Here is a 56,786-nt window from a genome sequence, read left to right on the forward strand (position 1 = left end):
TACAACCCTCCCGCCCCCGGGGGGGGGGGCCCCCCCCCCCGCGGGGGGGCCCCCACCCCCGTCTCTGCAGGCGCCTTACAGACCCTGCTCGATCTGACTCTCGATCGGCGAGCCGGACTCTCCGAAGAACGGCGGCCTGCTGCCGTCCTTCACCACGACCACCGGGCCGTTACCCACCATCGAAGACATTAGGTCCCGCTCTTCGAAGAACTTCCGGGTATTGTACCCGAAGACCCACGCGTTCGGGTACTCAGCGCAAGACACGACGACGATCTCCAACTTGTGGGTCCGTCGAACCGTCGAGTCGAGCAGGGTCTGCGCAGCGGCGTACGCGTCTTGAAAGATCATCGATCAGTTCGTCCTCACGAATGCGAACCAGGCGTATCCATCCCAGTTCGCTCCACGTCCACTCTGGAAGTCAGGGAAGTTGACCTTACCATTCTGCACCACAGCGTTCCAGACATGCGCCGTACCATCCGATCGCGCCCCATAGACAATGCCACGAGCACCGTTCCCGGCCCGCAGCAACTGCCTCTCGATCGCACCACCCCGCTCACCGGGTACATGTTCCGGCCAGCGTAGTTCACGATCGACTGCAGCCCATTCTCAAACGGAAGGTCAGGATCACGCTTGATCGCACTTGCCGGGCTTCCGCGGAGCGTCGAGTCTCCAGCGATCGCGCACGACACACAGTTATTCTTCCCGCCCACCGCGTTGACCACTGAGCCCGGGGCGGCGGCAACAGCCTCTCCGCCTCCCGCGCCACCGCGTGCCGCGGCGCCTTCACCCGCCCGTGCGGCGGCGGCACCACCTTTCCCGCCCCTTATGAGAAGTTTTCCTGCTGCTGCAAGATCTTGCCCGACCCCTACCCCGCCAGCACCAGGAATCGGCACCACCACCGACGCCGCGATGACAGCTCCGCACTGGAGGGCGCCGTGGCAGTCCCGGTCCGACCAGGCCTTGTAGTACTTGCTGAAGTGGTTGGGGTCCTGGTCGTCGCAGTGGCTGTACTTGCCGAAGTCGCAGGAGCCCCAGCCCAGTTCGAAGAGCCATTTCGGTAGGTCGTACTCGCGTATGCATTGGTTGGAGCCGGCATAGGTGCCGCACACCTGGCGGTTGCCGGAGGCGGCGGGGGCGGTGCCAAGGGTCTTGGCGTACTGGTCCAGCTGCGCGGGTGTGGTCGTGTTGGAGGTGGCCACGGCCCGTTGCTGCTGGTCCCACTGCTCGGTGAGCCTGACCGTGTCCAGTACCGCTGCCGTGTTTGCGCGGACGGCGGCGGCGGCGTTTTGTTCCCGGTCCCATTGTTCGGTCAGTCGGACCGTGTCGAGCACCGCGAGCTTTGCCGCGTTCATGGCGTTGTAGGCGTTGACGCCGGCGATCCACTTCTGGTCGCCGTTCTCCCCGAGGGCGATCATCTCGTCGTAGGCCTTGGCGGGCAGGCCCGGGTACTTGGCCGTGTAGGCGTTCTTGTACGCCACGTAGGCCGCGATCCCCGCCCACTGATCGGTGCTGAGCGCCGACACCGCAGCCGCGGCTGCCTGGGCCGTCTTGCTGGTGCACACGCCGCGGTCGTTGCACCTCGAGTCGGTGACGTGCTTCGCGGCGTTGTTCTCGGCGACCGACTGACGAATCTCCGCATCGGTACTGGCCCGCAGACCGGTCACATCACTGTGGGTGAGCGGGTTCGCGCCGGCGTAGGTATAGCGGTTGTCCGCCGCCGTGCCGGTCCAGGGCAGCGCGAACGTGTCCCGCGACAGGAACATCCCGGTCCCCGGGTCGTACCAGCGGGCCTGGGCAGCGACCAGATCGGTGTCGGGGTCGGTCCAGCTGCCCTGGAACCCGACGGCCAGATCGGGGCTGGCCGGTGCCGATGGCTGGCCGAAGGGGTCGTAGCTGCGGCTCTCGGTGACCGACGCCCCGTCGGTCGTGAAGGCCGCCACCACATCCCCGTGGGCGTTGTCCAGCGTCACCCAGTCACCGGAGCCGGTGCCGGCACCGATCAGCGCACCGTCCGGGCCCCGGGCGAACGCCGACGTGCCGTCGGTCGCGGGTTCTTTCTCGACGCCGTTGTAGAGGAAGTTGTACGCACCACCGTGGGTGCGGGTCGCGATCCGGTCCAGCCCGTCGTAGGTGTAGGACGTCGTGGTCGTTCCGGCCGTGTGCGAGACCAGCCGGTCGAAGGCGTCGAACACCGTCGTCGTCACGTTCGACCCGGTGGTCTTCGTGCTCAGGGTGCCGCGGGCCGTGTAGGCGTAGCTGGTCGAACCACTGGAGGCGAGCCGGTTGCGGGCGTCGTAGGTCGCGGACGTCCCACCTGCGGACGTCCGGTTCCCCGCCCCGTCCCAGCCATAGCTGGTGGTGACGCTGGCCTGGTTGGTCCAGGACGTCAGCCGGTTCGCCCAGTCATAGCCGTAGCTCTGCGTCCCAGCCCCGGCCACCCCCGACCCGCTGATCGTCGTCGAGGTCAGGTTGTCGTTGTCGTCGTAGGCATAGCTCTGCGCCCGCAACGTCCCCGACGGCCCGGTCAACGTGTCCGAGGTGACCCGGCCCAACTGGTCGTAGTCGAAACTACGGACCGCCCCGGTACCGCCGTGGTAGTCGACCGAGGACAGCTGGCCCGCGTCGTCATAGTCGTAGACCCGGGTACCGCCGGTCGCCCCGCCATCCACAGCGGACAGCTGACCTCGGGCGTCGTAGTGGTAGTTGCTCCAGGTCGAGCCGTCCGCCCGCTGGGAGATCCGGCCGTCCTCGTCATAGGTGAACGACGACCCGCCCAGGTCCCCCGAGCCGGTCCGTACCACGCCTCGGTCCGTCCGCTTCGACGCAACAACGTCGCCACGAGGTCCTCCTCCCGGGAGCCTGAGTCAGCACAACTGCAGGAATCGTTCCAGGATGGCGACTCCGGCGCGGATCGCGTCGACCGGCACACGCTCGTCCACGCCGTGGAAGGCCGCGGGGAAGTCGAAACTGTCGGGCAATTGCAGTGGAGCGAATCCGAAACAGTTGATGCCGAGCTGGCTGAAGTGCTTGGCGTCGCTGCCCGCGGGCAGGAGGTAGGGAACGGTGATTGCGCCGGGATCGGTGGCGATGACTGCCTGCGTGATCGCCTCGCTGACCGGCCCGCTGAATTCGGTCTCCACCGCGATGGCGCGGTAGACGATCTGGTGGTCGACGCCCGGCCCGATCAGCTCGCGCATGCGCGCCGCGCAGGCTTCTTCGGAGCCGGGCAGGAAACGGCAGTCAAACCGCGCCGTGGCGTGCGGCGGTATGACGTTCGTCTTTCCGCCCGCGACCAACTCGGTCGGCGAGGCGATGTCGCGCAGTGACGAAGCGATCATGCGGGCGGTCGGGCCGAGGTGGCGCAGCAACGCTTCTGGGTCGGCCGGATCGAACGGTTCGCCGACGCAGTCGGCGACGGTCTGCAGCAGGGCGCGCGTGGTCGGGGTGAGGCGGTACGGGAACTCGTGCCGGCCGATGCGAGCGACAACCTCGGCCAGGTTCACCACGCTGTTACCGTCATTGATCATCGATGCGTGCCCGGCGGGACCGTGCGCGGTGACCTCGAACCAGAGGACGCCCTTCTGCGCGGTCTCGATGAAATACAGCCGCTGCCCGGTCGGCAACCGCGCCGAATACCCGCCGACCTCTCCGATGGCCTCGGTGCAGTCGTCCAGTAGGTCGCGACGATGCTCGACCAGCCACCGCGCGCCCAGTTGGCCGCCGTTCTCCTCGTCGGCGACGAAGGCGAGCACGACGTCACGGGCCGGCCGCTGCCCGCTGCCTGACCAGGCCCGGATCACCGCAAGCACCTGGGCCACGAAGTACTTCATGTCGACCGCACCGCGACCCCACAGGCATCCGTCCGCCAGCTCGGCGCCGAACGGGTGCCTGCTCCAGATGGCCGGTTCCGCCGGGACGACGTCGGTGTGGGCGTGGATGAGGAGCGGCGGCCGTGTTCGGTCCAGTCCGGGCCAACGCGCCATGACCGTGGTGCGTCGGGGGCGGGGTTCGATGATCTCGACAGGCAGGCCCGCGTCGGCCAGAACGGTCGCGCAGTACTCCGCGGCGGTGCGCTCGCCCGGGCCATCGTCGGTGCCGTAGTTGGAGGTGTCGATCCGCAGCAGGTCGGCGCAGATGGCCACGGCGTCGTCGGCCGCGGAACGGGGGGCGCGCTCGCCCGCAGCGACCGCGGCGACCCCGGCGGCCGCGGTCGCGGCCGCCGGGGTCGCGCCGTCAGGCATGCCGCGGCCCACCCGGCTGGTCCAGTTCCAGAGCCGGTGTCAGTTCGCGCGCGGTGGGTGCTGGCGCTGGCCGCTGTTGGGGCAGAGCGGCGGCCTGGTCCACCGGCAGTCCCGTGGTGCGTGGCCCGAGCGCGAGGACGTCGAGGGCCAGGATGACCAGGGCGGCGGCGACCACGGTGAACACGGCTCCCGACCCGGCGTGGTCGAGGACGGGGATGAGGACGAATGGCAGCGCGGCGGTGACGAGCCGGCTCAGCGCGTACGCCGCGCCGACCGCCGTGGCACGCACCGCGGTCGGGTACAGCTCGGCCGTAAAGACGTGGTAACCGTTGGAGTAGACGTTGCTGATCAACGTAAACAGCGTTCCCCACAGGACCACGGTGGTGCCGGAACCGGCGAACCCGAACAGCAGCCCGGTGACGGCCATTCCACTGGCCGAGACCGCCACGATGGCGCGACGCTCGAAGCGTTCGATCACCGGCAGCGACAGCAGCGAGCCGAGCGGATAGCCAACATAGGTGAGGGCGAGGAAGCTCAGCGAGGTAAGCACCGTGTAGCCCTTCGCGACCAGCACCAGGGTCGCGATCGTGCTGAATCCGTAGTAGCCGATCGCCGACATCACGTTCATGATCCAAGCCATCACGGTGCGCCGCAGGAACGGCCCGGTGAACAACACGCGGAACGGCGGGCGCCGCAGTGCTGTCTCGGGAGGCGCCGTCGGGGCCGGGACGGGGGCCGGTTCGGAAAGGGCGTGCCCACGCCGGACGGCGTCGGTCTCCCACGCGGTGACGATGCGGTCGGCCTCCTCATGCCGCCCGACCGACTCCAGCCAGCGCGGCGACTCGGGCAGCACCCGCCGCAGCGCCCACACCAGCACGGCGCCGAGAGCGCCGAGGAAGAACATCCAGCGCCATCCGTCGACGCCGACCGGACTGCGCGCCACGAGCCCGCGGCCGAGAAACCCGGCGGCCGGGACGCCAAGGAAGCCGATCGTGTACGCGACGGCAATGAGCCGGCCGCGCACCCGCGGTGGCAGCAGATCGGACAGGTAGGAGTCGCCGAGCGTGAGCTCAGCCCCCAGCCCCATCCCGGCCAGGAACCGCGCGCCGACGAGGACCTCGACGTTCGGCGCCAGTCCGCCGACCAGCGAGAACACCGAGTAGATGAGCAGGTTCAGCAAGAACGAGTTGCGGCGGCCGATGCGGTCAGCCAGCCGGCCGAGTACCAGCGCGCCGGCAAACTGGCCCACGAAGGCACTGGCCAGCAGAAGCTTGAGCGAATCCCCTCCAAATCCGAAGCTCTGCTTCAGCACGACCGACAACGTGCCGGCCAGAAACACCTCGTAGGTGTCGAAGAAGAACCCGAGCCCGACGCAGATGACCGCGACGAGGTGGATCCTGCCAACCGGCAGGCGATCAAGCCGAGCCCCCAGGGACGGCTTGCCGACGCCGATAGAAGATGTCATGGCCTTTTCTCCAGGTCGCTATAGCCGCGTTTCCGCGGCAGGGAAATGGGTCCGGCTAACCCAGCGGCGTCGGCGACGCTGGCGTGTCAGTTAACGCGGAAAACGCGCTATTCGCGGATAGCCGAGGAGGCTCGAGCAGAACGGTGTTGTCCGCTCCGTCGCCGCCGCAATGAATAGCGCCCGGTTTCGGCTCCAGGCGGCGCCTAGGACGACACGGTGGCGTCGGCTGCCGCCGCCCGAGCCCGGTCCAGCTCGGCGTCGAGCAGCCCGGGTGGGTCCTCGGGAACCATCTGTCGCATGGGATGGACGACGACGGACTCGAACACTCCGGCCTGGTGGTAGGGCTCGCCCGCGAGGAACCGCGAGGCTTCGGACGTAGTGGCCACTCGCAGGGCGAACACCGCACCGATGGCGAGCCCGTCCTCGGCGGTCAGCGGGCCACCGAAGACCAGCCTCGACCGGGCGGCCATCATGTACTCGAGGTGCGCGGGCCGGATCGCGCGGCGGAGTTCCTGGGTGCCGGGCCGGTCACGGCACAGAACTAGTACGATCATGGCTGCTGCCTTCCGTGATGACCGTCGCTACCACCGGGGCTCGGGATGTGCGCGGGGCCGCCCCGAACGGGGGCCGGGCGCCGCAGGGTCGAAGCCACGAGCGCGGCCGCGACGGTATAGGCGGCCGCGACCGCGATGAGCGCTCGGCCGATACCCACCCGCTCACTTCCAGCGCCCGCGACTACTCCGCCGAGCAGCGCGATGCCGAGGGTTCCGCCGATCTGGCGGGCGGTGTTGTTCAGCCCGGCCCCTAGGCCGGCCCGCGCTCCCGGGACGGCCGCGACCGCGGTCGACACCACCGCCGGCAGCGCCAGCCCGATGCCCACGCCCGCGAGCACCAGACCGGCGCCGGCAGCGGCTCCCGACGCCCGCTCGGCTGCGACGAGCGCGACACCCGTACCGGCGGCCAAGCCGCCAAGCGTCCCCGGGACGCGCTGGCCGAACCGGTCGGCGATCCGCCCGGCGAGCATGCTGACAGCGGCATAGGCCGCGAACAGCGGAGCGATGCGGACGCCCGTAGCGGTGGCTGACCGGCCGTCCACATGCTCGAAATCGAGGCTGAGCAGGTAAAGCAGACCGAGAGTCGCGAAGTTGAGCAGCAGCGAGGCGAGGTTGGCGCCCCGGAAGGTTCGCGAACGGAACACCGACAGTGGCACGAGTGGCGTCGCGCACCGGCGCTCCACCGCGACGAATCCCGCCGCGAGCAGGACCGAGGCGCCGAGCGCCAGCCATCCGATGACCGACCCAGGCTCCGCGGCTGTCTCGGACAGCCCCCAGGCCAGGGCGCCCAGCATGAGAACGGCGAGGATCTGGCCGCCACGGTCGAGATGGCGGTCGTGGCCGCCGCGACGCGACTCGCGTAGCACCCTGCGCCCGGCCGCGATGCTCACGAGCGAGATCGGCACGTTGATCCAGAAGATCCACCGCCACCCCAGTCCGTCCACGATCAGACCACCGAGGAGTGGGCCGACGACCAGGGCGATGCCGGCCACGGCCGACCACACGCCGATCGCGCGGGTGCGGTCGGCCCCGTCGAAGGCGTCGGCGAGGATGGCGAGCGAGGAGACGAGGACGGCAGCGCCGGCGACGCCCTGCAAGGTGCGGAACAGGATCAGCCAGCCGACTCCGGGCGCGGCCGCGCAACCAGTCGACGCGGCCGCGAAGCCGGCCAGCCCGGCCAGGAAGACCCGCCTGCGCCCGAACAGGTCGCCGACGTCGCCAAAACCGATCATGAACGCGGCGAACGTCACGAAATACCCGTCGACCACCCAGGTGACCGCGCCGGTGGACGCGTGCAGCCGGCGACCGATCGCGCCGACCGCCACGTTGACGACGGTCAGATCCAGCTGGGTGACGAACAGCCCGACGCAGGTGATGAGCAGCACCGACCAGTCCCGGCGGCTCCAGCGTCCAGCCACGGGCTGGTCGGCGCCCGCGTTCCCGCCCGCGGCGGTCGCCGCCGCTGTGCTGGGCGTCCGCAGGCTCACCGGCTAACCCACCATGGCCGGCGCGGCACCGTTCGGGCCGGCGCGATCTCCCCGGTGTTGCGTCCATCCCGGCCGTCCCAGCGGCGAGCGCGGCACGGACGGTGCGACCGGGTGGCAAGCCATCTGATCACCGTCGCTCCTAACTGAGAAACAATTCTCATTTAGCAATGGTGCGAGCGTTCTGTTTCTCCTGGATGAACCACCGACCTCTCCCAGGTAACGGATCGTGATCCACACGGGTCCTTGACGAACAGCTCCCGGCCGCCCCCACGTGGATGCCCGGTTCGCGAACAACTCGCCGTCGCCCGCACCTTCCAGAACCGCACCGGCTTGGCGATCCGCAACGTCATCCGGCAAGCCGTGGAACTGGAACTCGCCCCCTGGCGGGTCCCGGAGGAACTGGCCGTGCTCCGCGTCGGGCGACCAGGTGTTCCACAGTCGTCTGGTCCGCTGACATCCACACTCGTCCGTCGGTCCTCCTCACAGCCCGACACTCTCAGCGAGTGGCGTGACCGGCGTCGATGTCATGTTCGGTGGACGGACGGACGTCGACCGACGGGGCCGGCCCTCGGCACAACAGAAGCAACGCCACCGCGACATCGCTGCCGGCTGGGCCGAGCGCGTCCAGGAATCTGCGGGTGACCTCGTACTCGCGGCTCATCTCGATCCGCCCTCCGCCGGCGGTCATCCGCAGCTTCTGTATCCGCCAGGCCACCCGACGCCGCAGCACGATCACGTCGCGGATCAGGTCGTCGAGCCCGTCGATGATCTCGCGACCCTCAGTTACCGAGTCGATCATGGAGATGTCCGGGGCCTCGGGGCCGAGCAGGTCGAGGCCGGTCAGCCGGGACCGGCTCGGTGTCGGGTGCGGTCGCGCGTCGAGCTCGCCGGCGGTCACCGCGGCACGTCCCGAGAGCAGGTGCGGCCGGTCTTCAAGCGCATGGTGTGTCTCCTTCGTCGTCGTTCGTGACTGCCGGTCTCGGCCGGGCCGGCCTGGCAGCGCCCCGCAGACCAGCGCGGCCAGCAGGTAGGCGGCCGCGGCCACGGCCAGTCCGACCCGCGTGCCCGCGGCGACCGAGTGGGAGCCGGCGACGATGCCGCCGAGCAACGCGACGCCGAGGGCGCCGCCGACCTGGCGGGCCGTGTTGTTGAGCCCGGAGGCCAGCCCGATCCGCTCGGCTGGTGCGGCGCCGACCGCGGTCGCGACGAGCGCGGGCATCGCCAGGCCGACTCCGGCGCCGGCCGCGGCCAGCGTGGGGATGAGTGCAGGCCCGTCGGCGCCGAGAACGGTGGCCGCCAGGACAGCGACGCCGGCGAGCGCCGCGCCGCCCCGGGCCGGCGTGCGGGGGCCGAACCGTTCGACGAGTCGCCCGGAGAGAAGGCTGATGATCAGCAGCACGCCCCAGGCGCCGCGGTCCCAACGGGCCCGAGGCGCGTCCACCTTGGTCACCCGGCCTTCCTGGGCCGGCTGGGCGTGGGGCGGCTGGGGTTGGGCTCGTCGAAGGTGCCGAGTACGCGGACCCGGACGGCGCGCTCGGCCAGCTCGCGCAGCACGGCCCGCGGCGGCGGGTCGTCGGGATGGCCGCGCCACTCGATGAGGAAGTAGAAGCGGCCCAGCCCGTCGCGGGTCGGCCGGGATTCGATCCGGAGCAGGTCGATGCCGGCGCGGGCGAACGGTTCGAGGACGGTCATCAGCGATCCGGGCCGGTCGCGCTGCTGGAAGCAGGCGATGACCGTCCGCTCGCGTCCGGTGCGGGCCGGCTCGTCGCGGCCGAGGACGACGAACCGGGTCTCCGCTGTGGCGGTCTCCCCTATGTCGTCGGCCAGAACGCTGAGCCGCGGGGCGGCGAGGCCCGCCTTTGGCGTGACCGCGGCGGTTCGGCCGGTCGGGTCGCCCAGGGCGAGCTCGAGCGCGGCCGTCGTGGACGGGGCCGGGACCAGGCTGGACCGAGGGGCGTGCTCAGCCAGCCAGGCACGGCATTGGTCGAGCGCGTGCGGATGTGAGGAGACCGTGCGCAGTGCCTCGGGGCTGGCACCGTGCAGGCCGACGAGCTGGAACCGGACCGGGATGACGACGTCGCGGTGCAGGCGGACCTGGCTTCGTTCGGACGGGTCCACGGCCTTTCCGGTGCCCAGGCCGGCGAGCAGGTCGGCCGTCGGCCCGACCAGGCCGGCGACCGAGTTCTCCCAGGCCAGCACGCCGTAGGTGACCGAGCCGTCGCTGAGCCGGGCCATGAGCTCGTCGGGGTCGGCGCAGGGGACGTGCCGCAGCGCGGCCAGGGCCGGATCGGCCAGCACGGTGCGGTGGGTGAAGGTACCCGCCGGTCCGAGGTAGCCGACGGACGCGGCTGGGGCGGGATCGAGTGTGGTGGTCACGGCCGACTCCTGGAGGTCTCCACGCGCGGGACGGGTCGACGCCGCCGGTGCCGCCGGGAGCGGCCCCGGCTGGTGGGTGAAGCCTTCGGGCGACTAGCGGGCCGCCAGCGCGTCCGACAGCAGGTCGGGCCCGACGACCTTCCCTGGATTGAGCACGTTGGCCGGGTCGAACAGGCCCTTGATGCGGGCCATCCACAGGGCCGCGTCGCCGTGCTCGGCGGCCAGGTACTGGCGCTTGCTCAGGCCGATGCCGTGCTCGCCGGTGCAGGTGCCGCCGACGCGCAGCGCGTGGCGGACCAGCTCGTCCGAGAACAGCGCGGCCGGGGCGTCCTGGCCCTCGGCGACCGCGACGACGGTGTGGATGTTGCCGTCACCGACGTGGCCGGTGGTGACCACGTCCAGCCCGAGATCGGCGCGCAGCTGGCTGATCACCTGCGCGTGCTCGACGATCGCCGACAGCGGCACAGCCGTGTCAGTGATCAGGTATCGCCGGCCGGGGAAGGCCCGGCGGATCGACCAGAACAAGCGGTGGCGTGCTTCCCAGATGGCCTCCCGCTCCGCCTGCGCGGTCGCCGTGCCGAGCGTGCTCGCGCCGGCCTCGAGCAGGGCTCGGCGGGCGATGTCCAGCTCGGTGGCCAGGCCGGCCGCGGTGGAGCTGTGCAGCTCGACGAACAGGGCAGGGGCGTCCGGGACCAGGCCGGGCACGTCCTGGGCGAGCAGGCCGGCGGTGATCTCGTCGAGCAGCTCGAGGCGGGCGATGGGCAGCCCGGTCCCGACCGCCGCGAAGGCGCCGGCGACCGCGGCGGCGACGTCGGGGAAGAACGCCCACAGCACCGCGATCTCCTCGGGTACGGGGTGCAGCGCGACGGTGAGCTCGGTGATGACGCCCAAGGTGCCCGCCGAGCCGATGAACAGGTCGCGCAGGTCGTAGCCGCTGCTCGACTTGCGGACCGGCCGGCCCAGCCGCAGCACGTCACCGCTGGCCAGCACGACCTCCAGGGCCAGGGTGTTGGCCCGCATGCCGCCGTAGCGGATCGTGGTCGTGCCGCTGGCATTGGTCGCCGCCATCCCGCCGAGACTCGCGTCCGCGCCCGGGTCGACGGGAAACGTCAACCCGAACTCCCTCGCCCGGGTGTTGAGCCCGTTCCTGGTCAGGCCCGGCTGCACGACCGCGTGGAAGTCCTCCGGGCACAGCGCGACGAGCCGGTTCATCCGGGAGACGTCCAGGCTCACCTCGCCGCCGAGTGGCACCACATGGCCTTCGGCGCTGGTGCCGGTACCGAACGGGATGATCGCCACGTCGTGGCGGGCGGACCATCGCATCGTGGTGACGACGTCGTCACGGGTCTCGGCGAACACCACCGCTCGCGGCGGGATGCTGTCCAGGTGGTTCTCGTCGCGGCCGTGGGTGTCGAGGTCGGCGGGCCGGGTCGACACCGTGCCCGCGAGCCCGGTGGCCAGCTCGGCGAGGGCGTCCGCGTCCGGGACCGCCCTGGCCGGCCGGCTGATGGTGGTCACCGCGCGGCCGAGGCAGTCTCGGCGGCGGCCTCCGAGACGTCCATGGAGGTGACGCGTGCCGGCGCGGCCGGGACGAGCTCGAACAGGACGCCGCCGGGCGGGCTGGTGGTGTGGTGGGCCGCGCGCGGCGTCCAGCCGGCCTCGGCGAACGCCTCGCCCCACTCGGCCTCGGTCGGCAGGTAGGTGTGCATGAGCGCGTGGGCGGCCTCGAAACCGAGCCGGAAGATGGGCGTGTCCGGCCCGGGCGTGTCCTCGGACCGGACGACGTCGCAGAGCAGCATCGTCCGAAGGTTCGGGAAGGCGATCCGCAGGTTGGTCAGCACCCGCACGCACGACTCGCGCGGCCAGAAGTCGTGGCCCATGAACACGCAGGTGACGACGTCGACGTCGGACAGGTCGTCGGCGGGGGTGAGCCGGTGGACGTCGCCCTGGCGCACGCTGAGCCGGTCGGCCAGGCCCTCGGCCGCGATGACCTGCCCCGCCAGTTCGACCGAGGCCGGGGCGAGGTCGATGCCCACCCCGGTCACCCCGGGATTCCGCTTCATGATCCGGACCAGGCGCCCACCCGAGCCGCAGCCCAGGTCGGTGACCCGCGTGAACTCGAGGCCGGCCAGGACGCGGTCGAACAGAGGCTCGACCTCGCCGTTGCCCATGAGCCGGGAGCTGAGGGCCACTGCGCGCATGTCGCGGTGATAGGTGACCTCGTCCCGGTCGGGCGCCAGGTCGGCCGCGTAGGTGAACACCTCGCCGTTGCCGCGCACCAGCCAGTAGAAGTAGCCACGCAGCTCGTACGCGTCGGCGAAGCGCGGACCGGGCCGGACCAGCAGGGCCGGGTCCGAGGTGTCCAGCTCGACGATGCCGGCCCAGGCCAGGGCGTTGAGCAGGGCGCGCGCCACCCAGGGCGACACCGGCTCGCCGCCACGGCGCAGGTCGTCCGCCGGGTAGGTGCCGCCGTCGGCGAGCGTGTCGAACAGGCCGAGCTCGACGGCGGCTGAGATCGCGCTGGCGGCCACGTAGGAGGAGAAGAGGTCGGCCACCGGGCCGATGGTGGCGGCCGGCGCGGCGGTGGGGGCCGCCGAGGGAGCGGGCTGTGGCGAAAGGGAGGCGCACATAGCAATTCCTTCGCTGGGAGCCGGTGGGGAATGAGAATTACCAGCGGCGGGTCGTCGCGAATATGAGCGCGACCACAGAGCGTTCACCGCGGCCGCCTATTGCGTGCCGCGGTTCGGCGTTGACCGAACGAGAATCGGACCAACGAACTGAGAATGTCTTTTCACTTATGGTGCGGACGACGACCGTCGAGTGTCAAGCGAAGGAATGTTAACGTTCTATATCGGCATGTTACACTTGGTGCATATTTCTGCCTCGTTTCGGCGGGACTGGGCGATGGAAAGGGTGGTTCACACGTCTACGGCGAGCGGTTCGATCCGCGGCGAGGAACCGGGCAGCCGCCGGATCAGGCGGGATTACCTGGCGAGCCGGCGGGATCTTCTGGATGCGGCCGAGCGATTGCTCGCGAAACACGGCGGGCGGTTCAGCCTCGTGGATCTCGCGGCCGAGGCCGGTGTGTCAACCGCCACTGCCTATCGCCATTTCCCGGACGTGGACGCGGCCCTTGACGCCTATTACACGCAGCTCGTGGAGACCCTGGTCAGCCACATGGAGGCGGTGCCGGCCGCGCCGGATGTGCTGCGCCGTTTCGTCGCCGTGTGCGAGCTGTGGGTCCGCGAGGCCGTGAGCTGGGGGCCGGCTGTCGTGCACGTCCGGTCCTCCCGCGGTTTCCTGCAGCGGCTGCACGCGGACGACCCGGTGATCGGCCGGCTGTTCGGGGCGCTCGCGCCGCTGCTGGCCGCGCTGACCGAGGCCGGTTTCATTCCACCCGGGCCCGCCGAGTACGGGGTGCTCATCTGGGTCACCGTGTTCGACGAGCGGGTGGTCGTCGATCTGCACGACAGCCTGGGTTGGCCGTCCGCGCGCATCGCGGCCGAGCTGACCGGCAGCGTGCTGCGCGCCCTCGGCCGGCCCGCCGGGGCGGCCGAGTAGCACTCGGCTACCCGGCCGCCCCGGCGCTCAGCCGAGCACGGCCGTCGCCTCGATCTCCACCAGCAGGCCGGGCCGCACCAGCCCGCAGACCACGGTCGTACGGGCCGGCGGGTCGACCGGGAAGGCCTCGCGGAACGCGACGTCGAGCTCCGGCGCGGCGGCGGCCTCGGTCAGGTAGCACACGCAGCGCACCACGTCGGCGAGGCGGCCGCCCGCCCGGTCCAGGACCTCGGCGATCTGGCCGAAGATGTCGCGCGCCTGGCTCACCGTCGTGCTGCCGCGCGGCCGGCCGGTCGCCGGGTCCAGGGCGACGCAGCCCGAGAGCACGACCAGGTCACCGACCCGCACCGCGGCGCTGATCGGGGCCAGGCCGGCGAGCCCGGGCGGCAGCGGCACGGTCGTCCTGGTCGAGCGTGGCCGGTCGACGGATCCGGTCCTCGCGCCGATCACCATCGCGACACCGCCGACGGTCTGATCATCGTGTCGGTCAGCTCGTCGACGCCGCTCGCTCCGAGAAGCTTGATGGTCGTCGAGATCTCCTCGCGTAGCAGTTCGTGCAGCCGGCCGACGCCTTCCTCGCCGCCGGCCGCGAGCGCCATCGCCGCGGCGCGGCCGATGACGACGACGTCGGCGCCGAGCGCCAGTGCCTTGACGACGTCGCTCCCCCGGCGGATCCCCGAGTCCAGCGCGATGGGCACCCGACCGCCGACCGCCGCGACGACCTCCGGGAGCTGGTCGAGGGCCGCGGGCACCGTGTCGAGCTGCCGGCCGCCGTGGTTGCTGACCAGCACCGCGGCGGCTCCGGCCCGCACGGCCGCCTCGGCATCGGAACCGGTGAGGATGCCCTTGGCCATCCAGGGCAGCGGCGAGTCCGCCATCCGCCCGGCGAGCTCGTCCCAGGTCCAGATCGGCTCCCGGCGGACGAACAGCTGGCCGAGGGTGTCGGCCAGGTCGGCCGGACCGGCGTGCGGGTAGTTGCCGCTGACCACGTCGACGTCGACGTCGAACCGGTTGCGCATGTTGCGCTCGCGCCAGCCGGCCGTCGGGCAGTCCAGCGTCAGGCAGAGCGCGCTGAAACCCGCGGCGGCGGCCCGGCGCAGCATCGCGGCGAAGTTCGCCGGGTTGCCCATCGGGTGCAGCTGGGCCATCCGCGCGGCGCCCGGCGCGGCCGTCGCCACCTCCTCCCAGGAGTACGACCCGGCTTCCGGCACGATCGAGGCCACGCCGGCCTTGGCGTTCGCTCGGGCGACGGCGAGCTGGCCGTCCCGGTGCAGCAGCCGGTCGGCGCCGAACGGGCTGGTGACCACCGGCATCGACAGCTCGATGCCGAGGAAGGTACGGGCCAGGTCCGGCTCGCCGGCCCCGGTCATCAGCCGTGGCAGCACCGACCACTGCTCGAACGACGACAGGTTGGCCCGCAGCGTCTGCTCGCCGCCCGAACCACCGTCGAGGAAGTCCCACACCTGCGGGGGCAGCGCGCGACGGGCCTCCTCGTAGATCTCCCCGACCGTGGCGAACCGGTCGGCTGAGGTGAAGGAGACGAACGGGCTCGGGTCGGTCCCGGTCGGGGCCGTCGCGTCCCGCGGCCGGGCGGGCCGCGCCGGCGGGACCGCAGCCTGGGTCGAGGCGTCAGCGGCTGTCACGTGTCACTCCACTCCACTCCTGTCTGATCGGCGGCCGTGCCGGGCGATCAGGACGTCGCCGCGCGGACGGCCTGCGTCCCGGCCGCCGCTTCGGTAAAGCTCGATGTCTGTCGGCCGGCCCGGTCACCCCGCGAGCAACTGCCGGTCCGACGGGGCGTCCCCGAGCCCGGACACGATGTCGACCAGGTCGGACGGCGTCAGTGCCGTCTTCGCGGGGCCGGCCACGTCGTAGATGACCCGGCCGCGCGACATCACCAACAGCCGGTCGCCGACCTCGATCGCGTGGCGCATGCTGTGTGTGATCATCATCGAGGCGCAGCCCAGTCGTTCGTGCATCTGGAGGGTGAGGTCGAGGACCCGCGCCCGGGTCCTGGGGTCCAGCGCCGCAAGGTGCTCATCGAGCAGCAGGAGCTTGGGTTTCCGCAGGCCGGCCATCAACATCGTCACGCTCTGCCGCTGCCCCGCGGACAGCAGCGTCACCGGGTCGGCGAGGCGGCGTTCCAGGCCCAGGCCGAGCACGGCGAGGTCCTCGCGCATGCCCGAGCGCCGGCCTGGGGTGACCGCGGGCGACAGCCGCCGCCGACGGCCGCGGGCGGCGGCGAGAGCGAGGTTGTCGGCCAGGGAGAGATCGGGCGCGGTGCCCGCGAGCGGGTCGTCGAAGACGCGGGCTACCGCGCCGGCGCGGGCGTGGACCGCCAGCCGCGTCACGTCCCGGCCGCCGAGCAGCACCCGCCCCCGGGTCGGCCGGTAGACCCCGGCCACCACGTTGACCAGGCTGCTCTTGCCGGCGCCGTTGCTGCCGACGACGGTGACGAACTGACCAGCCGGGATCTCCAGGTCGACGTGGTCGAGCGCGACGACCTCCGTCGGGGTGCCCGCGCCGTGGACCAGGCGCACACCGTCCATTCTCAGCATCAGCCAGCCTCCTTCATCGTCGCCGAGGCCGAGGCCCGCCCGGCGGCGGCGGGCTGGCGGGCAGGGGGGACAGTCGGACCGTCGTCGGCCACCGGCCGGCCACCCGCCACGGCGGCGGTCCTCGGGCCGTCCAGCGCCACCGCCCGGCTGCCGAGACGGCCGCCCGCGCCGAACCGGCCCAGCGCTCGGCCGATCTCGGGCAGGTAACGGTTGAGCGCGACCGCCGCGACCAGGGTGAGCGCGGTGATGCCGGACAGGTCGGTCGCCTGCAACCCGGCCCGCAGCGCGCCAACCAGGATCAACCGGTACAGCAACGTGCCGGCGACCACGGCGGCGATCACCCGGCCGACCCGGGACGCCCCGCCCGGCCGGGCGATCAGCTCACCGAGCATCACCGCGCCGACACCCGCCAGCAGCGTGCCCGTGCCGGTCGACGAATCGGAGAAGCCCTGGGACTGCACGGTCAGCGCGCCCGACAATCCGGCGCTGGCGTTGGCCAGCGCCAGGCACAGCGCCAGCGAACGCCGGTCGTCGACGCCCTGAGCCCGGGCCATCCGGGGATTGACCCCGGTGGCCCGCAACGCCAGGCCGACCTCGGTGAGCAGCAGGTAACCGACGGCGGCGAGGAACACGGCGGCGAACGCGGCGAGGATCGCGATCGTCAGCCAGTCCTGAACCTCCGGAGCCAGGCCGATCAGCCCACCGAACAGGGTCCGGCCGCTGTCCAGGCTGATCGACGGCCGTCCCAGCACGTGCAGGTTCAGCGTCGTCATGCCGATGCTCATGACCAGCCCGGCCAGAATGACCGGGATGCGAAACGCCAGGTGCAGCCCGGTCGTGACGAGCCCCGCGACGGCGGCCCCGGCCACGGCCACGAGCATCGCCAGCGGCACGCCCAGTCCGTGATTGAGCAGCACGGCGGTGATCGCGCCGCCCAAAGTGAAGCTGCCGTCGACGGTGAGGTCGAAGTCCTGCCGGATGCGGACGACGAGGTAGATGCCCATGACGACCGGCAGCAGCGGCAGACCGGCGATCAGGGTGTCGGTGACGAGGAATCGCATGGCTAACCCATCGCCGCGGACGGCATGGTGACCCCGAGCGCGCCGAGCGTCGAATGGTTGACGTCCCACTCGAGCGCACCCGGCCGGCCGAACGGGGTTGCCGCCGGCTGGGCACCGTCGAGGACCTTCACGGCGACGTCGGCGCCCTGCGAACCTAGGTCTGCGTAACTCGGCCCCAGCGTGGCCAGCACCCCGCTTGTGGTCGCGTCTCCCGACGTCAGGTACAGCGGGATCTTGTTCGACAGGGCGACCGCGCCGACCGCGGCGATGCCCGACGCCACGGCCGCGTCAGGCCCGACGAGGATCGTGTCGGTCCGGCCGACCAGGGATCGGGCGGCGCTCTGCACGTCACCGGCGCTCGCCACGGTCGCCTCGACCAGTGCGAGACCGGGCCGCGCCTTGATCGCCGTCCGCAGCTGCGCGACCCAGACCTGGCTGTTCTCGTTCGACGGATCGTAGATCGTCCCGATCCGCTTGGGCGCCGGGGTGACCTTAGCCAGCTCGCCGAGGAGCTCGGCGGGGTCGACGAAGTCGATCGTGCCGGTGACGTTGTGCCCGGGGTGGTCCAGGCTGTCGGCCACCTTGCCGCCGACCGGGTCGCCCATCGCCAGCGCGATGATCGGATGCGTCTTGTCCTGCTGCGCCATGGCGATGACGGCCGGAGTGCCGATCACCGCGATCAGCGAGGAGTTGGACCGGGAAAGGTTGCGGGCGATGCTCTGGATCAGGGACGGATCGCCGTTCGCGTTGCTGACGCTGTAGCTGACCGTCCGTCCGGCCAGCTTGGCCGTGAGCTCCTTCTTGAACGCCGTCTCCAGGGTGGTGACGACGTCGGCTTGCGCGACCTCGAAGATGTTGACCTTGACCGTGCCCGAACCGGCGCTCGACGAGGTCGTCGATCCGGACGAGCTCCCGCAACCCGCGATCACACCGATCATGCCGATCGCGCCCAGTAGCGCGCCGGCCAGCCGGCGGCGACGCGATGCCCCCAGTTTCATCCGACCTCCCGATCTGAGAAGTTCTTCTCAAGTCAGGTTGGGAACCTTGTGTTTCTTACCGATAAAGGTCCCCGATCGTTCTAGTAACGACTCTGCGGGCTGGTGTACTCACTGTGAGCATCGATCCTGGTTCCGGCGACTCTGTGTAATAAAGGTGGCGTTCCTAACACGTGCGCGGCGTCGATGGTGACCGTCCGCCGAGGGCGCGGGGACGCGGCTCGCCCGGTCCGGATGCCGTCTTGGTCACGGAGGCGTGGGACTGTCCTACATCCCGTCCGAGCCAACCCAGCTGGCCGCCCTGGACGAGTTCCTCTCCAGGTACGTACGCGGGCGGGCGGGGTGGTGGCCCTGGATGAGGTCACAGCCCAGACGGTGCAGCAGGGCCTGGTCGGGGGTCTCGACGCCCTCGGCGATGACCGTCAAGTCAAGGGTGTGGTACATGGCGACACCGGCTTCGCGTTGCAGGACTTCGGCGGCATCCGGGCCGCGGTCCCGGCTGACGAGGACCAGCCCCACGCTGGCGCCGATGCGATGTCGGTGGCCCGCCAGGGTGCACGGCGCACGGATGGCCGCCGCGAGCCGGTGCGCGAGGGACTCGGCTTCCGAATGGTCGCGGGCGTTCTCGAGCGGCAAAGCGCCAACGGAAAGGCGAGCTGGTCGTCTACCGCCCCGACCTCACGATGAGCGACACCGCGCTCCGGATATCCGATGACCTCACGCGCCTCCTTCACTGCGACGACGACGCAGGCACCGTGGACGTCACCTATCAACCTGTGATCCAGCTTCGAGACCAGCAGACCGTCGCCGTCTGCGCCGAGCCACGCTGGCGCCATCCAGTCCACGGCGAGATCGCGTCCAGACGACTACGCCAGCTCGCCGGCGAGGCCCGTCTGGCCGACAGGCTCCTGCGCTTCACCCTGCGACAGGCGTGCGCCGACCTTGCCGCCGCCGAGCACCCCTCCGCGCCACTGCCGGTCTTCGTCACCGTCCCCCTGGACGCGATTCTCGACCGGATGGCGTTGACCGACATCGCCGCACTGTTCCAGGCTCGAGCCCGCGCTCACTAATCCTCACGCTCGCTGATATCCGTTGCGGCCCGACACTGCCCCAGGACCACAGCGAACAGTTGATCACCACGCTGCTCCGCGCCGCGAACCGCGGCGTCACGATCACCTCGGTCTGGACGCCCGACTTCCTCGCCGCTGCCTGCGCACGCGCCGCCGGCGACCAGCTGCGCGCCGCTGACTGGATCCGCCAGAGCGCCGACGTCCCCATGCGCATGCTCGTCGTCGACCAGCAGACAGCCGTCCTCCCCGTCGACGCCAGCGACCTGGCCCAGGGCGCGCTTGCCTTCCGGACCCCCGCCCTGCGCCAACTCGTCACCAACCTGATCGAGCAGCTTCACCGCGACGCGACACCACCGCCACTCCAAACCGACTCCACGAACCGCCGTGCCGACGTGCTCACGCTCCTGAACGACGGCCTCACCGAAGCCGCGATCGCCGCACGCCTCCACATCCACGTCCGCACCGTCGGGCGCATCATCGCCAACCTCAGAAACGAACTGAACGTCTCCACACCCTTCCAACTCGGCGTCGCCGCCCACCAGCACGGCCTAATCCCACGGCCCCGACCGACCGAACCAGAACGCCACCACCAACCAGCCTGATGATCTTCACGGCGCGAGACCAGCCCAACATCATCGATCATGAAGCCAGCCGCTGTGGCTACTTTGCTTGAAGACAACTCGCCCATAGGGGAGCCTCTCCGAACCACCCCATCCCCGAGGCCGCCCCCGCGCAGCCTGCCGCCCGGCCGCAGGACCGAACGGTCAAAGTAGAAGCAAACCCAAATCGGGCCACCGCAACCCCTCGGCACCTATGGGGTCGCGGCTACGCCGCCACCCCCATAGGCCCCTCAAGCTGCTGAGCATCGCGACGCGCGGGGGACTCCGGTCGCGACTTTTGATCATTTCCGCGGTATCTGCGTCGCTCGGACGTGGTCCCGCGAAACAGGGACGTTTCGGCGCGCGAGGCTGTCGCGAAGGAACATTGATACCCAACACTTAAATCTTCTAGTCAATTCTGCTCCATCAAGAGATCGGCTTCCTTGCGAACCTCCTGAACTTGGTCCGCAGCCAAACGACGGAGATCCCAGATTAACTCCGAGATGCCTGCCATCTTCAAATCTGGCGAGAAATCAGAATCCGGCAATTCTCCCTCGAAGAGCGTCGCCAGGTCTTCGAATTCAATACCTAGAACAGTGGAGAATCCTGCCAGCATGGCGGCCGTAAGATCTTTACGGCCCTGACCTATCCGTGAATATGTAGAAGCAGACAGATAAACAGGGGTTACTCTGGCGAGCACCTGCGCCGCGCTATCCTGGTCCAAGTTTCGGTTAGCGAGCAGGCCCATGAGTACCGCACCGGGACCTGGTGGGTACGGATCGTACAACCGCGACGGCTGAGTGCGCTCCCGCTGAGGCAGTGACCTAACGTACTGCCGCAGCTGGTCCCTATACTCAATCGATAGACGCTTAGCAAGCGAGACAATCCCAGGTATTTTCTGGCCCACTCTAGGATCCAGAGGAGCGAGATCGTCCGGTACCGAGACGTGCGCCATCGCGAACAAGTCCGCAGCGTGCAGCTGGAGTGCGGGCGCGAGCTGTCTAATCATAGATGATTTCGGCGTCGCACCGTGCAACACTGACTGGAATTCGTTCTCAGAGATACCGGTCCGCCGCGACAGCTCTCCAATACCGATACTCCGCCGGGCCAGAATTCGCCTCAGCACTGTATCGAAATTCGGACATCCAGCCATCTCATCCATCCAGGGTCACTCGATGAACTGCGAAACCAAGAGGCGCGAGGAGGACGAACAACTCCCTCTCCCATCTACCGATCGCGCCAACAGCACCTCCGCTATCGTTGGAAGTCAACTGGATCCCAAGTGCCAGGTCTGGGCGCAGGCAGTCCATGTCGCTCGAACGCAGCCCGCGCAATCTGCTCCAACGAAGCATATTCACTTTCGTTACCAATATATCCAGGGTCGTTGCCAGGCTGGTAGTGACCCGAGAAGTTATCAAACTGAATGATGTCGCCCGACTCATCAACCTCGAAGGTCCCAGCCATAATAACGGGCCGACCTTCAGCGAGGCTAGTATGTCCTGGAGTGTCACCGAGTAGATCCCTTACTTCCTTGTGAAGCGCTCGAAGCGACCCGTCCAGCCTAACAACGTAATCGTAACGACCTTGATCAAGGGGCTCGCCAGGCTTGATCCCAGCGTCTGCGGGGATCAACCCTTGAGGGGTGTCGTCCACGTCCGGTCGACCTGGAACCCATATGTAAGGTTCACAGTCTGGGTCGGCAGGATCGCAGCCTTCAAGATCGGTAGGAGACCCTGGGCCGCCAGGTGGATCGTCATTGCCCTGGTCTCCTCCCGCGTCGCCGGTAGATGGGATGACCTGGTCGTCGTCGATGCAGTGCGGGAGGCCGGCTTCCTGGCAGGTTGGTCCGTCGTACTGTCTGCCGGCGGTTTCGTCGGTGGTGGGGCCGAGGTAGGCGTCGAGGGGGCTGGAGTACTCCTGGCGGGGGCCGGGGTTGGGGGTGGTGCCGACGCCGTGGTTGGGGTCGGGGTTGACGTAGTGGGGGCCGTGGATGACGGAGTTCGGGTCAGGGTAGTGCGGCTGCGGTGGGGCAGCCGGCTTGCACTGCGTGCAGCGTCCGCTGTTTGTGCCTCCGCCAGCGCTGACCGGCCTATTGGTACCACCGCCGCTCGGGGCGCCGCCACCACCCATGCCAGCGGAACCACCCGGAGTGCCACCGCCGTTGTTGGCAGGTTGGCAGATGGTGCAGACACTGGTGGCGCTGGCGGGAGGAGCGGGGCGTTGAGGAGTTGTTGCCGGCCGGGGCGGAGGCTTGTCCGTGTTGGTGGTCGACGGCTTGGAGCCACAGGAACTCCGCGCATTACCGACGCCCTCTCCGGCCACATAGATGCCGACGTCGGCCACCAGGGGGTTTTCCACGGCAACGGCGACGCCGACAATTCCGACGCCCGCCCCCGTCAGCAGCACGTCGCCCACGCAGTTCCACCAGCTCTGGCCCGTCGGGTCGCTGTAGATCAGTGGGTTCGCGCCGGCGTAGGCGTATCGGTTGTCTGCGGAGGTTCCCGTCCAGGGGAGGGGGTAGGTATCTCGGGTCAGGAAGGCGCCGGTTTGTGGGTTGTACCAGCGAGCCTCGGCGTTGACGAGGTGTGTGTCGGGGTCGGTCCAGCTGCCCTGGTAGCCGATCTGGAGGTTCGTGTTTCCGGCGGTGAGGGGCTGACCGAAGGGGTCGTAGCTCTTGCTGTCGGTGAGGGTGCCGTCGGTGGTGAAGGCGGCGACGGTGTCGCCGTGGAGGTTGTGGATGGTCGCCCAGGCGCCGTCGTCAGTTCCGGCACCGATCAGGCCGCCGGCGGGGTCGCAGGCGTAGGCGGAGTTGCCATCGATGGATGGTTCTTTGTCGAGGCCGTTGTAGAGGAACTGGCGGCTGGTGTTGCGGGACGCGATCCGGTCCAGACCGTCGTAGCTGTAGGTGGTGGTTGTCGGTCCGGCGGTGTGGCTGGTCAGCCGGTCGAACGCGTCGAACGCGGTCGTGGTCGTCGCCGAGCCGGCTGTGCGGGTCGAAAGAGTCCCGCGGGCGGTGTAGGTGTAGCTGGCCGTGCCGTCAGAGGTCAGCTGGTTGCGCGCGTCGAACGTCGCTGTCGCCCCACCGACCGACGTGCGGTTGCCAGCCGCGTCCCAGCCGTAGGTCTTGGTGACGCTGGACTGGTTGGTCCAAGAGGTGAGCCGGTCAGCCCAGTCGTAGGCGTAGGTCTGGGTGCCAGCTCCAGCGACGCCGGTGCCGGTGATCGTGGTGGAGATGAGGTTGTCGTTGTTGTCGTAGCCGTAGGTCTGCCCGCGCAGGGCGCCGGACGGGCCGGCCAGGGTGTCGTCGGTGAGCCGGCCGAGCTGGTCGTAGTCGAAGGTCTGGGTGGCGCCGGTGCCGCCGTGGTAGTCGATGGAGGTGAGCTGGCCGGCGTCGTCGTAGTCGTAGCCCCGGGTGTCACCGCTGACTGCGGCGCCGACGGCGACGAGGCGGCTGCGGGCGTCGTAGTAGTAGTCCGACCAGCTGCCTGGATCGGAGCGCTGCAGCATCCGGCCGTCCTCGTCGTACACGAACGAGGACGGACCGCCGTCGCCGTCAGCCTCGGTAACCAGCCCGCGGTCGTCGTAGCCGAACTGCTGGCTACCGCCAGGGTGGTCGACCTCGACAAGGTTGCCGGCCAGGTCGTAGTCGAGCGCACGCGCCGTAGCGGTGGCGCCTCCGCCGGAACCGGTCTCTGCGGTGAGGCGACCGAGCGCGTCGTAGGTGCGGCTGCGGGTAACGCCGCCGGGTTCGGCCAGAGTGATGGGCAGGCCCGCAGCGTCGTAGGTGGTCTGCCAGGTGCGGTCGGCGAGGTTCGGATAGGCGGTGGTCGACGGCTCGACGACCTTCTCGGACAGGCCCAAACTGTTATAGGTGGTGATCGTCGCGTTGCTCCGGCCGTCGGTCACCCCTTATCTGATTAGATAACCCGCGGTAGAGTGGTGGTCGTGGAGCCTGATCCGGACTCGCGTGAGGTCGTGGCACTGCTGGAGGCCGCACTGGTGGACAGTGGCCTGACGCAGGCGGAGTTCGCGTCGGCGTTGGGGACATCAGGGTCGAGGTTCTCGACCTACCGGTCGGGCGCGACGAGACCGACCGCCGTGTTCTGTTTTCGGGCACGTCGGATCGGGCGGGCTTTGGCCGCGGCGCGGGGTTCGCGTCTGATGTCGGCACCGGAGACGTCGAAGGCGATCCGCCAGGCTGGCGACGAGGAGTGGGCGTGGCGGATGCTGCTGCAGGGGCGGGATCATCTGCGTCTGCTGTTGGAGCGCGCAGACGGGTCCGCGGCGGCTTGGGAGGCCGCGCCGCCAGGTACGAAAAGCCTGGGGATGGACACGTTGCTGGCCGCGTTGGCCCGGTGTGAGTTCGAGCGGGCGGGTGTCGAGCCGCCAGCCTGGGCCGCGCCGAGGCGTCTGCCGCAGCCATGGGTTCCCGAGCATCCGTTCCTCGATCGCGAGCAGGTCATCGCCCAGACGCCCGGCTTTCTACGAGAACTCAACGTCTTTGTTCCGGTCCGTGATCTGGTCACGGCGTGAACCAGCGCTACGAGTTCACCGCTTCGGAGATCACCGCACTGCTGTCCAGGCTCGATGAGCGGCTTCGGGTCCTGGGAGTCTCGGCATCGGTCTTCATCGTCGGCGGAGCGGCCATCTCGGTGCGCGCCGGACGGGACCTACGACGCACCGAGGACGTCGACGCCATCACTCGCGACGAGGTGGTGCTGGCGGAGGCCCGCGCGCTGGCCCGACAGGACGGTCTGCCAGAGAACTGGCTCAACACCAACGCGATGATGTGGATGCCGCCGCTGCCCGACGGCGCGCTCACGCCCCCCTCTGGTCCCGGTCTGCGCGTGACGTTCGCCTCGGACGAGTTCCTCCTGGCCACCAGCCCCGCAGGCCAGTCCGAGGACCCAGTGCGGGGTGATGTCCCCCGGGGTTGTGAGGGCGAGGACGGCGTAGGCGCCGGCTCCGGCGATGGAGGTGAGGAAGGTGGAGGCGAGGGTGGCTGGCGCAACCGTGGTGACCGGGAGGCCACGTCCGACCAGGATCGGGCCGAGGATCGAACCGCCACCGATGCCGTAGACGCCACCAACGAAGCCGACGAGCACGGCCAGGGCGGTGATGGTCCGCGGCCGCGGTGGCGCCGTGCTGGAGCGACCCGGTGGGAGCAGGGTCCAGGCGCACAGCCAGCCTCCCAGCGGGAGCAGCAGGGCGGCCAGCAGCAGGTGAAACACCTGCACGCCCGGTGCGAAGCGCACCCGTACGACCGCGCCCAGCACGACACCAGGCAGGGTTCCGACGACCAGCCGGCGCACTAGCGGCCCGCCAAGCTGGCCCTGCTGGTGGTAGCGCACCAGTGAGCCGGGAGTCGCGACCACGTTGAACAGCAGGTTCGTCGGTGTCACCGCCGGGCTCGGGACGTGCAGCAGATCGAGCTGCACGGGCAGCAGGAACACCGCCCCCGACACCCCGACCGGAGCGGTGATCACCGCGACCACCAGCCCAGCAGCGAACCCGAGCAGGACCGTGGTCATCGACGCGACCCCCATCCCGCCCGCGACTCTGGAACCCAGAGTCTGCCGTCACGGCGATCACTTCGCGCACCCGACCTACCGCAGCCTCGCGAGACCAAAGCGCAAGGATCACCTGCGCTGGGCCGGCACCGCCTCGCCGGACGGGGGTCGTCGAGGAAGGTCACCGGATAGGCGCAGCGAGGTGCAGGCGGCGCTCTCCGCACCCACCGGGCGGACAGCCCAGGCCCACGGTGTGAGGCTTCCGAACACCATCAGAGACGTTCGGGCCGGGTAGCCTCGCAACCGAGATCCGGCACGGTGGAAGCCTCGGCGCCGAGTCGCCCCAGCCTCGGGAGGCAACCGTGGATTCCACGCTCTATGACGAGGTGGGCGGTCTCGACGGCCTACGGCGCCTGTCCGCAGCGTTCTACGATCGTGTGCTCGCCGACGAGGTGCTCGCGCCCGTGTTCGCGCACTTCACCCCCACCCACCTCGATCACGTCGCCGTCTGGCTGGCAGAGGTATTCGGCGGCCCCGAGGACTTCTCAGCACACCTCGGCGGCCATCAGGCGCTACTACACAGCCACCTCGGGCTCGGGATCCGCGACGAACATCGACAGCGCTGGCTAGAACTCATGGCAGACGCGATCAGCGAGGTACTCCCCGGCCGGCCGGAGCTGGCCACGACGCTCATGGACTACTTCGACTGGGGCACCGCGATCGCCCAGGACGTCTCACAGGACCCCGTCGGAACCGATCTCGGCGACCCCGGCCCCACCCCCCGATGGGGACACCACGGTCTCGTCCACTAACCGGTTGCCGCCGACCCCAAAGCGCTCTGATCGCGGACCTGCTGGCCACCGGCGACGTCCCGCAGTCGATGCGGCGATGGACGCCTTCAGCGATCTCCACGAGACCTGGCCGCGTGCCGCCAGCGGCGTCGCGGACGCCGCATCACGACCGCCCGAGTATGTCCGCGATCTTCACCGCGAGCTCGAGCACAACCATGCGCGGGCCCGCTGACATATCAGCGCCCTGTCACCTCGGTCCGTTGAGTCAGGCGGCGATGACCTTTTCGACAGGGTCGCACTTCATGAGCTTGGACAGGTTTCCACCCATGATCTTGGCCTTTTCGTCCTCGGAGAGGGAGTCGTCGAGTTCTTCAACGAAAGAAGTGGGATCGGCCATGCCCTCGGGGTGCGGGTAGTCTGATCCGAACACGACGTTGTCGACACCGATTGCGTTCACGATCGCCATCACGTCCTCCTCGAAGAATGGGTGGACGACGATCGAGCGGTGCAGCGCGACGATCGGATCCTCGTCCCAACTGCCCGGATCTACCGCGTAGATCTTCTTGAACTGCTTGATGGCGGTCGGCACCCATTGGCTGCCATTCTCCACCGGCATGAACCGGATGTCCGGGAACCGGGTTGCCAGACCATGGCCGATGATCGAATAGACCGCGTCGCGAATGCTGCGGTACTCACTTCCTACGAGCTCAGTAAATTTGTTCCGCCCGCCGAAGGGCTTCATCTCGTCGGTGATGCCGTTCCACTCGTTCGTATAGCGAGTGTAACCGTCGTCGGAGGAGTGCATCCCGACCAGAGTGCCGGACTCCTGCACCCGGGCCCAGAACGGATCGAACTCCGGCAGCGCGAAGGACCGGCGGCGCACTCCGAAGTCCGGCACGGTCGCCGGTCGGATCAGCACCGCCCGGGCACCACGCTCGACCACGTAGTCGAGCTCCTTGATTGCCTCGTCGACGATGGACAGATTTATCACCGGTGTTGCGAAGATGCGATTCTCGAAGTTATAGGTCCAGTGCTCGTGCATCCACTCGTTCAGGGCGTGGACTACAACCGCGGTCGCCTTCGGGTCGTCAGCCAGGCGTTCCTCGAGCAGACTGGCCAGCGTCGGCCACATCATGGCCCGGTCGACCTTTTGCTCGTCCATCAGCTGCAACCGGGCGGCGGGGTCGAAGAACGCCGGCGGTGCCTCGATGTAGCGCGGGGGCATCCCCGGCACCCGCTCCGCGATTTGGTCGCTCTTCGACTTTCCCAGCGTGAAGCCGGTCCCGATCTGGTGCTTGGAAGACGGATTCTTCAGTCGGAACTCAATTTCCTGAGCACCGGGCGGGGCGACCTTGTTGAAGGTCGGATTGGGGATGTACTCGCTGATGACATTTCGCAGCGCGATCTTCGTCCGGCCGTTGACCTGAACGTACTTGACCAGGTTCGCATACTCCGCCGGGAGATACTTCGTGAACGCGTCCGTCGTCTCGTACATGTGGTTGTCGGCGTCAAAGACCGGATAGCTCAAATATGTAGGAATGGGAAGCTGCCCTTCTCGTGGTGTGGAACATCGCGGCGAAGATCCGGCTGTAGGTCAGGAGCCCGAGCAAGTCCACGCGCTTGCGGCGACCTTCGCTCACAGGGCACAGGCTGGCGAGCGCTCGGCGGGGATCAGCCTGGCTCGATCTTCGCCCGTCTCAGCTGACCACCAGCGCACGGGAGGTGCTCGATACGAGCCATGTCTGGTGGTCCCTCCGTGAACAGATGATCCACAACACGCACGCGGACCATCGCTGGCCGCTCTCCGTCCCGGCCAGCCGATCAGCCGACGCCCTCTGTCACATCATCGTCTTGCGCTGAGCGCAGGTGCAAGGAGCGCATTACATCGATCTCGACCTTCCTCCCGAAGGGGACGGCGCTCGCGGCGGGTGAGGATAGGCGTCATCTGTGCCTTGCGGACCTGCCACCGACGGTGTCGTTCAGAAGATCCGTGTGTGGGACGTCGCCGCGTCGGATCGGCAAGCTTCCGGGCTTCGGTGCGCAGAAGGCGGCGTGAGCAGCGACCTACAGCTTGGCCAGGAGCCCGCGGGCCACCTCGACCCACCGGCCGAGCCGACCATGCGGGCCGACGCCAGTGACCGCTCGTCGGCCCGCTACCGACGTCCGTACGCCGTCGCGGGCAGCCTCGAGCTGCGTGCTCTGTCCCGTGGACAGGGCGACGGGTCGCAGGCGCTCGCCGAGATCGCGGACGGCCGGTAGACGGGCCCAGTCCGGGTTGACCGTCAGTCGGCGGTGGATCTCCCGGGCGCGGGTAGCCGTGCGGGGGTGGCATCGTCCGCCACCGCGCGTAGCGCGTGCTCGACGGCACCTGCGGCTCGCTCGGGATCTTCGCGGGCCTCCTCGACAGTGCCCTGCCCGCCCTCCAACCTGATCGCACCCGGCGAGTCACGGGGGTCGTTCTACAGTGGGCTCCCACTGTGGCGGGCGTGGAGGGGGACCACGATTGGAGATTGACTTCGCCGATCCGGGGTTCCTGCGGGACCCGTACCCGACGCTCGCCCGGCTGCGGGAGCACGCCCCGGTGAGCTGGCACGCCGGCACGGGCCGGTGGCTGGCGGCGAGCCACGCCGCGGTCGGCGCGGTGCTGCGCGACCGCCGCCTCGGCCGGCTCTGGCAGGACAAGGAGCCCGCGGCTTTCTTCACGCCCTTCAACCTGCTGCACCGCAACCAGATGATGGAGAACGAGCCGCCGGCGCATACCCGGCTGCGGTCGCTGGTCGCGCAGGCGTTCAGCCGCGGCCACGTCGAACGCCTGCGGCCGGCGGTGGCGGCCGAGGCCACGGCGCTGCTGGCCGCGGCCGGACCCGACTTCGACCTGCTCGCCGACGTCGCCGAGCCGCTCGCCGTCACGGTCATCGCCGAACTGCTCGGCGTGCCCCGCGAGGACCGGCACCGGCTGCGACCGTGGTCAGCCGCGATCGTGCGGATGTATGAGGTGGCGCCGTCACCCGCTACCGAGGCCGCGGCGGTCACGGCCGCCGGCGAGTTCGCCGGCTACCTGCGCACGCTGGCCGCGCGCCGCCGCGACGACCCGCGCGACGACCTGATCAGCCACCTGGTGGCCGCGCGCGACGGCACCGACCGTCTGTCCGCCGACGAACTGGTCGCCTCGGCGATCCTGCTGCTCAACGCCGGCCACGAGGCCTCGGTGAACGCACTCGGCGGCGGAGTGGTGGCCCTGCTGCGGCATCCAGACCAGCTGGCCCGGCTGCGCGCCGACCGTACGCTCATCCCGGCCGCGGTCGAGGAGATGATCCGCTACGACCCGCCGCTGCACCTGTTCATCCGCACCGCCACCGCGGACGTCACCGTCGCCGGCGTCACGATCCCGGCTGGGGCCGAGGTGGCCGCGCTGCTCGGCGCCGCCAACCGCGACCCGGCGGTCTTCGCCGACCCGGACTCCTTCGACGCGGGCCGCGACCCCAACCCCCATGTGGGCTTCGGTGCCGGCCTGCACTTCTGCCTCGGCGCGCCGCTGGCCCGCATCGAGCTGCAGGCAGCCCTGGCCGCGCTCCTCGACCACACCCCGACCTGGACGCTGGCCGCCGAACCGGTCCAGCGCCCCACCTTCGTCCTGCGCGGCTACACCGCCGTCCCGTTGACCCAGCCACCACCACATACCTGAACCACCTGGGCGATCCGTCCTTGATCTTTTCTGTCAGCCGCGGTGGCAGCCGCACTCATGAGTCGGGGCTGTGATCGGCAACGAGGAGACCGTTCGCCGAGCAGCGGTGACCGCGATCACGCTGGCGAGCCGTGGCCCGCGCCTGCCAGGAAACCCCACCGTTGGACTCGTCCACACCGACGCGGCCACGCTGGAACGACTTCGTGCGCTAGCCGGATAGCTCCCGGCCATCGCTCTCCCTCAGAGTCTCGCTGGCGTTCGACCCCGGCCTCCCGTGCCCCCAGATGCTGAGCCGACACGGCCGGTCGGTGGGATCCAATCGCCACGGACGGCCAAGTGGGGCACCTCGCAGCGGGTAGTGTAGGTACGTACCTACCAGGGAGGTGGTCGCGATGACCATGGTCTCGTCGCGAGAGTTCAACCGGGACGTGAGTGCGGTCAAGCGAGCCGCCGCCAGCGGCCCTGTGATCATCACAGATCACGGACGGCCCTCGCACGTCCTGCTGTCGTTCGCCGACTACCAGCGGCTCACCGGCACCGCGGGCAGTCTGGGAGACGCGTTCGTCCTGGAAGAGGAGATCGACTTCGAGCCCGTGCGGCCACAGGACTCGCTGCGTGAGGTCGACCTGTGAGCTTCCTGCTCGACACCAACGTCATCTCCGAGCTCCGCAAGCCCGCGAAACGTAGGGACGACCGGTTCAACGCCTGGGCCGAGACTCTGTCGCCATCGGACACGTTCCTGTCCGTCATTACCCTGCTAGAGCTGCGAGCTGGCATCGAGAACAAGCGACGGCAGGACGCCCACCAGGCGGCGGTTCTGGACACCTGGCTCGATCAGCACGTCCTCCCGGCATACGCGGGTCGACTGCTCGACGTCGACCCGGCAGTCGCCGACGCGGCGGCGCGACTCCACGTGCCCGACCGGCGGCCGGCCCATGACGCACTCATCGCGGCAACGGCTGTAGTTCACGGTCTCAGACTCGTCACCCGCAATGAGTCCGACTTCGCGCCCATGGGTATCCCGCTCGTCAACCCTTGGGCCCCTCAGTCGTAGGCAGGGATCCCAAGATCGCCGCGGCGTTCACCCAGCTCGCTGCGGCGGTCTGATCCTCAGGCTTGCCAGCGCCTCCGCACGCCCGGAGGCCCTCCGAATGCAACAGACCCGGTGGCCGCCAGTCCGCGACACCGCCGTTCCGGTGACCGGCACACCACAGTGATCGCAATGACAGTCAGATCGCGTCGCTGATCGGCAGGTCCGTCGCCCCGAGGCGTCCGCGAGCGCGAAGCGGGGGTGCGTCCTCGCTGAGCAGCGTGCCGGCGGCGATCAGGTCGTCGATGGAGCGGTCCCAGCGATCCAGGAAGTCCACTCGCGACGGGTAGAGGCCGGCGATCGTTTCGGGAGGGAAAAGGCGAAAGCCGCCGAGCAGGTTGGCGTACCCGGTCCTGAAGGACAGGCCGCGGTATTCCGCCCAGGGGGTGGCTATCTCGGGCAGGCGGATGCCGCCGAGAGCGTTGCCGAGTTCGTCACGCGCGATCTGCCCGGACGGGTGTAGTTGGATTCGGGGTTGGGCGGGCGCGGGCGTCTCCTCGCTGAGCCACTCATGCATCCGGCGCAGGGCTGCCTCGTGCACCGGCGCCCAGCTGAGGGTGTTGGCCCGCCAGCCGTCGCGCCCCTCGGCCGCCGGCCGGCGGCGGGCGGTATGACCGGTCCCGGTGACCTCCCAGACGCGCAGTCGATCGTGGTCGGGCATGTCGTCCGCAGCCGCGGAGGTCGCCTCGAACTCGCTGTTGACGATGAGCGTCGGGACGTCGAGGTCGTCGCGTAGCCGGGTTTTCATGCCGGTGGCCAGCGCACCTTCGTCCAGGAGGGGGGCCCGGCCTTCCCACACCGACAGGACGAATCCGTCGACGGCATGGCTGCCCGGATGCACGCCGTTGGCGTAGGCGACCAGCCGCATGGCGGACTGGGACCCGCCGGTCGCGACGATCCGTCGAACTGGCAGCCCGCCGAGCGGATGGACATCACCGTCGTGCTGCCCGCGGACGGCGCGGGCCGCCTGGGTGAAGATCTCGAACGAACCGGGGTCACCGGGGTGGGTCAGCGTCGCATAGCGTTCGGGGTCGGCGTCGATCAGTCCCGTGGCGCGTCTGGACTGCCCTCGGATCCCGGCGCCCCAGGGTGAGCCGTACAGCCCGATCTCCTGAGCACTGACGCCGACCCAGGCGTAGCCGCGGTAGAGCTCGTCGGTCTCGGGGCGTTCGATCTCGTAACCGGCCGAGACGTTCTGCCAGTGCAGCAGCACGGTTCCGTTGAAGGCGGTCGGGTCGGCGGGCCGCAGGACCAGGATGCGGGTGCGGTACGGCGCCTTGCCGTTCTCGACCGCGTCCCAACGGCCGGACTTCGGCGGCCGGCCCTCGGTTGCATATCCATAGGCGATGGTGGTTCCTTCGATGAAGTACTCCTCGCACAGGTAGCCAAGTGCGGCGAGATCCCTGGCCTCTGGGCGTGGAGATCCCGCCGGGGGTAGCTGCCCGACAACGGGTCCGATGACCGAGGGCACGCGCATGTCACTGTCTCCAACTGCAGTCCGCGTCTGTCAAAGCCCGATCTCAACTTGTGAGGTTCTGTCGGATGGCGGGGCCGGCGCTCGCTCGCAGGTGTTGCGGACGTCGTGGCGGGGTGGTGGTCGTAAAGCCCCGAGTCGATGTCCCGGTCCGGGGGACGCGCTACAGCTTGGCCAGAATGCCGCGAGCCGCCTCGACGCACCGCCCGAGCCGCTTGTCCCGCACATCGGCACCCGCGCGGACGGACATGCCCTCTCCGAGCGAGATGGACACGCCGCGGTCCCGCATCACGGCGATCATCTCGCGCCGCAGCGAGGCGTCCTCCCGGAGCGAGAACGGCGGATAGCCCAGCGTGCCGTAGGGATTCGACTCCAGTCCGGTGGAGATGTGCTGGCAGCCCAGGTCGGCGGCCAGAGCGACGAAGTCGGTCGGCGGCAGTCCGAAAACACTCAGAAACTCCAGGCCCAGTCTCTCCATCGACCGTCTCCTTCTGTGCCGCCATCGCCCTGAAAGATCAACCCTGCGCGCCGTGCCGGCCGGCGCTACGTAGAGCTACAACGCACGCGCGCCCGCTGTGACCCCTCCGTCGACAGGAATCACGGTGCCAGTGACATAACGGGACGCATCCGACGCGAGGAACAGCGCCACGGTCGCCATCTCCTCGGGCGTCGCCACGCGTCCGAGCGGAACCGTGGCCGCGATGGCCGCGAGCGACCTGTCGATCACCCCGCTCTCGAACGACGCCCGCATTCCCGCTGTGTCCGTGCCGCCTGGGGCGATCGCGTTCGCGCGGATCCCCTCCGGCGCCAGCAGCAGCGCCACTGACTTCATGAACTGGATGACAGCGCCCTTGGTCGCCGCGTAGGTGAGCAGGGTCGGCACGCCGATGATCCCCGCCGTCGACGCCGTGAAGATTATCGAGGCCGCCTGCGAGCTTCGGAGCTGTGGCAGCAGCCGCTGGGTGATCGCGGTCGGCACCCACACGTTGAGCGTCATGGTCGCCCGCCAGCTCGCGTCGTCGAAGTCGAGACCGCGCGGGCCGGCGATGCCCACGTGGTTGTACAGCACGTCGATGACCTGGTGTCCTGCCTGCACTCGATCGAGGAACGCGTCGAGCGCTCGCTGGTCGGCCAGATCGACGACGTGTCCCTCGACCGATCCGCCGGCGTCCTCGATCTCCTGCACGGTGTCCGCGGTTGCCGCGTCGTCGACGTCGGCGACGATGACGTGCGCACCACGGGCGGCGAACAGCCTGGCGGCGGCGCGGCCCATGCCAGAGGCCGCGGCCGTGATGAGCGCCGTCCTGCTGTCAAGGGCGAAGACCTCGTCGGTGACGGTCATCGCGCTCATCACTTGATCGCCAGCGGCGTGACGGGGGAGCCGACCGCGCCGGTGACCTTGAGGCCGGGCGCGACGAGCAGGAAGTCCCAGACGCCGTCTGCCGCGCAGTCGGCGGCCAGGTCCTCAAGGTTGAACATCTCGCCGAGCGTGAGGCCCATGTCCCGGATGACGACGTGGTGGAACGGGATGACCGAACCTGGAACCTTGCTTGGCCATACCTCGCCCGACCAGTTGTCGACCGCCAGGGCCGCGACCTCTCGGTCGTGCAGCCAGCGGCAGCTGTCGAGCCCCGGTCCTGCGGCGTTGCCGAGGAAGTGCTCGCGGTCGCCCTCCAGGAACCACTGGTACCACCCGGTGCGCAGCAGGAGGATGTCCCCCGACTCGACGCGCACGCCCTGCCGCTCTTCGGCCGCCGACAGGTCTTCGGCGGTCACCTCGTAGGAGTCCGAGAGGCGGTCGACGCCCTTCAGGCGGGGGATGTCGAGGAGTACCCCGCGGGTGACGAGGCGTTCGATGACCTTGGGGAAGGCATTCCGGGCGGCACCGGTGAAGTTGTTGACCGCCGCCGCGGGCACCCCGTTGTAGAACATCCCGTCATAGCCCACGTGTGCCAGGCCGTCCCACTGGGTCGCGGACTGCAGCCCCGTTATGATCATATCGTCCGCGGAGATGCCCCCATCCTTCGACGCCGCCGTGTCACCGGGCAGGAGGGTCATGACATGCACCGGGTTGATGCGGAACCCGCCGGCCGGGAACGGACCGTTCTTGTCGAAAGGCATGCCGAGGTCGAAGACCCTGCCGGTCCTTACCAGCTGAGCTGACCGCACCCGCTTCTCGGGCGTTACGAAATTCAGCGTGCCGATCTCGTCGTCGTCGCCCCAGCGGCCCCAGTTGCTGAGCTCCCTTCCTAGCTCGTGATGCGGCCAGACGGGAGTGGTCGTGTCATGCATGGTGGCTCTCCTTCGCCGGCCGCAGGCCGACTCGTGACCCGCACCGGGCTTCTGCCCGGCCGGTGCTCAGTGCGCGCGGGTCCCCCGGCGTCAGCGCCGCGACAAAGCGCCAGGGCACCCCGAGGCTGGTCTCCGGGTCGGTGACGATCACGTCGTCCGAGCGGATGACGATGCGTACGCCCTGCGCTCGCAGGTGGCGGTCGGCGCGGTCGAGGTCGACGACCTTGAACGCGATCGCGTGATACGTGTCCCTTGGCGCGTTGGTTGCCCAGTCGGCGAACGCCAGCGTGCGGTCGTCGGGCGTGGCGAGTTCGTACACCCCGTCCGCGAGGTGGACGTAGGTGCTGGTCGCCGAGAGGACCGAGTCGTAGCCCTCGTGGATCACGGTGCCGCCGAGAGCGTCGACGAAGAGGCGCAGCGCGCGGTCCCTTTCGGCGGTGAGCACGATGTGGTGTGAGCACATGTCGATGCCGAGAGGGTCGTCCTCCGAGACCGGAGGCAGGACCCAGCCCGGCTGGACGCGTGGGTCGCCCGGAAACGGGATGGGCGGCAGAAACTGGTAACGAAGGCCGGCGCTGTCGGGCGTCGTCCAGAACATCGGCAGACCGCCGCCGACCACGGTCGGCGGCTCATCGCTCTCGACGATCGCGCCAAGCTGGTCCACGATCTGGAAACCTCGGCTCCGCAGCGCGCGATAGGCGTGGGTGAGCCCGTCGACGTACCATCCGAAGCCGTTCAGGTGCGGCTTCTCGACCGTCGGGTACTGCTGCACGCCGTTCTTGACGTACAGTTCCGGATCGATCGTGTCGAGCACCACGTCCCTGATCACCGTGAACGTGGAGTAGTCAGTCCGGTTCTCGGGATCCTGGGCTCCGCCGGCGCCGAATGTGTCAAGCCGCGCGCTCGGGCTGCCGAAGACCCGCTCAAACCAGCGCTCGGCCTCGCCGAGATCGGGCACGCGGTGACTCGGATGGAACATCATCGCCACGCGGAAACCGCGCTGCGCGGCACCGGCCGGAACAGGTGGGCTGGGGTTTCTGGACATGAGGCCTTCCCCTACTTCCACCATCCGTCAACCACTCGGCGAGTCTTCTACCAGCATCTAACACCGGCGTCAACGTTGCGCAGGCTGGGCCGCGGTCCAGCCTGCGACTCCGCTCGGGCATCCTGGTCGTCGAGGTGGTCGGTCTGAATGAGCCATTCCGGCCGGCCGCCCCCGCGGCGCCGCCGCCGAAGACGGCGCATTCTTGGATTCCGTGACCTCGCGCATCAATGTCAGTGGACGGATGCGACTCTCGGTCCCTTGGCCAGGATCGGGGGAAGATCCTCCAGTGTGACGATTCCAGCCGGCGCGTCGGGCAGATGACGCGATAACGCTTGCCAGGAATACTCATCATTCAGATTCCCATTCGTCTTTGCCTACTGATCACGACATTCGCCCTGATGGGCGACGCAGGATGTGCGCACCCAAAACCGGGGGAGCCCGCGATGACCTCGGTCACGAGCCGTCCAGGCCGGTCGGGCCGGCCGCCGGGACCAGGGCTCGAGCGAGAACCCGACGCATCGGATCTGGTCGGCAATCCGTGGTCGTCACCAGGCGCCAGGCAGGCAACGGACGGACCCGTCCCGTTGACGTCGGCGCACCGCCGGGTCGGCGGGGATGGACCACGCTGTCGACGCGCCGGCCGGCACCGTCGGGGCTCGAATCGGGCCCGTGCTCGCGGGTGCGCGTGCCTCCTGGCCCATGCAAAGTAACCTCCGTCCCAAGGTCACCAGATTCGCGCGACTGGAGTTGCACCAATATGGCTGATCCGCCAAGCCTTGGCAAGCGGGGGGACGCGGCGAGCACGGAGCGTCGGCCCTATGACAGCCCCGTGCGTCGGCAGCGGGCTGCCGAGACCCGCGATCGGATCCTCGCCGCCGGAGCGGCGCTGGCCTACGGCTTCCCCACCTGGGACTGGGCGGGCCTGACCGCCGGCGCCGTCGCCGATCGCGCGGGCGTCAACCGAGCCACCGTCTACAGGCACTTCCCGACCGAGCGCGAACTTCATGACGCGATCATGCAGCGCATCGAGGACGAGGCCGGCGTCTCCTATGACGACCTCGATCTCGAGGGCCTCAACCCGCTGGTCGTGCGCGCGTTCGCGCACATGGCGACGTTCGCCGCCCGCCCAGGGGCCGACCAGGACCCAGCGGCGCCCGGTTTCGTCGCCGACCGACGACGACGGGACGCCCTCCTGCGAGCCGTCACCCCCGTCACCGCTGAATGGTCCGACACGCAACGACTGATGGTGGTTGCGATCCTCGACATCCTGTGGGACAGGAACACCCAGGACCGCCTCGTCAACGTGTGGAAACTCGACCCCGACCAGGCGACCCAAGCGGTCACCTGGAGCATCGGCCACCTCGTCGATATGATCCGCCGTGACGAGCGGCCGGGACCGAAGCTCGGTACACCACCTTCGTGAGGCGGTGCCGGAGCCGCAGGAAGCTACCGTCGGGTCTGTTGCATTCGGAGGGGCTCGGGCGCGCGGAGGCGCTGGGGATCTTCGTGTCCAGCGGGTTGACCCCGCTCGCCGTGGCACGGTCGCCCGGTTCAGGTCACGTTGAGCGTCGGCTCGGCGACCTGGGGGCCGGCGTCGGTCACAGGCTGTGGCCGACGGGACGTGTGTGCCAGCAGGACGGCCATCGCGAGAGCGAGCAGCACGAGCAGCAGCCCGGCGGTCTGGACACCCTGGCCGCGGCTGAGCTGCCCGAACAGGACGGAGACTGGCAGGAAGATCAGCCAGGACAGCGTGCCCGCGCCCGACGTGACGCCGGCCCGCAGCTGCGGGCCGACCGCGTCGTGCAGCAGCCGGCCAGCCCGGATGCCGATCATTCCCGCCGCCAGGGCGACGAGGAACTGGCCCGCGATGACGATGGGGAGGGTGTGGCCCAGCGTCGGCAAGATGGCCGCGAGCACCAGCAACGCGCCGAACCCGATTGCTACGGCCGGGCGGTCGAGCCGGGTCCGGGAGACGAGCCAGCCGCCGAGGCCACCGGTCGAGACGAGCGCCGCCCAGTACGGCCCATACAGCGCGGCCGGCGCGTGCAGCGAGACCAGCCACAGGGGCCCGAACTCGAAGACCAGCTGGGCGACGACGGCCGTGAGGGCGGTGAGCAGCACGACCGGGCGTAGCGCGCGGTCGGCGGCCAGCACCCGGACGGTGGCCAGGGCCTGACGCCGGAAGGTGACCCGTTCCGCGCGCCGGTGCAGGCGCGGCTCGCGGCAGCGCCCGAAGGCGAGGGTAGCGGCCGCGATGAGCGGGACGGTGGCGAAGTAGGTGATCCGAGCCGAGGCGAGCGCGGCGAGCAGCCCGCCCAGGACCGCGCTGGCGACGAGCGCCGCCGCCTCGACGATGTGCATCCGCCCGATCCACCGCTCGTAGCCGTCGCCCGAGCCGGTCTCCTCGACAACAGTGTCGTAGACGGGCTGGTCACCGCCACCGGTCCCGATGCGTTCCGCGGCTGCCCATTCCTCATGGTGCTGGCCGAGTACCCCGAGCCGTCTTCCGCAGCCCACGCCAGCGCGCAAGCGGTGAAGGCATGGGTCCGCACCAGGCTGCGCGAGCTCGCCCTCGAGCTACCCGATCGCGATGCCGCGACCGCCGAGGCGATCTCTGACCGCCTCGCCGTGGTCATCGAGGGGCTCTACGCCTCCACCGCCGCGCTCGGCACCGAGGGACCGGCGCGCAGCGCCCGAGAGCTCGCCATCCTGATTCACACGGCTCCCGTCGTCCAGTCGTCCACGATCACGACTTGCGGAGCCTCCAGTGGTCGAAGAGCCCTGGGTAGATCCTCGCGATCCTGCCCAAGGCTTGCCCATTCCGGCTCCACCTGCTACAGGGTTGATCTCCTTCGCGAGCTCGAAACTCGTACCCGAGGAAGATGAAAGAGGTGTGTTCGTACGAGCCACGCCTCGTGTCGTCCCGGCAGTACACGATGCGGGTTCTATCGGATGTAGCTCCAACCCCCCGCACTCGGCCAGCCGCCACGGGACCGCGTCACGCATATGACGCGTTTCGGCCTCGCTGGCCGAGAAGACCGCCGCCGAGCGAGACCTCCGCCGAGACCAGCCGCAGGAACGCCAGCAGCCCGGCGCCGTTCGCGTCCACCGTCCTCGCCGTCCTCGCGGCCAGCGCCCGCTCAGCCTCCTCACTGTCCCATAGCTGGGGCCGCGGCTCCTTACGCGGCGGCTTCGCCGGGTGCCCGCGGGCCCTGCCACGAAGGGAGCTGACTTTGCCGGAATCCGTGGTCGTGCGACCGCATGACCGGGCAGAATGGGTCGGCAACGGAGTATCCCGGGACTCGGGAAGTGACGTCAACGATCCCGACCATGCCGGGTGGCCCCATTGCCTGTACGGGCACCCATCTTCCATCACGGTCCGTCACCCTGACCGGAGGCAGCCCGCCACCATCACACCAGCCCGGCCATCACACCCTGTCACTGAAATCGGGTCGAGGTCTATGCCACCGCGCGCGTCAACCTCTCCCGACCATCCTCGCGAAGATCACATGAAGCGCTCTGACTTGCGATTATGGCTCCTTCCTCAACCCTGTGCGCCTCCTTGGAGCAGCCCGCGACCCCCATGACTCCAGGAGTGCCCGACGCCGCACCTCAGGAAACGAGAGCGGTCCGTGATCACCATTCTCAACCAGGAGACAGGCCAAGACGCGATGAATGGCGACCAGATCCTCACAGTGCACGAGGCCGCGCGCTCCTGGCAGCCGAACCCGAACGCTGCCGGAGCCCTGGCGCACACCGTCGAATGGCTTACCCGCTTCCACGTCCACACGCCCCGGGCTGAGAGGTACGCCACACTCTCGGCCTGGGTGTACCCTCTGGCCCCGCTGCCGGAGCTGGAACTCGCTTACGACATCCACGCCTTCTTTCGGATCTACGACGACTTCACCGACGACCTCGCGGCGGCCATCAGCCGCATCAACGTCATCAGCACGGAGCTCACCGGGATTCTCTACGGCAGACCCGCGAAGTCCCCCATGGGGATGATCTTCCATGACCTGTGGACGCGGCAGATCATCAGTTCGCCGGACCAGTGGGTGGCTCGGGTCAGCGAGCACTGGGAATGGTATTTCAACACGCAGGCCACGTACGCGGCGATGCGGGACCGGCGGCTGGACACGACGGTCGAAGAGTATTTGGAACTACGCCAGGGAAATGGCGCGGTGGCGCTGTGCCTGGTGCTCGGCGAGAAGGTGAACTTCACCTACCTGGCTCCGCACATCCACCACTGCACCCAGTTGCGACTGCTACGCAGGTTGGCCAGCGACATCATCGTGTACTGCAACGACGTTTACTCCTCGGTCCGCGACGCGAAGCGTGACGACCCGCGCAACCTGATTACGATCATCCGCGACCAGGCCGGCTGCGATTGGCAGGAGGCGAGAGCCCGTTGCGAGCGGGAGATGCGGACGCTCGACCGGTCGATACACATCACAAAGCAGCGCCTTGACGCGGCCTGCGACGTGCTGCAGTTCACCGACGCGGAACGCGCCCAGGCCCGGATGGGCGCGAGGATCGCCGACGACTGGAACTGGGGTTACCAGGCCTGGGCCGCCGCCAACGAGCTGCTGATGGACACGGATCCGCCGCGCGAGGAGATCTCTCGCATGCTCACCTCGCCGCGGGCGGTCTGACGGTGCGTCGGAGACAAAAGAGTGGCGCCCGGGAATCGCTCCCGAGCGCCACTGAGCGGTACGTCAGCCGACCGCGAAAACCTTAGCGCCGACGGCGGAACAGGCCGACCAGCGAGGCCCGGAAGCCGCCGCGGGTGTCCGACTCGGCCTGCGCTTCGGCCTCGGCCACCGCCGCCAGCGCGTCCTTGGCGGCGCTCGGCTCGACCGGGGGGGAGGCCGCCGGGGCGGCCTGCGCGGACCACGGGGCGAGGCGGCGCTGCGGGGCGAACGTGACCGGGAGCGCGTCAAGGTGCCGGGACCAGGTCGAAGCGGTCCAGGTCAGCTGGTCCTCCGGCACCGCGAGGTGCAGGTCGGGCAACCGGTTGAGCAACACGTCGACGCCGGTGTCGGTGATGGCGCGGGCGATCTCCTGTCCCGAGCACTCGTGCGGGCCCCGGCTGAACGCCAGGTGCGAGCGGTTGCCGTGCATCGGCGCGTCGGGATCCGGGCGGATCTCCGGATCCGCGTTGCCCGCCGCGATACCGAGCAGCAGCATGTCGCCTTCGCGGATCTCCTTGTCGGCGAAATGCATGTCGTGTGTGGCGAACCGCGCCGGGCAGACCAGCAGCGGCGGATCGTCCCACAGCATCTGCTCGACCGCGTCCGGCAGCGTCATGAGCCCACCGGTGAGCGACGCGCGGAAGCGGGGGTCTGTCAGCACCATCCGCAGCGTGTTCGAGACCAGGTTCGTCGTGGCCTCGTAGCCCAGCACGATCACGAGGCGCAGGTGGTTGAGTACCTCCTCGTCGTTCAGCCCCGAGGGGTGCTGGATGAACCAGGACGCCAGGTCGTGCGCGGGGGCCTTGCGCCGCGCCTGGGTCAGCGACTGCAGGACGCCGATGATGTACTGGTTGTGCGCGTACGCCTCCTCGCCGCCGCTGACCATGCCGACGATGGCCTCGACCAGTTTCCGGCCGTACCCCTCGCTCAGGCCGACCAGCCGGCTCAGCACGAGCATCGGAAGATGCGCGGCGAACTGGGTCACCAGGTCCACGCGGCCGTCCTCGACGAAGCCGTCGATCAGCTGGTTCGCGTAGCGCTGCACGTGCCGCCGGGTGCCGCCCCGGTCGAACCTGGTCAGGCAGTCGTTGACCGCGGCGCGCAGCCGCTGATGCTCCTCGCCGTCGTAGGACACGACGTCGGGACGCCATCCGAGGAGCTGAAGCAGCGGGTCGTCCGCGGCGATCCTGCCCTCGTTCCAGTCCCGCCAGAGCCGGGCGTCCCGGGTGAACCGGCTCGGGGTGCGCGCGACCTCCATGTTCTCCCGGTACCCGAGCACCAGCCAGGCCGGGACGCCGCCCTCGAGTGCCACCGGGGCGATCCCGCCGTGTTCCGCGCGGAGCTTCTCGTAGATCGCGCCGGGATCCTGCTGCGCTTCCGGGCCGTAGAGCGCGGTCAGTGCGGCACCCTGTGCGAAGGCCGCGTGCGCCGGACACTCCGGCGGCGGGATCGCAGCGCCTGATTCCGCGCCTGATGATTCGGGGATGACTGTTGACACGCTTACTCCGTGGCGGCTGAGGCGGCCACCGGGGCCGCGGACTGGGTGGACAGCCGGTACAGGTAGCGCATGAGGGCCAGCAGGGTGTCCCGGCTCGAGGCCCGGCTGCGCGCATCGCACGCGACGATCGGCACGGCGGCCGGCAGATCCAGCGCGGCACGCACCTCTGCCATCGGGTGGGTCGGGGCGTCCGGGAAGACGTTGACGGCCACGATGAACGGCACGCCGCCTTTCTCGAGCCGTCCGATGACGTCGAAGCTGGCCTCGAGCCGCCGGGTGTCGACCAGCACGACCGCGCCAAGGGCTCCCTCGAACAGACCGGTCCACAGGAACCAGAAGCGCTGCTGTCCGGGCGTGCCGAACAGGTAGAGCACCAGTTGCTCGTTGATGCTGATCCGGCCGAAGTCCATGGCCACGGTGGTCGCGTCCTTCTGTTCGACCCCGCGGACGTCGTCCACGCCGACGCTGACCTCGGTCATCGTCTCCTCGGTCGTCAGCGGTCTGATCTCGCTGACGGAGCCGACCAGGGTCGTCTTGCCGACGCCGAACCCGCCGACCACGACGATCTTGACCGCGGTGGCAGCCGAGGCGGGCAGCGCGTCCTCGCGCGCCGGTCCGACGGCCAACTCAGAGCCTCTGGAGTCCATTCATCACCGCCTTGAGCAGTTCAGGATCGCCGATTCCGTCCATGCGCACCGAGGCGCGCACCTCGATGAGCGAGTCCCTGAGCAGGTCGGAGACCAGGATGGCGACCACGCTGAACGGCAGCTTGAGGTACGCCGAGATCTCCGCCATGGACAGGGGCCAGTGGCACATGCGCAGGATGGACGCGTGTTCCGGCTGCATCTCCGGCCGGGCCGCGGCCCGCGCCACCACGAGGGTGATCAGGTCAATGTCGGCCCGGCGGCCCGAGGCGCCGCGCCCGCCGGTGAGGACGTACAGGCGCTCGGGGCCGCCCTCCTCCCAGGCGGAGGGCGCGTCGTTGATCGGGGACGGGGTCACCCGGCCGTCCTCTCCTCCATCCGCGGCGGACTGGTGAGATGCTCACCGATGCGTGCGACCAGGTTGCGCATCTGTTGCCCCATCAACCCAGCGTCCACCCCTTCGTCGGCCAGAACCGCGAGGTACGCGCCCGCGCCGGCCGCCATGAGGTAGAAGAATCCCCCGCCCACCTCGATCACCACGAGCCGCATGCGCTTGTCCCCCTGCGGGAACTCGGCGCCGACGGCGGCGGACAGGCTCTGCAGTCCGGCGCACGCGGCCGAGAGGCGGTCGGCGGTGTCCACATCCGTGTTGTGCTGGGCCATGCGCAGGCCGTCCGCGGTCAGGACAATGACGTGCCGGGTGCCCGGCACGCTCTCCGCAAGGTCCTTGAGCATCCAGTCCATGCTGGGCCGCAGGTGGTCCATCGACTACTCGCCTTCCTTGCTCGACGCATCGTCAGTCAGGGCGTGCTCGGTGCTCGTGCCCTCGCCGGAGACCGCGTTCTGGAACGCGGCGAGCCACAGTCCGGGCGGCGGGGACGGCGCGGCGGGAGCAGATCCGCTACTCGATACGGGCGGGGACGGGGCGTCGGACTGCGGCGCGGTCAGGCTCCGCTGGCTCCCGCTTCCGGCGAGCGGGGCGGTGACGCCGCGCCTACGCTGCGGCAGGCCGTTGTTGTTGATCTCGATCTGCCGCGGCTCCTCCGGCTGCAGGGCGATGGCGGGCACCGGCTTGTTCGGGTTCGCCCGGACCGCGGCGCCCGGGTTGGCCGCGGACAGCGGCACGGCGGTGGCCAGGTCGCGTGGGATGATCAGCACGGCGCGCACGCCGCCGTACGCCGAGGGCCGCAGCGAGACCTTGAAGCGGTGGGTCTGCGCGAGCCGGCCGACCACGGACAGGCCGAGGCGCGGGTTCTCGCCGAGGTCGGCGAGGTCAAGGCCCGACCTGACCTCGGCGAGCACCCGCTCGGCGCGCAGCCGGGCCTCCTCGCCGAGGCCGACGCCGCCGTCCTCGATCTCAACCGCGATCCCGGACTGCACCTCGACCGCCGTCATGTGCACGCGCGTCTGCGGCGGCGAGTACCGGGTGGCGTTGTCCAGCAGCTCGGCGAGCGCGTGGATGAGCGGTTCGACGGTGGGTCCCGAGATGGCGACCTCGACCACCGAGTGCAGTTCGACGCGCTGGTAGTCGGTGATCCGGGACATCGCGCCGCGCAGCACGTTGAACAGCGGCACCGGATGCTGCCACTGCCGGCCGGGGCGGGATCCGCCGAGCACGGCGAGCGAGTCGGCGAGCCGGCCGATCAGCGCGGTGCCGTGGTCGAGGCGGAGCAGGTCGTCGAAGACGTCGGGGCTCCCGCCGTGCCGCTCCTCCATCTCGCGCAGATCCTGGAACTGCTGGTGCACGATGGCCTGGACGCGGCGGGCGACGTTGACGAACGCGCGCTGCGAGGAGTCGCGCAGGTCCTCTTCCGCCTTGACCGCTTCGAGGACCGAGCGGACCACGTCGTCGTGCGCCTTGATGAAGGCGGCGCCGAGGGCGGGCGACTTGCTGGGGCCGGACAGCGCCTCCTCGACCGAGTCGCCGCGGTGCAGCCGGCTGATCGCGGCGGGCAGCACCTCGACGGCGAGGCGGCTGGTCTCGGCCTCCTGCATCTCCAGACGGCGCACGAGCTCCTGCTCGGTGGCGGCCTGCCGACGGCGCAGCTGGACGATCTCGTGCCCGCGGCGGCGGATCTCGGCGCAGGCCAAGCCGATCGCGACCGCCGCGACGAGGCCGCACACGGCAACGGCGCCCCGGGCGCGCGGAGCGACGAGAAGGACCGCGGCCACCGTACAGAGCGCGGTTAGGGCTGCTACCAGGGCGCCGAAGACGACGGACGAGCCGCCTTCCGAGCGACGAGGTGACGGTCGCTTGCGTTTCATTCGCAGAACCTTGGTCTGATCGTGGGCGTGTGTCGGTAACCGACGGGGACAGGGAGATGAAGTCACGGACGCGGCCCGCGGAGAGACTCGCGCGCCGCCGAGGGCCCGACGGCGATGTCCTGACAGGGCACGCGGCCACCTTGCTCAGTGTTCGAATACGGCGGTTCTGATATCTCTCCGGACAGGACTCACGTTATCTCAGGCCGCAGACGCGACAGAAATGCGCCCGCGCCCGGATGTGCCGGGCGCACGCCGCAGGGATCCGCGTGGACCGGAGGATCCATCGTGTGGCATGGCCACCACTTCGGCGGGTCGGATTGGCGCTGGTTGGCGGGCGGACCCGGGCGCCGGTCGAGGCCTTCCTGCAGGACGGCATCCCATTCTCGCTGTTGGTACGGATCGTGGCGACGCCGTCAGGGCCGGCCCGAGGAGGGCTGCGGCCACAGGGAACGACGCCCGGGGGCGCCCCCCGGCCTCATCCCGCTCACCGTCGCCGACGTCCGCTCCCGGCCAACCTGGTCAGGGCGGGGCGCCCGCTCATGTGTGGCATTTATGTGAATTCGCACTTCAGCACGGGCACCCAGTGGTTCAACAGGGTCCACGCGGGCGGCGACAACACAGACTGCAAGACCATCCGCTCTTGGTCCGTGGGTTCGCGGTTCAAGTCCCTGGCGGCGCACCCGTTCTGACCTGGCCATATAGCCCACGCCGCCCGACGAGTTGGTCGGGCATCCGGCGCCGCACCGCCTGCCGACTCGTCAGCCTGACTCCATGTGCCCGACCGGCGCTCCGCCCTCCAACAGATGGCGCCTAATACGGCAGCCGTTGTTTGCGACCAGTTGGGTTTGGTGGCCTCGGTGTCGGTCGTGGCTAACCTTGGGTCCGAGTCTGGTGACCCGTACTACGGTTGTGATGTCAAGTTCCCCGCGAGCAGGGAACAGCACACCGGCCGCGTCGCCGTGGCTGGGTCTCGTGGTGTCTGACCGCCGACCGCTAAGCCGTCGCCGACTGGACCGGGCCGAGCCCGCCGAGCGCCAGGTGGCTTCGCCGTAGCTGCGTCGGGGGGCGGACCCCCGCCGCGACGAATCGGCAGCGTGGTTGCCGGATGATGTGAGCGAGGGCCCACTGGGCGGGTATGTGCCCGGCGGGCGGCGGACGCCTCGAACTCGAAGCCGGCGACGAGTCTCGGAGCCGGAACGACCCAGCACTGGGGGTAGAACGTGGATCCGACGCCTTCAGGCGATGGCACGGGCAACGGCCTGGGCGACGTCGTGCAGCTCGCCATCCCCGCCGTCGGCGCTTACCTGGTCGTCCTGCGCACCGCGACCGCGTCTTTGGCCGCGCGGGCGGACTTCACCCTTGACGACATCGAGGACCTGCGGATCGCCGTGGACGAGGCCTCCGCCCTGCTGCTGGTCTCCGCGGTCCCGGGATCGGCCCTGGAGTGCGTCTTCACGCTGTCGCCAGGCCGCATGCGGGTGACCGTTTCGGTCGACAGCCTCGACGGCGAGCCGCCGTCGAGGGACACGTTCGCCTGGACCGTGCTGAGCGCGCTGGCCGGCGAGGTCGGCAGCTCCACCGGGCCGGGCCGGCGAGTCACGATCGAGCTGGCGAAACGGCGCGGCGACGGTGGCGAGTAGCCGATCCCCGCGTCTGCGGTCCACTGCCGCCGAGAACCCAACCCAACAGATCACAAACAACTAATCTTGAAGGCTCCGGCGGAGACTACACAGCGTGACGATCGCGAGGTCTGGGCCGGTTTGGACAGGCGGATGTGACGTGGGCGGCGCATCGCATCGCTTCACGTTCTGCCGCATGACGCCAGTACGGTTCCCCCGATGATCCTGGGAGTTCACAGACCCAGGTCGGGGTCGTCGGCCTCGGGTGTATCGGTCTCGGCGCCGGGGTCTTCGTGGTCGTCCCAGCCCGCGGGCAGGTTGGTGCGCGGGACGAGCCGGGCGGCAGCTTCCGCGGCCTCGCGGTCGGCTTCCTCGAACAGCGTTGCATAGATGTCGCCGGTGATCTGGATCGAGGCATGGCCGAGCAGCGCGGAAACGGCTTTCATGTCGTGGGTGGCGTGGTAGGTGAGGCTGGCCGCGTTGTGTCTGAGGTCGTGGAACCGGATAGGTGGAAGCGGGCCTGCTCGACACGCTGCCGGATGGCCGGATCCATCGCCGCGGCGTAGAAGAACTCGTTGCGTGTGGTGACGATGTTGATTCCGAACTCAGCAGCCGCGTCATATCATCGAGATCGAAGCCCTCCTGCATGTAGAGCACGCAGTCGGGCCTCAACGCTAAGACGTCCTCGATGTCGCGTGTGGCGAGGACGCCAAGTGGGCCGATGCCGGCCAGTTCGCCGGCATCCTTGCCCTCCTTGTCCGGCGAGTGGACGTAGAGGCCGACCAGCTCCAGGTCGGGGTGGTCGACGACACCGCGGATGGCCTTCTTCCCCATCCGGCCGGCCGCCCACTGGGAGGCCAGCAACGGTGGACCGCCTCGCGAGTAGCCAGTTGTCCGTCACTCTGCGTATGCTGGAACCGTTCCAAACGGTGCCGGCCGCCGCTCGGCCTGGGGCGTGTCCAACCATCCGCCGGCACATGAGCTCAACGAGGCATCGGTCGTTTCCCGCATCCGTGGGCTCAAATGATCAAAGTGCCTGCCCCGGTCCGGCTCGGCGGCGCGGTCCTCATCGTCGGTGGTCTCCGCCCCTCATCCGCCTGACGCGACCTCTCTGGATCTACGCGTCGAACTGTCGGCCGTTCGACGAGGCCGCCCTCGACACACATAGAATGAAGAAATTCGGCGGGAACGGACGGAGGTCCTCGGTGGCGGACGAGCGGGCGCAGGCTCCATTACCGGCGAATTCTCGTAGGGCGCAGATCATGAAGGCGGCAGGCGATCTGTTCGAGCGGCGCGCCTACCAGGAGGCATCTATGGAGGCCATCGCGCAACACGTCGGGATTCGTAAGGCGTCGCTTTACTATTACTTCAGCAGCAAGGATGAGTTGCTCGGGCAGATGCAGCAGGAGATGATCGAGCCGGTTATCAATGCACACCAGAGTCGCTTGAGTGAGGGCGCCCTTGACTCGCGCGGACTGCTGCTGGCCATGATGACCGACCTGGTTTCGCTGACCGAGACTCATCCCGGCCACATGCGTATCTATGTCGAGCGCCATCGAGAGCTTCCTGAACTCATCCGCGGAAAAATCGCTGAGCAGACCGACCGCTACCGAGGAATGCTTGTCGACGTCCTCGGCCGGGGAGTGGCCGAAGGCGTGTTCACGGTTGCCGACCCGAACCTGACCGCGATGGCGATCCTGGGTATGTGTGGCTCGACTTATCAGTGGTACCGCCCCGGCGGGAAGTGCACGGCCCCGGAAATTGCCCAATATTTCTACCACATTCTCATGACCGGCATTGAAAATTCATCGTGACGGCGTGGCGTCGGCAATCGCCAGGATAACGCGCCTGTATCTTATGGCCCGGCGGCGTGGGATTTCTTCGGCCGGGGCGCCATCCTACTGCCTGTAGCGTGCCAGAACTCGACTTGGGGCCATGGCCTGCGGTTTTGCTACCGAGTTACTAATGGGAATGAAAATATCTAGACATAGCGGGACTGCCGCGATTTAATCATTGTGTGCGGGAGACTGACGGCCGGAACTCGACCATGGAACACTGGAATCGATCAGGATTCGGGTGGCGCGCCAGATTGTCGACGAGGGGGCGAACGCCGACGAACTGGCGAAGCCGATCGAGGCTTTCGCCGAATTGCTGGAAAGTCATGCGTCGCCATGACCACTTGATTCCGCCCCTCCCAGGTGCTCAGGCGGATGGCTGCTCAGGATTGAAGGTGGCCTCCTCTCTCCCTACGATCAGTGATCCACACGGACCGCCCGGGGAGGACCTGTCACCAAAGATTCTGAGGTACGCGCTCGTGGCAGCAGGACAGGATTCCTCAGGACCTCCGCGTCACACTGATCTACGGGCTCGCAGGCACCAAGGCGGGACGACGTCGGACCGGACGGCACCAACATCCTCATCAGGACAGGGGGCCGGCGCAAGCCGGCATGATCACTGACCTGGGAGAACGAGCTGACCGGAAAGGGTGACCGGCGGTGGGGTAATGGTTCAAGTCCCCCTCGGACACATTTTTCGTACATGATCAACCGGCGTGGTGGCCTCGACGATCACTTGGGCTGGGCTTTTGTGCGGCGCGTTCGTATCTGTCGATCAAGCCGCCGAGGGCGGGTCCGCGCTTGATGCGTTCCTTGGTCAGGTCGGCGATGGGGTGGTCAGGCCGCGGTGGCCGAAGATCACGGCTGCGGCGGGGTCGTCGTGCGTTGTAGTGGCCCGCGACACCCAGGCTGGGGGCTTCTCACTCCTGCGGCGTTCCTTCCGATCGGTGGCGTCGTCATGCTGCCGCCGGAGACGGACGGCTGACCGGCATCGGCGCCGCCGGTCCGCCCCGGCCCCGCCGGTCCGCCCCGGCCCCGCCACAGCGCACGGGCGATCACTCCGGGCCGCAGCAGCGCGGCCGGCGGGTCGATGAGGTTGACCGTGCGGACGAGCGCGAGCGCGACGGCGGGGTCCCGGTGCGCCGCGACCTGGGCCCGAGCCACGTAGGCGTTGACCAGCCGAGTGCGCGCGTCCCGGCGGCCGGCGACGGCCGGGTAGCGCAGATCGGACCCGGTCGTCATCGTCCACGCTATGTCGATCACGGCGGCCGCCCGCCGGTGGAAGCGGCGGGCCAGTCCGTCCACCCTGCCGGCACGTCCGGCGCCGCCGGCCATGCTCGCGCGCAGCGCCAGCGCCTGCTGAGCGGTCACGGTCATGCCCAGCGCGTAGAGCGGGTTGAGGCTGCACAGCGCGTCACCGAAGGCGACGAACCCGTCGGGCGCGGTGGGCAGAAGTTCGTAGCGGCGCCGTGCGGAGGCGGCGAACCGGTGCGGGACCGGATCGGTCAGCGGCACCGCCGTCCGGATGAGGTCGTGGATCTCCGGGCCCGGCAGAGTGGCGCTGAACGCCTCGAAGCCGGCGGGGTCGATCGGTGGGTGGTCGCCGAGCATCCCGGCGAGCGTCACGTGCCAGCGGTCGCCGTCCAGGGCGATCGCGCCGCCGCCGCGGGTGCGCGGCACGGCCGCCATGATCACGCTGAGGTCGCCGCCGAGGTGGCCGGGTTCACGCCGGTAGAGCCGGGAGGCGTAACCAAGGTCGACCTCGAAGCGTTCCTCGGGCGGGTGGGCGAGGCCAAGCGCGGCCAGCCAGTGCGGCGCCCGCGTGCCCCAGCCCGTCGCGTCGACGACTATGTCAGCCTCGATCGTCCCGGGCACGCCATCCCGCGGCGCGTCGGCGCCGGCCGTCACCCGGGCACCGATGACGCGGGCCTGGCCGCGTCCCGCGCCGCCGGCCACGGGCTCCACGACGAGGCCGACGGCCGATACGCCAAGCATCAGATGCACACCCGGGAGGGCCATCGTCCGCTCCCGCAGCACGGTCTCCAGCAGGGGCCGGCTGGCCAGCACGGTGGTGAGCCCGGTCGGGCGCGGCCAGGCCCGCCGGCCGGCGAAGTACCAGCGGGAGCCGACGAGAACCTCCGTCGTCGGCGCGCCCCGGTCCACGAGCTCCTCGGTGAATCCGGGATAGAACTCGTCGAGGATCTGCCGGCCGCGCTCCAGCAGGCCGTGCAGGTGGCGACCTTGGGGCGCGCCACGCCGGTACTCGTCGCTCGGCGTCGGGTCCCGCTCGACGATGGTCACCCGGTCGAACTCTTCGGACAGCACACGGGCGGCCAGCAGGCCCGCGAACCCGCCGCCGAGGACGACGGCGCGACGACCCCGCGCGTCTGCCATGTCCCTCCTTTACGGACGTCGACAGGCCTGTTCAACGGACATTGTTCGAAGTCTTGCCGGAATTCGTCAAGGCGGCGCCGGCCAGTTCGATCGGACGATTCAGCGTCCCGATCGCAATAAATGTCGCAGCATAGTATTCACGCAACGGAAATGTGTAGTTACCGTCGCGTTCAGCCGCCCGCGTTGAAGTGTTCAGGGTACGAGGGCAGGCGCCGCCGGCCGGCGGCAGGAAGGGGCACAGCATGGGACCGACCGACGTCCTTACCAGCGGAGCGGCACGGGCAGAGCAGGCTGTCGCCGAGTTCTTCGATCCCGCTTACCGCGACGATCCCTATTCCCGCTACGACGTCATGCGTGAAATGGCGCCGCTGCATCCGTCACCCTTCGGCCTACCGCTGGCGAACCGGTACGAGGACTGCGTGGCCATCCTGTCGAACGCCGACTGGGGCCACGACCAGGAGCTCGAACAGCTTCACCCGAACGTTTCCCCCAGCGACTTCCCGTCGACGTTCCTGTGGATGGAGCCGCCGGACCACACCCGGCTGCGCGGCCTGGTCAGCAAGGGGTTCACTCCACGCCACGTCGCCGGGCTGCGACCTCGGATCGAGGCGCTGGTCGACGGCCTGATCGACAATTCGCTCGCCGCCGGCGAGTTCGACCTGATCGACACGATCGCCTACCCGCTGCCGCTGACGGTCGTCTGTGAGCTGCTCGGCGTGCCCGGGGCGGACCACCCGCAGGTACAGGAGTGGTCCCAGCCGCTGGCTCGCTCCTTCGACCCGGACGTACTCGTGCGGCCGGAGGAACTTGACGCGCGCAACGCGGCCATCCCGGCATTCCTTGACTACTTCCGCGATCTCGTCCGGGCGCAGCGCCGCAGCCCCGGCGACAACATCATCGGCGTGCTGTCGCGGGTGGAGGAGCAGGGCGACCGGCTGACCGAGGACGAGCTGCTCGGCACGTGCATCACCCTGCTGATCGCCGGCCACGAGACGACGGTGAACCTGGTCGGCAACGGGATGTTGGCCCTGCTGCGCCATCCCGACCAGTTCGCCGAGCTGTGCGCGCACCCCGAGCTGATCCCCAGCGCGGTGCAGGAGCTGCTGCGCTACGACTCTCCGATCCATATGAACACTCGTTCGGCCAAGCGGGAGATGGAGGTCGGCGGGCGGGTGTTCGCCCCCGGTGAGGGGGTCGTCGCCCTCATCGCCTGTGCCAACCGCGATCCCGCCGTCTTCGACGATCCCGACCGGCTCGACCTCCGCCGCTACGCGCGGGGCGACGTCGCCCGGCACCTGTCGTTCAGCCTCGGCCACCACTACTGCCTGGGGGCGCCGTTGGCGCTGCTGGAGATGCAGATCCTGCTCACCGCGCTGATCAGGCGGGTCGGGACGATGGAGCTGCTGACCGAGCGGCCGGCGTACAAGCCGAACATCCTTCTGCGCGGGCTGGCCCACCTCCCGGTCCGCTTCCGCCCCCGCACGGAAGCTTGACGACTGCACGTCTGTAGGACGTGCTGAGTTCCATCGCCCCACGTGGCCGGCCAACGCCGGCCCCCAGAACTAACGGGGCGCTGCCCCGTGCCCGCGAGGGCGAGGTTTCGGCTGGCGCGGTGTGTGTCCGTCAGTGCAGGGCCTGAACCCGAGGGAGCACCGAACGGGTGAACAGCTCGACGATGTCCGAGGTGGTGGGTCCGGCGGGGACGTCCCGATAGGTTCGGCGGTCGCTGTGCGGCGTGGGCCAGGCCCGTGGGGTGTTGGAGGGGAACTGCGGGAAGATCACGGTCGTGGGGTATTCGCTTGAGGCGATTGTCGGGCCGGCGGCGGCGCTGTCGCTGGTCGCTCGGGACGTGGTGAGCGCCGTCGTGGTGCCATTGCGGCAGGGCATGGGCCTCGTCCCGGTGACGGACCGGCTCGTCGACGAGGTGGCCGGCGGCGGATCGGCCGCGTCACTCGGGTTCTGGCGTTTCCTGGTGGCTTCGATCGTCTGTTGCGCGGCTGGTCCGGCGCTGGTCCGCTCGCCTATGTCGAAGCGGAGTTCTTCGGCGGTGTCGGCAGCCAGCGCGCCGCCGTCTGGAGCGGCGGCGCCCTCGTCTTTGGACCCGTCGCGCTTGGCGAAGGCCAGCTGGTGCCGGTGGATGGCACGCCGATCTCCCAGGCACTCGCGTGGGTAGGTGTCACCCGCGAGGGCGTCCACGACGAGTTCGACTCGGTGGACCTCGGCCGGCATCGGCACACCGAGGACTGGCTCCCATGACCCGCCCGGCCATGCGGCTACATCGCCGACGGCATGTCCGGTCGTCAGCGACCTGCCGCGGGACTGACGTCCGGCGCCAGGTCGGCCCGGCACGATATTCCCCGGAGGCCGTGGTTGGGACCGCTCGGCACACCCGAGAAGGGGACCGGCCGATCAGGACGACGGGACTTCGACGGATGCGACTGAGCCAGCCCATGCCGGAGACGTCTCCGGCGGCCCGTTCGCCGGATCAACAGTGTCCTTGGCAGCCGCCCGGCGCCCGTGTCACCCGCGAACCACGCCCCCGACGGTGAGCGGCTTTCTGTGTGGTCGCGCGAGTCGTGGGCAACCTGCCGGTGGGATGTGCGCGCGACGATTCCGACTCTCCGATGCGTAACGGACGGTCACTGCCGTTGGAATCGACGCGGTGCTCGACCCTGACGCACCTATGTCAGGTCACGGATTCACAGAGGAGCAGGCACAGGAGCACGTCGACGCCGCCTTCGAACTCTGGACCCAACGGTCCACCACGACGTGGGCGCTCGACCTCAGCGTTCTGACGCATGCCGGGATCTCTGTCGCGCCGCCACCGCCGCCATCCGAACGGTCCAAGTCCACGCCCTGAATTGTCCCAACCGATCAGTGCCGACGTTCGGCGTGACGATGACGTTGGTCGCAGCCCTGTCTTTCAACCTCCACGCCGCAGTCACTGACCAGCTTCGACCAGCATGCAAGGCAGGCCGATGGGTACCAGCCTCGCCACGAACAGATCAACAAGCCCGTGCGGCTCGCCCGCCGCGCCCCGGCCTCCGCGGACCACCGGCTGCTGGCCTACAGCTGGCCGAGCGCCTACCCCCTGTGGCCGGTCGCGGCAGCGGAGACCGCCGCGACCGGCGCTCAGCAATATCCGCACGACACATCTGGTGCCCCGCAGCTGGGTGGCTATAGGCTTGTGACCATGGCGGACACCGGTGACCACCCGTCGCCCCGCTACCGGCGTCCGTACGCCGTCGCGGGCAGCCTCGAGTTGCTCCATGGCCCGGTGTCCGGTGTAGTCCAGCTGCCTGCGCACCTGGACTGGTCTGGCCATGCGGGATACGACCTGGACGCGCCCGGGCGGATCATCGATCTCTACCGCGCGGTGCTCGTCGAAGCGGCCAGCCCACAGGATCTTTACGCCTACCTGAACGCCGCGGTCCTGCGTCGCCTGTGGGCGGTCCTGTGGCTGCCGACGCAGCTGCGCCGGTCCTGGGAGCAGAAGTTCCCCGTTCTCGCCGAGATCAGTCGAATTACCGCTACCGCTTAGGCCCAGAACGCTGTTACCCGGATACGCACGGGCCGCCTCGGCGAGAATCGCGTCCCGCAGCCCAGGCCCAGCTCCGTGGACGAGCAGCCTCGAGACCTCTGTCCAAAACGCCACCCCGCTCGCCGCTTGCCAAAACGGCTGCCGGCCACGCGGAAACCCCGCCGCTTCCAACAACCGCCGAGCCGCCGGAGCGTCGAAGAGCTCCGCGAGTTCACCGATCTCCTGCGACGAGAGCCCCTCCGCCATCTATCCCCCCGCCTCGCCCAGACCGCGACGGCCACACGCTCGTCCCAACGATTTTCCCCCAGCCCGGCACCCTGTGAGACGCCTGCTTTGCCGTAGCTCATAGAAATCCCGACCAGCGAGTGAAACGATCAGCGAGACGACGGGAGGTCGAGGGTCGGCGCCACCAGGCCGTGTTCGGCCCCGGGCTGGGTCTCCCGCCGGCAGACTTCCGAGTGCGACGATGGGCGAAGGCAATCAAGGTCCGGGGCGAAGGGCGTCGCCTTTCACGTGAGCACATGCCGGGGGATGAAGTGACAGCCGGGCTGAGCGATGAGCAAATGACCGCGCTCGCCGAACGGTTTGCCGATCCGCGCTCGGCCCGCCAACTGCTCACCGAGGTCGGGATCCCGCTCGGCGAGCTTCCGTGGAATCCCGAGCACCGGAGTCGCGCCGCGTTAGACCGGACCCTTGTAGCGCCTGCGCACCCCGTCCAGTGTCTGGTTGTTACGTTTGAGGGTCCAGAAAGTCCAGCCGTTCGGCTGTCCGGTACCCTGGGCATCCGCAGCGGCGGCTGAGGGAGTTCGGTGGAGGCCGCCGGACTCCGTACGGATGCGTCCGGTGTCGAGTACGGTCGCCAAGTACTCCACTCCGCTTCGGCGCCCGATCAGACTCTCCACCGCGCTTGGCGACGAAGTCTCAGGTCAACGGCCCGAAATCGAGTTTTTGGCACGGTACACGCAGTGGCTGAGCTTGAGCAGCTCGCCTTGGATTCGCTTGTACCCCCACGTCCTGTTCTCGGTCGCGAGGCATTCGATCAGCGTGGTGATCTCCGGGGCGACCGGCGGTCGGCCGGTCGGGCGCCCGTAGGTCCACTTCCTGGTGACCAGGCGGCGGTGCCACCGTAGGATGGAGAACCGCCCCGGCGAGTCCGAAGTCAAACATGCCGGAGCGGTTCATACTGTTGACATCATGGCCTGTCATGGTCTCCGCGCTCGGTCAGCAATGCACCCCCCAAGTCAGATGAAGGCATCGGCGTGCATCCGTGTGTTCTCGTCCACGACATTGACCTGTGCTCCACTCACAGCCCCGATATTGACCTTGATGTCGTCGCTGAACGACCCGTTGGCATCCGTAGTGTCTCGATGCTGCCCGGTCTGATGCGTCGTGGGACTACCATCGACAACGATGTCGTATGAGATCGCGACATTCGCATTTTGGGAGAACTGGGAGCCGTCGACGCGGATGAATCTGCCCGCCTGCGTCTGGACAGCCGTGAGTGCGGCGCTCCCAATAACCATCCGGAACGGGCCGTTCCATGCGAAGTTAGGTCCCGAATCACGCCAGAAGAAGTTTAGATGCCCGGTGGAGTTCAGAGCGATAAGCTCAAGGTTTCCGGGGTTGCCAAAGTTGGACTGAATCATGGTAAGTGCTATGATGTGTCCCGCGTTCTGGCCGAACGTGGTTGGGGCACTCCAGGGCATGCCCACAGCGTCGTTATTACGCCACATGAAGTTGATTCCGCCGTTCGCCGCGGGGTAGACCAGTTCGAAGTTTCCCCTGGTCCCGAAACGACTCTGTATCAGAACAGGGTTGCCCCCGCCGGCACCGCTGGCGATCTGGATCGGTCCGTTCCATTGCGAGTCGCGCCAGAAGAAGTTCAGCTTGTCGCCGGTCCGAGCGATGAGCTCAAGGTTTCCAGGGTTGCCGAAGTTGGACTGGATCATGGTGAGCGCCTCGACGATCCCCATGTTCTGGCCGAACGTGGTTGGGGCACTCCAGGGCATGCCCACAGCGTCGTTATTACGCCACATGAAGTTGATTCCAGTGTTGCCCGGGTAGACGAGTTCGAAGTTTCCTTTAGTCCCGAAACGACTCTGTATCAGAACAGGGTTGCCCCTGTCGGCGCCGCTGGCGATCTGGATCGGTCCGTTCCATTGCGAGTCGCGCCAGAAGAAGTTCAGATTGTTGCGATTCCGGCTGATCATCTCGAGGTTTCCGGGGCTGCCAAAATTCGATTGAATCATGGTGAGCGCGTCGTACCTTTCGGCGTTCTGGCCGAACGTGGTCGGGGCACTCCAAGGCATGCCTGCGGCATCGTTGTCACGCCAAAGGAAAACGATTCCTCTTGGTTTGGACGACGGGATGGCGAACTCGAAGTTTCCCGTGCTACCGAATCTACTTTGGATCAAGACCGGGTTTCCGCGCACCACGGACATCCCT

The 56,786-nt window shown here is 69.0% G+C and carries 53 protein-coding genes and 4 pseudogenes; 16 read left to right on the plus strand and 41 right to left on the minus strand.

Going from position 1 to position 56,786, the window contains the following annotated elements; translation table 11 throughout:
* Positions 1 to 75: 75 nt before the first annotated feature.
* The 11 genes and pseudogenes from QOZ89_RS30190 to QOZ89_RS30235 form a co-directional block, all read right to left on the minus strand.
* Positions 76 to 348 carry a YrhB domain-containing protein gene (locus QOZ89_RS30190; RefSeq protein ID WP_312626950.1) on the minus strand — a complete coding sequence of 91 codons (273 nt, stop codon included), beginning with the start codon at positions 346 to 348 and terminating at the stop codon, positions 76 to 78.
* 3 nt (positions 349 to 351) lie between these two features.
* Positions 352 to 528 (minus strand): toxin glutamine deamidase domain-containing protein, encoded by a 177-nt coding sequence (locus QOZ89_RS47690; protein ID WP_397428867.1) that lies wholly within the window; start codon positions 526 to 528, stop codon positions 352 to 354.
* A 1,136-nt stretch (positions 529 to 1,664) separates the two neighbouring features.
* Positions 1,665 to 2,801 (minus strand): annotated as a pseudogene (locus QOZ89_RS47695) (RHS repeat domain-containing protein); the annotation flags it as partial.
* Positions 2,802 to 2,864: 63 nt separating this feature from the next.
* Positions 2,865 to 4,241, minus strand: a complete 1,377-nt coding sequence (locus QOZ89_RS30200; protein WP_312626954.1) for a M20/M25/M40 family metallo-hydrolase — start codon at positions 4,239 to 4,241, stop codon at positions 2,865 to 2,867.
* Complete coding sequence (locus QOZ89_RS30205; RefSeq protein WP_071048401.1) at positions 4,234 to 5,706, minus strand: MFS transporter; 1,473 nt, start codon at positions 5,704 to 5,706, stop codon at positions 4,234 to 4,236. Before QOZ89_RS30205 ends, QOZ89_RS30200 begins: the two co-directional genes overlap by 8 nt.
* A 203-nt stretch (positions 5,707 to 5,909) precedes the next feature.
* Complete coding sequence (locus QOZ89_RS30210) at positions 5,910 to 6,260, minus strand: YciI family protein (RefSeq protein ID WP_071048400.1); 351 nt, start codon at positions 6,258 to 6,260, stop codon at positions 5,910 to 5,912.
* Complete coding sequence (locus QOZ89_RS30215; RefSeq protein ID WP_071048399.1) at positions 6,257 to 7,747, minus strand: MFS transporter; 1,491 nt, start codon at positions 7,745 to 7,747, stop codon at positions 6,257 to 6,259. Before QOZ89_RS30215 ends, QOZ89_RS30210 begins: the two co-directional genes overlap by 4 nt.
* Positions 7,748 to 8,243: 496 nt before the next feature.
* On the minus strand, positions 8,244 to 9,197 hold the full coding sequence (locus QOZ89_RS30220) for a chorismate mutase (RefSeq protein ID WP_312626961.1): 954 nt from the start codon (positions 9,195 to 9,197) through the stop codon (positions 8,244 to 8,246).
* Complete coding sequence (locus QOZ89_RS30225) at positions 9,194 to 10,123, minus strand: prephenate dehydratase (protein WP_071048398.1); 930 nt, start codon at positions 10,121 to 10,123, stop codon at positions 9,194 to 9,196. Before QOZ89_RS30225 ends, QOZ89_RS30220 begins: the two co-directional genes overlap by 4 nt.
* Positions 10,124 to 10,216: 93 nt before the next feature.
* Positions 10,217 to 11,641, minus strand: coding sequence for an FAD-binding oxidoreductase (locus tag QOZ89_RS30230; RefSeq protein WP_083418503.1), 1,425 nt, complete (start codon positions 11,639 to 11,641; stop codon positions 10,217 to 10,219).
* Positions 11,638 to 12,753: an SAM-dependent methyltransferase gene (locus QOZ89_RS30235; RefSeq protein WP_071048397.1), complete on the minus strand. Its 1,116-nt coding sequence runs from the start codon at positions 12,751 to 12,753 to the stop codon at positions 11,638 to 11,640. Before QOZ89_RS30235 ends, QOZ89_RS30230 begins: the two co-directional genes overlap by 4 nt.
* Before the next feature lie 274 nt (positions 12,754 to 13,027).
* Here QOZ89_RS30235 and QOZ89_RS30240 point away from each other — a divergent pair, with 274 nt between their 5' ends.
* Positions 13,028 to 13,684 (plus strand): TetR/AcrR family transcriptional regulator, encoded by a 657-nt coding sequence (locus QOZ89_RS30240; RefSeq protein ID WP_071048396.1) that lies wholly within the window; start codon positions 13,028 to 13,030, stop codon positions 13,682 to 13,684.
* A gap of 27 nt (positions 13,685 to 13,711) precedes the next feature.
* On the opposite strand, the gene QOZ89_RS30245 is transcribed toward QOZ89_RS30240, so the two are convergent.
* From QOZ89_RS30245 to QOZ89_RS30270, 6 genes are all read right to left on the minus strand, one after another.
* Positions 13,712 to 14,137, minus strand: coding sequence for a RidA family protein (locus tag QOZ89_RS30245; RefSeq protein ID WP_071048395.1), 426 nt, complete (start codon positions 14,135 to 14,137; stop codon positions 13,712 to 13,714).
* Entirely contained in the window at positions 14,131 to 15,327 is a 1,197-nt protein-coding gene (locus QOZ89_RS30250) for an alpha-hydroxy acid oxidase (protein WP_071048394.1), read from the minus strand. The genes QOZ89_RS30245 and QOZ89_RS30250 overlap by 7 nt, the downstream gene beginning before the upstream one ends.
* Positions 15,328 to 15,450: 123 nt before the next feature.
* Entirely contained in the window at positions 15,451 to 16,242 is a 792-nt protein-coding gene (locus QOZ89_RS30255; protein WP_071048393.1) for an ABC transporter ATP-binding protein, read from the minus strand.
* Positions 16,242 to 17,303, minus strand: a complete 1,062-nt coding sequence (locus QOZ89_RS30260) for an ABC transporter permease subunit (protein ID WP_071048392.1) — start codon at positions 17,301 to 17,303, stop codon at positions 16,242 to 16,244. Before QOZ89_RS30260 ends, QOZ89_RS30255 begins: the two co-directional genes overlap by 1 nt.
* A 2-nt stretch (positions 17,304 to 17,305) precedes the next feature.
* Complete coding sequence (locus QOZ89_RS30265; protein ID WP_071048391.1) at positions 17,306 to 18,301, minus strand: ABC transporter substrate-binding protein; 996 nt, start codon at positions 18,299 to 18,301, stop codon at positions 17,306 to 17,308.
* A gap of 264 nt (positions 18,302 to 18,565) precedes the next feature.
* Positions 18,566 to 18,934 (minus strand): EAL domain-containing protein, encoded by a 369-nt coding sequence (locus tag QOZ89_RS30270; protein ID WP_312626966.1) that lies wholly within the window; start codon positions 18,932 to 18,934, stop codon positions 18,566 to 18,568.
* 47 nt (positions 18,935 to 18,981) lie between these two features.
* On the opposite strand from QOZ89_RS30270, the gene QOZ89_RS30275 reads away from it, so the two are divergent.
* Entirely contained in the window at positions 18,982 to 19,368 is a 387-nt protein-coding gene (locus tag QOZ89_RS30275) for an EAL domain-containing protein (RefSeq protein ID WP_071048389.1), read from the plus strand.
* Positions 19,369 to 19,427: 59 nt separating this feature from the next.
* A complete protein-coding gene (locus QOZ89_RS30280) occupies positions 19,428 to 19,970 on the plus strand; it encodes a helix-turn-helix transcriptional regulator (protein ID WP_071048388.1) in 543 nt (180 codons plus the stop codon).
* A 409-nt stretch (positions 19,971 to 20,379) separates the two neighbouring features.
* Here the strand turns inward: QOZ89_RS30280 and QOZ89_RS30285 are convergent, their stop codons facing one another.
* The 3 genes and pseudogenes from QOZ89_RS30285 to QOZ89_RS30290 form a co-directional block, all read right to left on the minus strand.
* Positions 20,380 to 20,715, minus strand: a complete 336-nt coding sequence (locus QOZ89_RS30285) for a hypothetical protein (RefSeq protein WP_131803935.1) — start codon at positions 20,713 to 20,715, stop codon at positions 20,380 to 20,382.
* Between the two features lie 222 nt (positions 20,716 to 20,937).
* A pseudogene (locus QOZ89_RS48410) lies at positions 20,938 to 21,129 on the minus strand (helix-turn-helix domain-containing protein); the annotation flags it as partial.
* Positions 21,130 to 21,221: 92 nt separating this feature from the next.
* A complete protein-coding gene (locus tag QOZ89_RS30290) occupies positions 21,222 to 23,873 on the minus strand; it encodes an RHS repeat domain-containing protein (protein ID WP_312626970.1) in 2,652 nt (883 codons plus the stop codon).
* 255 nt (positions 23,874 to 24,128) lie between these two features.
* On the opposite strand from QOZ89_RS30290, the gene QOZ89_RS30295 reads away from it, so the two are divergent.
* On the plus strand, positions 24,129 to 24,500 hold the full coding sequence (locus tag QOZ89_RS30295; protein WP_312626972.1) for a hypothetical protein: 372 nt from the start codon (positions 24,129 to 24,131) through the stop codon (positions 24,498 to 24,500).
* A 137-nt stretch (positions 24,501 to 24,637) separates the two neighbouring features.
* Here the strand turns inward: QOZ89_RS30295 and QOZ89_RS30300 are convergent, their stop codons facing one another.
* The gene (locus QOZ89_RS30300; RefSeq protein ID WP_083418507.1) at positions 24,638 to 25,498 is read right to left on the minus strand and encodes a sulfite exporter TauE/SafE family protein; all 861 of its coding nucleotides are present in this window, start codon (positions 25,496 to 25,498) and stop codon (positions 24,638 to 24,640) included.
* Positions 25,499 to 25,839: 341 nt separating this feature from the next.
* Here QOZ89_RS30300 and QOZ89_RS30305 point away from each other — a divergent pair, with 341 nt between their 5' ends.
* Positions 25,840 to 26,289 carry a group II truncated hemoglobin gene (locus tag QOZ89_RS30305; protein WP_071048385.1) on the plus strand — a complete coding sequence of 150 codons (450 nt, stop codon included), beginning with the start codon at positions 25,840 to 25,842 and terminating at the stop codon, positions 26,287 to 26,289.
* Between the two features lie 76 nt (positions 26,290 to 26,365).
* Positions 26,366 to 26,500 carry a hypothetical protein gene (locus QOZ89_RS30310; RefSeq protein ID WP_274536513.1) on the plus strand — a complete coding sequence of 45 codons (135 nt, stop codon included), beginning with the start codon at positions 26,366 to 26,368 and terminating at the stop codon, positions 26,498 to 26,500.
* Between the two features lie 33 nt (positions 26,501 to 26,533).
* On the opposite strand, the gene QOZ89_RS30315 is transcribed toward QOZ89_RS30310, so the two are convergent.
* Positions 26,534 to 27,763 carry an amidohydrolase family protein gene (locus QOZ89_RS30315; protein ID WP_071048384.1) on the minus strand — a complete coding sequence of 410 codons (1,230 nt, stop codon included), beginning with the start codon at positions 27,761 to 27,763 and terminating at the stop codon, positions 26,534 to 26,536.
* A gap of 557 nt (positions 27,764 to 28,320) precedes the next feature.
* Between QOZ89_RS30315 and QOZ89_RS30320 the strand changes: the two genes are divergently transcribed.
* From QOZ89_RS30320 to QOZ89_RS30335, 4 genes are all read left to right on the plus strand, one after another.
* On the plus strand, positions 28,321 to 28,527 hold the full coding sequence (locus QOZ89_RS30320) for a hypothetical protein (RefSeq protein ID WP_071048383.1): 207 nt from the start codon (positions 28,321 to 28,323) through the stop codon (positions 28,525 to 28,527).
* Positions 28,528 to 28,771: 244 nt separating this feature from the next.
* Complete coding sequence (locus QOZ89_RS30325; RefSeq protein ID WP_071048382.1) at positions 28,772 to 29,953, plus strand: cytochrome P450; 1,182 nt, start codon at positions 28,772 to 28,774, stop codon at positions 29,951 to 29,953.
* A gap of 392 nt (positions 29,954 to 30,345) precedes the next feature.
* Positions 30,346 to 30,585 (plus strand): type II toxin-antitoxin system Phd/YefM family antitoxin, encoded by a 240-nt coding sequence (locus QOZ89_RS30330; protein WP_071048381.1) that lies wholly within the window; start codon positions 30,346 to 30,348, stop codon positions 30,583 to 30,585.
* A complete protein-coding gene (locus QOZ89_RS30335) occupies positions 30,582 to 31,007 on the plus strand; it encodes a type II toxin-antitoxin system VapC family toxin (RefSeq protein ID WP_071048380.1) in 426 nt (141 codons plus the stop codon). The genes QOZ89_RS30330 and QOZ89_RS30335 overlap by 4 nt, the downstream gene beginning before the upstream one ends.
* A gap of 175 nt (positions 31,008 to 31,182) precedes the next feature.
* Here the strand turns inward: QOZ89_RS30335 and QOZ89_RS30340 are convergent, their stop codons facing one another.
* From QOZ89_RS30340 to QOZ89_RS30360, 5 genes are all read right to left on the minus strand, one after another.
* Positions 31,183 to 32,520: an alpha/beta hydrolase domain-containing protein gene (locus QOZ89_RS30340; RefSeq protein ID WP_312626982.1), complete on the minus strand. Its 1,338-nt coding sequence runs from the start codon at positions 32,518 to 32,520 to the stop codon at positions 31,183 to 31,185.
* Positions 32,521 to 32,680: 160 nt separating this feature from the next.
* Positions 32,681 to 32,995, minus strand: coding sequence for a hypothetical protein (locus QOZ89_RS30345; protein ID WP_241841660.1), 315 nt, complete (start codon positions 32,993 to 32,995; stop codon positions 32,681 to 32,683).
* A gap of 75 nt (positions 32,996 to 33,070) precedes the next feature.
* Positions 33,071 to 33,868 (minus strand): SDR family NAD(P)-dependent oxidoreductase, encoded by a 798-nt coding sequence (locus QOZ89_RS30350; RefSeq protein WP_312626984.1) that lies wholly within the window; start codon positions 33,866 to 33,868, stop codon positions 33,071 to 33,073.
* Positions 33,868 to 34,809 carry a cyclase family protein gene (locus QOZ89_RS30355; RefSeq protein ID WP_312626986.1) on the minus strand — a complete coding sequence of 314 codons (942 nt, stop codon included), beginning with the start codon at positions 34,807 to 34,809 and terminating at the stop codon, positions 33,868 to 33,870. Before QOZ89_RS30355 ends, QOZ89_RS30350 begins: the two co-directional genes overlap by 1 nt.
* On the minus strand, positions 34,802 to 35,854 hold the full coding sequence (locus tag QOZ89_RS30360; RefSeq protein ID WP_312626989.1) for a VOC family protein: 1,053 nt from the start codon (positions 35,852 to 35,854) through the stop codon (positions 34,802 to 34,804). The genes QOZ89_RS30355 and QOZ89_RS30360 overlap by 8 nt, the downstream gene beginning before the upstream one ends.
* A gap of 757 nt (positions 35,855 to 36,611) precedes the next feature.
* On the opposite strand from QOZ89_RS30360, the gene QOZ89_RS30365 reads away from it, so the two are divergent.
* Positions 36,612 to 37,277, plus strand: coding sequence for a TetR/AcrR family transcriptional regulator (locus QOZ89_RS30365; protein ID WP_312626991.1), 666 nt, complete (start codon positions 36,612 to 36,614; stop codon positions 37,275 to 37,277).
* A gap of 128 nt (positions 37,278 to 37,405) precedes the next feature.
* On the opposite strand, the gene QOZ89_RS30370 is transcribed toward QOZ89_RS30365, so the two are convergent.
* Entirely contained in the window at positions 37,406 to 38,383 is a 978-nt protein-coding gene (locus tag QOZ89_RS30370) for an MFS transporter (RefSeq protein WP_312626993.1), read from the minus strand.
* A 1,103-nt stretch (positions 38,384 to 39,486) separates the two neighbouring features.
* Between QOZ89_RS30370 and QOZ89_RS30375 the strand changes: the two genes are divergently transcribed.
* Positions 39,487 to 40,506 carry a terpene synthase family protein gene (locus tag QOZ89_RS30375; protein ID WP_312626995.1) on the plus strand — a complete coding sequence of 340 codons (1,020 nt, stop codon included), beginning with the start codon at positions 39,487 to 39,489 and terminating at the stop codon, positions 40,504 to 40,506.
* A gap of 82 nt (positions 40,507 to 40,588) precedes the next feature.
* On the opposite strand, the gene QOZ89_RS30380 is transcribed toward QOZ89_RS30375, so the two are convergent.
* From QOZ89_RS30380 to QOZ89_RS30400, 5 genes are read right to left on the minus strand one after another with little or no spacing between them, the layout of a single operon-like run.
* A complete protein-coding gene (locus QOZ89_RS30380) occupies positions 40,589 to 42,043 on the minus strand; it encodes a cytochrome P450 (RefSeq protein ID WP_312626997.1) in 1,455 nt (484 codons plus the stop codon).
* A 2-nt stretch (positions 42,044 to 42,045) separates the two neighbouring features.
* Entirely contained in the window at positions 42,046 to 42,690 is a 645-nt protein-coding gene (locus QOZ89_RS30385) for a GTP-binding protein (protein ID WP_312626999.1), read from the minus strand.
* The gene (locus tag QOZ89_RS30390) at positions 42,671 to 43,045 is read right to left on the minus strand and encodes a DUF742 domain-containing protein (RefSeq protein ID WP_071049801.1); all 375 of its coding nucleotides are present in this window, start codon (positions 43,043 to 43,045) and stop codon (positions 42,671 to 42,673) included. Before QOZ89_RS30390 ends, QOZ89_RS30385 begins: the two co-directional genes overlap by 20 nt.
* Positions 43,042 to 43,452, minus strand: coding sequence for a roadblock/LC7 domain-containing protein (locus tag QOZ89_RS30395; protein WP_071049800.1), 411 nt, complete (start codon positions 43,450 to 43,452; stop codon positions 43,042 to 43,044). Before QOZ89_RS30395 ends, QOZ89_RS30390 begins: the two co-directional genes overlap by 4 nt.
* Before the next feature lie 3 nt (positions 43,453 to 43,455).
* Complete coding sequence (locus QOZ89_RS30400; RefSeq protein ID WP_312627006.1) at positions 43,456 to 44,952, minus strand: ATP-binding protein; 1,497 nt, start codon at positions 44,950 to 44,952, stop codon at positions 43,456 to 43,458.
* 1,220 nt (positions 44,953 to 46,172) lie between these two features.
* Between QOZ89_RS30400 and QOZ89_RS30405 the strand changes: the two genes are divergently transcribed.
* Positions 46,173 to 46,592, plus strand: a complete 420-nt coding sequence (locus QOZ89_RS30405) for an anti-sigma factor (protein ID WP_312627008.1) — start codon at positions 46,173 to 46,175, stop codon at positions 46,590 to 46,592.
* A gap of 212 nt (positions 46,593 to 46,804) precedes the next feature.
* Here QOZ89_RS30405 and QOZ89_RS30410 read toward each other — a convergent pair whose 3' ends face one another.
* Positions 46,805 to 47,077, minus strand: coding sequence for a tyrosine-type recombinase/integrase (locus tag QOZ89_RS30410; protein WP_312627071.1), 273 nt, complete (start codon positions 47,075 to 47,077; stop codon positions 46,805 to 46,807).
* A 208-nt stretch (positions 47,078 to 47,285) separates the two neighbouring features.
* Positions 47,286 to 47,405 (minus strand): annotated as a pseudogene (locus tag QOZ89_RS30415) (dihydrodipicolinate reductase); the annotation flags it as partial.
* Between the two features lie 371 nt (positions 47,406 to 47,776).
* Here QOZ89_RS30415 and QOZ89_RS30420 point away from each other — a divergent pair.
* Positions 47,777 to 48,385, plus strand: a complete 609-nt coding sequence (locus QOZ89_RS30420; protein ID WP_312627010.1) for a TetR/AcrR family transcriptional regulator — start codon at positions 47,777 to 47,779, stop codon at positions 48,383 to 48,385.
* An 879-nt stretch (positions 48,386 to 49,264) separates the two neighbouring features.
* Here the strand turns inward: QOZ89_RS30420 and QOZ89_RS30425 are convergent.
* Both QOZ89_RS30425 and QOZ89_RS30430 read right to left on the minus strand, forming a co-directional pair.
* Positions 49,265 to 50,800, minus strand: coding sequence for an NAD(P)/FAD-dependent oxidoreductase (locus tag QOZ89_RS30425; RefSeq protein WP_312627012.1), 1,536 nt, complete (start codon positions 50,798 to 50,800; stop codon positions 49,265 to 49,267).
* Between the two features lie 31 nt (positions 50,801 to 50,831).
* A complete protein-coding gene (locus QOZ89_RS30430; RefSeq protein WP_131803888.1) occupies positions 50,832 to 51,044 on the minus strand; it encodes a ubiquitin family protein in 213 nt (70 codons plus the stop codon).
* On the opposite strand from QOZ89_RS30430, the gene QOZ89_RS30435 reads away from it, so the two are divergent.
* Entirely contained in the window at positions 51,043 to 52,293 is a 1,251-nt protein-coding gene (locus QOZ89_RS30435) for a cytochrome P450 (RefSeq protein ID WP_312627015.1), read from the plus strand. The two genes, QOZ89_RS30430 and QOZ89_RS30435, sit on opposite strands and share 2 nt — an antisense overlap.
* A 130-nt stretch (positions 52,294 to 52,423) precedes the next feature.
* On the opposite strand, the gene QOZ89_RS30440 is transcribed toward QOZ89_RS30435, so the two are convergent.
* Positions 52,424 to 53,029: a hypothetical protein gene (locus QOZ89_RS30440; RefSeq protein WP_312627017.1), complete on the minus strand. Its 606-nt coding sequence runs from the start codon at positions 53,027 to 53,029 to the stop codon at positions 52,424 to 52,426.
* A gap of 787 nt (positions 53,030 to 53,816) precedes the next feature.
* Here QOZ89_RS30440 and QOZ89_RS30445 point away from each other — a divergent pair.
* Positions 53,817 to 54,341: a hypothetical protein gene (locus QOZ89_RS30445; protein WP_312627019.1), complete on the plus strand. Its 525-nt coding sequence runs from the start codon at positions 53,817 to 53,819 to the stop codon at positions 54,339 to 54,341.
* 15 nt (positions 54,342 to 54,356) lie between these two features.
* Here the strand turns inward: QOZ89_RS30445 and QOZ89_RS47700 are convergent.
* From QOZ89_RS47700 to QOZ89_RS30455, 3 genes and pseudogenes are all read right to left on the minus strand, one after another.
* A pseudogene (locus tag QOZ89_RS47700) lies at positions 54,357 to 54,587 on the minus strand (effector-associated domain EAD1-containing protein); the annotation flags it as partial.
* Positions 54,588 to 55,021: 434 nt separating this feature from the next.
* Complete coding sequence (locus QOZ89_RS47705; RefSeq protein WP_397428868.1) at positions 55,022 to 55,243, minus strand: restriction system modified-DNA reader domain-containing protein; 222 nt, start codon at positions 55,241 to 55,243, stop codon at positions 55,022 to 55,024.
* 339 nt (positions 55,244 to 55,582) lie between these two features.
* Complete coding sequence (locus tag QOZ89_RS30455) at positions 55,583 to 56,782, minus strand: hypothetical protein (protein WP_312627023.1); 1,200 nt, start codon at positions 56,780 to 56,782, stop codon at positions 55,583 to 55,585.
* Positions 56,783 to 56,786: the final 4 nt, after the last annotated feature.

The organism is Pseudofrankia coriaricola (assembly GCF_032027725.1).
Taxonomy (GTDB): Bacteria; Actinomycetota; Actinomycetes; order Frankiales; family Frankiaceae; genus Pseudofrankia.

Coding starts and splice junctions, on each gene's coding strand:
- QOZ89_RS30330 (WP_071048381.1), top strand. CDS start 30,346: ATGACCATGGTCTCGTCGCGAGAGTTCAACCGGGACGTGAGTGCGGTC.
- QOZ89_RS30190 (WP_312626950.1), bottom strand. CDS start 348: ATGATCTTTCAAGACGCGTACGCCGCTGCGCAGACCCTGCTCGACTCG.
- QOZ89_RS30255 (WP_071048393.1), bottom strand. CDS start 16,242: ATGCTGAGAATGGACGGTGTGCGCCTGGTCCACGGCGCGGGCACCCCG.
- QOZ89_RS30285 (WP_131803935.1), bottom strand. CDS start 20,715: ATGGGCCTGCTCGCTAACCGAAACTTGGACCAGGATAGCGCGGCGCAG.
- QOZ89_RS30360 (WP_312626989.1), bottom strand. CDS start 35,854: ATGTCCAGAAACCCCAGCCCACCTGTTCCGGCCGGTGCCGCGCAGCGC.
- QOZ89_RS30200 (WP_312626954.1), bottom strand. CDS start 4,241: ATGCCTGACGGCGCGACCCCGGCGGCCGCGACCGCGGCCGCCGGGGTC.
- QOZ89_RS30295 (WP_312626972.1), top strand. CDS start 24,129: ATGTCGGCACCGGAGACGTCGAAGGCGATCCGCCAGGCTGGCGACGAG.
- QOZ89_RS30365 (WP_312626991.1), top strand. CDS start 36,612: ATGGCTGATCCGCCAAGCCTTGGCAAGCGGGGGGACGCGGCGAGCACG.
- QOZ89_RS30240 (WP_071048396.1), top strand. CDS start 13,028: ATGGAAAGGGTGGTTCACACGTCTACGGCGAGCGGTTCGATCCGCGGC.
- QOZ89_RS30430 (WP_131803888.1), bottom strand. CDS start 51,044: ATGCTGTGCCCCTTCCTGCCGCCGGCCGGCGGCGCCTGCCCTCGTACC.
- QOZ89_RS30210 (WP_071048400.1), bottom strand. CDS start 6,260: ATGATCGTACTAGTTCTGTGCCGTGACCGGCCCGGCACCCAGGAACTC.
- QOZ89_RS30245 (WP_071048395.1), bottom strand. CDS start 14,137: ATGGTGATCGGCGCGAGGACCGGATCCGTCGACCGGCCACGCTCGACC.
- QOZ89_RS30345 (WP_241841660.1), bottom strand. CDS start 32,995: ATGGAGAGACTGGGCCTGGAGTTTCTGAGTGTTTTCGGACTGCCGCCG.
- QOZ89_RS30440 (WP_312627017.1), bottom strand. CDS start 53,029: ATGCCGGCCGAGGTCCACCGAGTCGAACTCGTCGTGGACGCCCTCGCG.
- QOZ89_RS30385 (WP_312626999.1), bottom strand. CDS start 42,690: ATGGACTCCAGAGGCTCTGAGTTGGCCGTCGGACCGGCGCGCGAGGAC.
- QOZ89_RS30435 (WP_312627015.1), top strand. CDS start 51,043: ATGGGACCGACCGACGTCCTTACCAGCGGAGCGGCACGGGCAGAGCAG.
- QOZ89_RS30350 (WP_312626984.1), bottom strand. CDS start 33,868: ATGAGCGCGATGACCGTCACCGACGAGGTCTTCGCCCTTGACAGCAGG.
- QOZ89_RS30205 (WP_071048401.1), bottom strand. CDS start 5,706: ATGACATCTTCTATCGGCGTCGGCAAGCCGTCCCTGGGGGCTCGGCTT.
- QOZ89_RS30400 (WP_312627006.1), bottom strand. CDS start 44,952: ATGAAACGCAAGCGACCGTCACCTCGTCGCTCGGAAGGCGGCTCGTCC.
- QOZ89_RS30455 (WP_312627023.1), bottom strand. CDS start 56,782: ATGTCCGTGGTGCGCGGAAACCCGGTCTTGATCCAAAGTAGATTCGGT.
- QOZ89_RS30315 (WP_071048384.1), bottom strand. CDS start 27,763: ATGTACGAGACGACGGACGCGTTCACGAAGTATCTCCCGGCGGAGTAT.
- QOZ89_RS30275 (WP_071048389.1), top strand. CDS start 18,982: ATGAGCGACACCGCGCTCCGGATATCCGATGACCTCACGCGCCTCCTT.
- QOZ89_RS30260 (WP_071048392.1), bottom strand. CDS start 17,303: ATGCGATTCCTCGTCACCGACACCCTGATCGCCGGTCTGCCGCTGCTG.
- QOZ89_RS30425 (WP_312627012.1), bottom strand. CDS start 50,800: ATGGCAGACGCGCGGGGTCGTCGCGCCGTCGTCCTCGGCGGCGGGTTC.
- QOZ89_RS30235 (WP_071048397.1), bottom strand. CDS start 12,753: ATGTGCGCCTCCCTTTCGCCACAGCCCGCTCCCTCGGCGGCCCCCACC.
- QOZ89_RS30310 (WP_274536513.1), top strand. CDS start 26,366: ATGGACGCCTTCAGCGATCTCCACGAGACCTGGCCGCGTGCCGCCAGC.
- QOZ89_RS30395 (WP_071049800.1), bottom strand. CDS start 43,452: ATGGACCACCTGCGGCCCAGCATGGACTGGATGCTCAAGGACCTTGCG.
- QOZ89_RS30300 (WP_083418507.1), bottom strand. CDS start 25,498: ATGACCACGGTCCTGCTCGGGTTCGCTGCTGGGCTGGTGGTCGCGGTG.
- QOZ89_RS30355 (WP_312626986.1), bottom strand. CDS start 34,809: ATGCATGACACGACCACTCCCGTCTGGCCGCATCACGAGCTAGGAAGG.
- QOZ89_RS30265 (WP_071048391.1), bottom strand. CDS start 18,301: ATGAAACTGGGGGCATCGCGTCGCCGCCGGCTGGCCGGCGCGCTACTG.
- QOZ89_RS30340 (WP_312626982.1), bottom strand. CDS start 32,520: ATGCGCGTGCCCTCGGTCATCGGACCCGTTGTCGGGCAGCTACCCCCG.